The organism is Coprococcus sp. AM97-35, assembly GCF_027697525.1.
Taxonomy (GTDB): domain Bacteria; phylum Bacillota; class Clostridia; order Lachnospirales; family Lachnospiraceae; genus Allocoprococcus; species Allocoprococcus comes.
In genome coordinates, this window is record NZ_JAQESL010000002.1 from 207,507 (window position 1) to 265,177 (window position 57,671).

General features: G+C 42.7%; 59 protein-coding genes, 1 tRNA gene, 1 riboswitch and 1 other annotated feature (2 of these 62 cut by a window edge). Of the genes, 49 read left to right on the top strand and 11 right to left on the bottom strand.

Going from position 1 to position 57,671, the window contains the following annotated elements:
- Nucleotides 1-484, top strand: partial view of a bifunctional 5,10-methylenetetrahydrofolate dehydrogenase/5,10-methenyltetrahydrofolate cyclohydrolase gene (locus PG840_RS02745; RefSeq protein ID WP_173824589.1) — the 3' portion only. It extends 389 nt beyond the left edge of the window; the window shows 484 of its 873 coding nt (coding positions 390-873); the start codon falls outside the window, past its left edge; the stop codon is at nucleotides 482-484.
- 150 nt (nucleotides 485-634) lie between these two features.
- Here the strand turns inward: PG840_RS02745 and PG840_RS02750 are convergent, their stop codons facing one another.
- Nucleotides 635-982, bottom strand: a complete 348-nt coding sequence (locus PG840_RS02750) for a helix-turn-helix domain-containing protein (RefSeq protein ID WP_022220545.1) — start codon at nucleotides 980-982, stop codon at nucleotides 635-637.
- 125 nt (nucleotides 983-1,107) lie between these two features.
- On the opposite strand from PG840_RS02750, the gene PG840_RS02755 reads away from it, so the two are divergent.
- From PG840_RS02755 to PG840_RS02785, 7 genes are all read left to right on the top strand, one after another.
- On the top strand, nucleotides 1,108-1,401 hold the full coding sequence (locus PG840_RS02755) for a hypothetical protein (RefSeq protein WP_270205209.1): 294 nt from the start codon (nucleotides 1,108-1,110) through the stop codon (nucleotides 1,399-1,401).
- A gap of 71 nt (nucleotides 1,402-1,472) precedes the next feature.
- Nucleotides 1,473-1,723: a binding site (T-box leader), on the top strand.
- Nucleotides 1,724-1,905: 182 nt separating this feature from the next.
- Nucleotides 1,906-2,925, top strand: a complete 1,020-nt coding sequence (locus tag PG840_RS02760; protein WP_055158460.1) for an ABC transporter substrate-binding protein — start codon at nucleotides 1,906-1,908, stop codon at nucleotides 2,923-2,925.
- A 30-nt stretch (nucleotides 2,926-2,955) separates the two neighbouring features.
- Nucleotides 2,956-3,843 (top strand): ABC transporter permease, encoded by an 888-nt coding sequence (locus PG840_RS02765; protein WP_055158458.1) that lies wholly within the window; start codon nucleotides 2,956-2,958, stop codon nucleotides 3,841-3,843.
- Nucleotides 3,830-4,603 (top strand): ABC transporter ATP-binding protein, encoded by a 774-nt coding sequence (locus PG840_RS02770; RefSeq protein WP_270205210.1) that lies wholly within the window; start codon nucleotides 3,830-3,832, stop codon nucleotides 4,601-4,603. Before PG840_RS02765 ends, PG840_RS02770 begins: the two co-directional genes overlap by 14 nt.
- Nucleotides 4,604-4,944: 341 nt before the next feature.
- Complete coding sequence (nrdD, locus tag PG840_RS02775) at nucleotides 4,945-7,077, top strand: anaerobic ribonucleoside-triphosphate reductase (protein WP_117823054.1); 2,133 nt, start codon at nucleotides 4,945-4,947, stop codon at nucleotides 7,075-7,077.
- The gene (gene nrdG, locus PG840_RS02780) at nucleotides 7,078-7,575 is read left to right on the top strand and encodes an anaerobic ribonucleoside-triphosphate reductase activating protein (RefSeq protein ID WP_008374816.1); all 498 of its coding nucleotides are present in this window, start codon (nucleotides 7,078-7,080) and stop codon (nucleotides 7,573-7,575) included.
- On the top strand, nucleotides 7,559-8,074 hold the full coding sequence (locus PG840_RS02785; protein ID WP_008374818.1) for a deoxyuridine 5'-triphosphate nucleotidohydrolase: 516 nt from the start codon (nucleotides 7,559-7,561) through the stop codon (nucleotides 8,072-8,074). Before nrdG ends, PG840_RS02785 begins: the two co-directional genes overlap by 17 nt.
- 327 nt (nucleotides 8,075-8,401) lie before the next feature.
- On the opposite strand, the gene PG840_RS02790 is transcribed toward PG840_RS02785, so the two are convergent.
- Entirely contained in the window at nucleotides 8,402-9,760 is a 1,359-nt protein-coding gene (locus PG840_RS02790; protein ID WP_117835228.1) for a spore germination protein, read from the bottom strand.
- A gap of 256 nt (nucleotides 9,761-10,016) precedes the next feature.
- Between PG840_RS02790 and PG840_RS02795 the strand changes: the two genes are divergently transcribed.
- Nucleotides 10,017-10,883, top strand: coding sequence for a DegV family protein (locus tag PG840_RS02795; RefSeq protein WP_270205211.1), 867 nt, complete (start codon nucleotides 10,017-10,019; stop codon nucleotides 10,881-10,883).
- Nucleotides 10,884-10,908: 25 nt separating this feature from the next.
- Complete coding sequence (locus PG840_RS02800) at nucleotides 10,909-11,061, top strand: hypothetical protein (protein WP_243188030.1); 153 nt, start codon at nucleotides 10,909-10,911, stop codon at nucleotides 11,059-11,061.
- A 74-nt stretch (nucleotides 11,062-11,135) separates the two neighbouring features.
- Here the strand turns inward: PG840_RS02800 and PG840_RS02805 are convergent, their stop codons facing one another.
- Nucleotides 11,136-13,304, bottom strand: a complete 2,169-nt coding sequence (locus tag PG840_RS02805) for a TaqI-like C-terminal specificity domain-containing protein (RefSeq protein ID WP_330663217.1) — start codon at nucleotides 13,302-13,304, stop codon at nucleotides 11,136-11,138.
- 296 nt (nucleotides 13,305-13,600) lie between these two features.
- Here PG840_RS02805 and PG840_RS02815 point away from each other — a divergent pair, with 296 nt between their 5' ends.
- Together PG840_RS02815 and PG840_RS02820 are read left to right on the top strand one after the other, a co-directional pair.
- The gene (locus PG840_RS02815; protein ID WP_008374833.1) at nucleotides 13,601-13,939 is read left to right on the top strand and encodes a winged helix-turn-helix transcriptional regulator; all 339 of its coding nucleotides are present in this window, start codon (nucleotides 13,601-13,603) and stop codon (nucleotides 13,937-13,939) included.
- 38 nt (nucleotides 13,940-13,977) lie between these two features.
- Entirely contained in the window at nucleotides 13,978-14,391 is a 414-nt protein-coding gene (locus PG840_RS02820; protein ID WP_270205212.1) for an EamA family transporter, read from the top strand.
- A gap of 83 nt (nucleotides 14,392-14,474) precedes the next feature.
- On the opposite strand, the gene PG840_RS16895 is transcribed toward PG840_RS02820, so the two are convergent.
- On the bottom strand, nucleotides 14,475-14,693 hold the full coding sequence (locus PG840_RS16895) for an aldo/keto reductase (RefSeq protein ID WP_334303944.1): 219 nt from the start codon (nucleotides 14,691-14,693) through the stop codon (nucleotides 14,475-14,477).
- A 129-nt stretch (nucleotides 14,694-14,822) separates the two neighbouring features.
- Here PG840_RS16895 and PG840_RS02830 point away from each other — a divergent pair, with 129 nt between their 5' ends.
- From PG840_RS02830 to PG840_RS02890, 13 genes are all read left to right on the top strand, one after another.
- Nucleotides 14,823-15,107: a hypothetical protein gene (locus tag PG840_RS02830; RefSeq protein WP_330663218.1), complete on the top strand. Its 285-nt coding sequence runs from the start codon at nucleotides 14,823-14,825 to the stop codon at nucleotides 15,105-15,107.
- Between the two features lie 279 nt (nucleotides 15,108-15,386).
- Nucleotides 15,387-15,863, top strand: coding sequence for an AAA family ATPase (locus tag PG840_RS02835; protein ID WP_117823068.1), 477 nt, complete (start codon nucleotides 15,387-15,389; stop codon nucleotides 15,861-15,863).
- Between the two features lie 117 nt (nucleotides 15,864-15,980).
- Nucleotides 15,981-16,169 carry a hypothetical protein gene (locus PG840_RS02840; RefSeq protein ID WP_147326313.1) on the top strand — a complete coding sequence of 63 codons (189 nt, stop codon included), beginning with the start codon at nucleotides 15,981-15,983 and terminating at the stop codon, nucleotides 16,167-16,169.
- Nucleotides 16,163-16,597: an NUDIX hydrolase gene (locus PG840_RS02845; RefSeq protein WP_270205213.1), complete on the top strand. Its 435-nt coding sequence runs from the start codon at nucleotides 16,163-16,165 to the stop codon at nucleotides 16,595-16,597. The genes PG840_RS02840 and PG840_RS02845 overlap by 7 nt, the downstream gene beginning before the upstream one ends.
- Before the next feature lie 308 nt (nucleotides 16,598-16,905).
- On the top strand, nucleotides 16,906-17,058 hold the full coding sequence (locus PG840_RS02850; RefSeq protein WP_173824579.1) for a hypothetical protein: 153 nt from the start codon (nucleotides 16,906-16,908) through the stop codon (nucleotides 17,056-17,058).
- A gap of 161 nt (nucleotides 17,059-17,219) precedes the next feature.
- The gene (locus PG840_RS02855) at nucleotides 17,220-18,017 is read left to right on the top strand and encodes a carbon-nitrogen hydrolase family protein (protein ID WP_270205214.1); all 798 of its coding nucleotides are present in this window, start codon (nucleotides 17,220-17,222) and stop codon (nucleotides 18,015-18,017) included.
- Between the two features lie 114 nt (nucleotides 18,018-18,131).
- Nucleotides 18,132-19,490, top strand: a complete 1,359-nt coding sequence (locus PG840_RS02860) for an RNA-binding domain-containing protein (RefSeq protein WP_270205215.1) — start codon at nucleotides 18,132-18,134, stop codon at nucleotides 19,488-19,490.
- A 247-nt stretch (nucleotides 19,491-19,737) separates the two neighbouring features.
- Complete coding sequence (locus PG840_RS02865; protein ID WP_117833980.1) at nucleotides 19,738-20,046, top strand: metal-sensing transcriptional repressor; 309 nt, start codon at nucleotides 19,738-19,740, stop codon at nucleotides 20,044-20,046.
- A gap of 91 nt (nucleotides 20,047-20,137) precedes the next feature.
- Nucleotides 20,138-22,660, top strand: a complete 2,523-nt coding sequence (locus PG840_RS02870) for a heavy metal translocating P-type ATPase (RefSeq protein WP_118217275.1) — start codon at nucleotides 20,138-20,140, stop codon at nucleotides 22,658-22,660.
- Between the two features lie 349 nt (nucleotides 22,661-23,009).
- Nucleotides 23,010-23,504, top strand: a complete 495-nt coding sequence (gene infC, locus PG840_RS02875) for a translation initiation factor IF-3 (RefSeq protein WP_008374852.1) — start codon at nucleotides 23,010-23,012, stop codon at nucleotides 23,502-23,504.
- A 33-nt stretch (nucleotides 23,505-23,537) separates the two neighbouring features.
- The gene (rpmI, locus tag PG840_RS02880; protein ID WP_022220532.1) at nucleotides 23,538-23,735 is read left to right on the top strand and encodes a 50S ribosomal protein L35; all 198 of its coding nucleotides are present in this window, start codon (nucleotides 23,538-23,540) and stop codon (nucleotides 23,733-23,735) included.
- 34 nt (nucleotides 23,736-23,769) lie between these two features.
- Nucleotides 23,770-24,126: a 50S ribosomal protein L20 gene (gene rplT / locus PG840_RS02885; protein WP_008374854.1), complete on the top strand. Its 357-nt coding sequence runs from the start codon at nucleotides 23,770-23,772 to the stop codon at nucleotides 24,124-24,126.
- Between the two features lie 180 nt (nucleotides 24,127-24,306).
- Nucleotides 24,307-25,083: an ATP-binding protein gene (locus PG840_RS02890; RefSeq protein ID WP_270205217.1), complete on the top strand. Its 777-nt coding sequence runs from the start codon at nucleotides 24,307-24,309 to the stop codon at nucleotides 25,081-25,083.
- Nucleotides 25,084-25,212: 129 nt separating this feature from the next.
- Here the strand turns inward: PG840_RS02890 and PG840_RS02895 are convergent, their stop codons facing one another.
- Entirely contained in the window at nucleotides 25,213-25,578 is a 366-nt protein-coding gene (locus PG840_RS02895) for a metal-dependent transcriptional regulator (protein WP_008374860.1), read from the bottom strand.
- A 298-nt stretch (nucleotides 25,579-25,876) separates the two neighbouring features.
- Here PG840_RS02895 and PG840_RS02900 point away from each other — a divergent pair, with 298 nt between their 5' ends.
- The 10 genes from PG840_RS02900 to PG840_RS02945 all read left to right on the top strand — a co-directional run bounded on the left by PG840_RS02900 (nucleotide 25,877) and on the right by PG840_RS02945 (nucleotide 33,592).
- On the top strand, nucleotides 25,877-26,086 hold the full coding sequence (locus PG840_RS02900; RefSeq protein ID WP_022220531.1) for a FeoA family protein: 210 nt from the start codon (nucleotides 25,877-25,879) through the stop codon (nucleotides 26,084-26,086).
- 72 nt (nucleotides 26,087-26,158) lie between these two features.
- Complete coding sequence (locus PG840_RS02905) at nucleotides 26,159-26,377, top strand: FeoA family protein (RefSeq protein WP_055260881.1); 219 nt, start codon at nucleotides 26,159-26,161, stop codon at nucleotides 26,375-26,377.
- Nucleotides 26,378-26,426: 49 nt separating this feature from the next.
- Nucleotides 26,427-28,604 (top strand): ferrous iron transport protein B, encoded by a 2,178-nt coding sequence (gene feoB, locus PG840_RS02910; RefSeq protein ID WP_055155678.1) that lies wholly within the window; start codon nucleotides 26,427-26,429, stop codon nucleotides 28,602-28,604.
- 83 nt (nucleotides 28,605-28,687) lie between these two features.
- Nucleotides 28,688-28,861, top strand: a complete 174-nt coding sequence (locus PG840_RS02915) for a FeoB-associated Cys-rich membrane protein (RefSeq protein ID WP_195250768.1) — start codon at nucleotides 28,688-28,690, stop codon at nucleotides 28,859-28,861.
- Nucleotides 28,862-28,875: 14 nt separating this feature from the next.
- Nucleotides 28,876-29,007 (top strand): hypothetical protein, encoded by a 132-nt coding sequence (locus PG840_RS02920; RefSeq protein WP_008374867.1) that lies wholly within the window; start codon nucleotides 28,876-28,878, stop codon nucleotides 29,005-29,007.
- A 1-nt stretch (nucleotide 29,008) separates the two neighbouring features.
- On the top strand, nucleotides 29,009-29,377 hold the full coding sequence (locus PG840_RS02925; protein ID WP_195250770.1) for a heavy-metal-associated domain-containing protein: 369 nt from the start codon (nucleotides 29,009-29,011) through the stop codon (nucleotides 29,375-29,377).
- Nucleotides 29,378-29,404: 27 nt separating this feature from the next.
- A complete protein-coding gene (locus PG840_RS02930; protein ID WP_055155676.1) occupies nucleotides 29,405-29,797 on the top strand; it encodes a Fur family transcriptional regulator in 393 nt (130 codons plus the stop codon).
- A 306-nt stretch (nucleotides 29,798-30,103) separates the two neighbouring features.
- Nucleotides 30,104-30,424 (top strand): DUF6110 family protein, encoded by a 321-nt coding sequence (locus tag PG840_RS02935; RefSeq protein WP_270205218.1) that lies wholly within the window; start codon nucleotides 30,104-30,106, stop codon nucleotides 30,422-30,424.
- Nucleotides 30,425-30,438: 14 nt separating this feature from the next.
- Nucleotides 30,439-32,511: a heavy metal translocating P-type ATPase gene (locus PG840_RS02940; protein ID WP_270205219.1), complete on the top strand. Its 2,073-nt coding sequence runs from the start codon at nucleotides 30,439-30,441 to the stop codon at nucleotides 32,509-32,511.
- A 322-nt stretch (nucleotides 32,512-32,833) separates the two neighbouring features.
- The gene (locus PG840_RS02945; RefSeq protein WP_270205220.1) at nucleotides 32,834-33,592 is read left to right on the top strand and encodes a prolipoprotein diacylglyceryl transferase; all 759 of its coding nucleotides are present in this window, start codon (nucleotides 32,834-32,836) and stop codon (nucleotides 33,590-33,592) included.
- A gap of 291 nt (nucleotides 33,593-33,883) precedes the next feature.
- Here PG840_RS02945 and PG840_RS02950 read toward each other — a convergent pair.
- Nucleotides 33,884-33,968: transfer RNA gene (locus tag PG840_RS02950), tRNA-Leu, on the bottom strand.
- Nucleotides 33,969-34,246: 278 nt separating this feature from the next.
- Here PG840_RS02950 and pap point away from each other — a divergent pair.
- The 7 genes from pap (at nucleotide 34,247) to PG840_RS02985 (ending at nucleotide 43,006) form a co-directional block, all read left to right on the top strand.
- Nucleotides 34,247-35,710, top strand: coding sequence for a polyphosphate:AMP phosphotransferase (gene pap, locus PG840_RS02955; protein WP_270205221.1), 1,464 nt, complete (start codon nucleotides 34,247-34,249; stop codon nucleotides 35,708-35,710).
- A 3-nt stretch (nucleotides 35,711-35,713) separates the two neighbouring features.
- The gene (locus PG840_RS02960) at nucleotides 35,714-36,718 is read left to right on the top strand and encodes a deoxyguanosinetriphosphate triphosphohydrolase (RefSeq protein WP_195501553.1); all 1,005 of its coding nucleotides are present in this window, start codon (nucleotides 35,714-35,716) and stop codon (nucleotides 36,716-36,718) included.
- Nucleotides 36,719-36,802: 84 nt separating this feature from the next.
- Complete coding sequence (gene dnaG, locus PG840_RS02965; RefSeq protein ID WP_195250099.1) at nucleotides 36,803-38,578, top strand: DNA primase; 1,776 nt, start codon at nucleotides 36,803-36,805, stop codon at nucleotides 38,576-38,578.
- Nucleotides 38,579-38,617: 39 nt separating this feature from the next.
- Entirely contained in the window at nucleotides 38,618-39,733 is a 1,116-nt protein-coding gene (rpoD, locus tag PG840_RS02970) for an RNA polymerase sigma factor RpoD (protein ID WP_117823093.1), read from the top strand.
- Between the two features lie 4 nt (nucleotides 39,734-39,737).
- Nucleotides 39,738-40,454 (top strand): tRNA (adenine(22)-N(1))-methyltransferase, encoded by a 717-nt coding sequence (locus PG840_RS02975; RefSeq protein WP_270205222.1) that lies wholly within the window; start codon nucleotides 39,738-39,740, stop codon nucleotides 40,452-40,454.
- 10 nt (nucleotides 40,455-40,464) lie between these two features.
- The gene (locus tag PG840_RS02980) at nucleotides 40,465-41,262 is read left to right on the top strand and encodes a Nif3-like dinuclear metal center hexameric protein (protein ID WP_270205280.1); all 798 of its coding nucleotides are present in this window, start codon (nucleotides 40,465-40,467) and stop codon (nucleotides 41,260-41,262) included.
- A 70-nt stretch (nucleotides 41,263-41,332) separates the two neighbouring features.
- Complete coding sequence (locus tag PG840_RS02985; protein WP_270205223.1) at nucleotides 41,333-43,006, top strand: nucleoside kinase; 1,674 nt, start codon at nucleotides 41,333-41,335, stop codon at nucleotides 43,004-43,006.
- Between the two features lie 247 nt (nucleotides 43,007-43,253).
- Here the strand turns inward: PG840_RS02985 and PG840_RS02990 are convergent, their stop codons facing one another.
- The 5 genes from PG840_RS02990 to PG840_RS03010 are packed head-to-tail and all read right to left on the bottom strand — an operon-like array spanning nucleotide 43,254 to nucleotide 48,463.
- Nucleotides 43,254-44,138, bottom strand: coding sequence for an RluA family pseudouridine synthase (locus PG840_RS02990; protein ID WP_270205224.1), 885 nt, complete (start codon nucleotides 44,136-44,138; stop codon nucleotides 43,254-43,256).
- Nucleotides 44,138-46,021 (bottom strand): extracellular solute-binding protein, encoded by a 1,884-nt coding sequence (locus tag PG840_RS02995; RefSeq protein WP_270205225.1) that lies wholly within the window; start codon nucleotides 46,019-46,021, stop codon nucleotides 44,138-44,140. The genes PG840_RS02990 and PG840_RS02995 overlap by 1 nt, the downstream gene beginning before the upstream one ends.
- Entirely contained in the window at nucleotides 46,021-46,839 is an 819-nt protein-coding gene (locus PG840_RS03000; protein ID WP_022220522.1) for an ABC transporter permease, read from the bottom strand. The genes PG840_RS02995 and PG840_RS03000 overlap by 1 nt, the downstream gene beginning before the upstream one ends.
- Nucleotides 46,829-47,902 carry an ABC transporter ATP-binding protein gene (locus PG840_RS03005; RefSeq protein ID WP_117556198.1) on the bottom strand — a complete coding sequence of 358 codons (1,074 nt, stop codon included), beginning with the start codon at nucleotides 47,900-47,902 and terminating at the stop codon, nucleotides 46,829-46,831. Before PG840_RS03005 ends, PG840_RS03000 begins: the two co-directional genes overlap by 11 nt.
- Nucleotides 47,903-47,923: 21 nt before the next feature.
- A complete protein-coding gene (locus tag PG840_RS03010) occupies nucleotides 47,924-48,463 on the bottom strand; it encodes a helix-turn-helix domain-containing protein (RefSeq protein WP_008374904.1) in 540 nt (179 codons plus the stop codon).
- A 235-nt stretch (nucleotides 48,464-48,698) separates the two neighbouring features.
- Here PG840_RS03010 and PG840_RS03015 point away from each other — a divergent pair, with 235 nt between their 5' ends.
- From PG840_RS03015 to PG840_RS03045, 7 genes are all read left to right on the top strand, one after another.
- On the top strand, nucleotides 48,699-48,953 hold the full coding sequence (locus PG840_RS03015) for a hypothetical protein (RefSeq protein ID WP_117556196.1): 255 nt from the start codon (nucleotides 48,699-48,701) through the stop codon (nucleotides 48,951-48,953).
- A gap of 55 nt (nucleotides 48,954-49,008) precedes the next feature.
- On the top strand, nucleotides 49,009-49,506 hold the full coding sequence (locus PG840_RS03020) for a YaiI/YqxD family protein (protein ID WP_117834005.1): 498 nt from the start codon (nucleotides 49,009-49,011) through the stop codon (nucleotides 49,504-49,506).
- On the top strand, nucleotides 49,503-49,934 hold the full coding sequence (locus PG840_RS03025; protein ID WP_270205226.1) for a flavodoxin family protein: 432 nt from the start codon (nucleotides 49,503-49,505) through the stop codon (nucleotides 49,932-49,934). The genes PG840_RS03020 and PG840_RS03025 overlap by 4 nt, the downstream gene beginning before the upstream one ends.
- A gap of 568 nt (nucleotides 49,935-50,502) precedes the next feature.
- A riboswitch (cyclic di-GMP riboswitch) is annotated at nucleotides 50,503-50,578 on the top strand.
- A gap of 87 nt (nucleotides 50,579-50,665) precedes the next feature.
- Nucleotides 50,666-51,481 carry a substrate-binding periplasmic protein gene (locus tag PG840_RS03030; RefSeq protein WP_270205227.1) on the top strand — a complete coding sequence of 272 codons (816 nt, stop codon included), beginning with the start codon at nucleotides 50,666-50,668 and terminating at the stop codon, nucleotides 51,479-51,481.
- A complete protein-coding gene (locus PG840_RS03035; protein ID WP_270613359.1) occupies nucleotides 51,465-53,621 on the top strand; it encodes a response regulator in 2,157 nt (718 codons plus the stop codon). Before PG840_RS03030 ends, PG840_RS03035 begins: the two co-directional genes overlap by 17 nt.
- Before the next feature lie 30 nt (nucleotides 53,622-53,651).
- Nucleotides 53,652-55,502: an ABC transporter substrate-binding protein gene (locus tag PG840_RS03040; protein WP_195501726.1), complete on the top strand. Its 1,851-nt coding sequence runs from the start codon at nucleotides 53,652-53,654 to the stop codon at nucleotides 55,500-55,502.
- A gap of 5 nt (nucleotides 55,503-55,507) precedes the next feature.
- Nucleotides 55,508-57,671, top strand: partial view of a hybrid sensor histidine kinase/response regulator gene (locus tag PG840_RS03045; RefSeq protein WP_270205229.1) — the 5' portion only. It continues 788 nt past the right edge of the window; 2,164 of the gene's 2,952 nt are visible here — the first part of the coding sequence; it begins with the start codon at nucleotides 55,508-55,510; its stop codon lies off the right edge, out of view.

A 57,671-nucleotide genomic window follows, 5' to 3' on the forward strand; every position in this document is an offset into this window, starting at 1 on the left:
CGAAGGTGACAGAACTGCTTATGCGCCTTGTACTTCTGAGGCAGTGATGCACATTATGAATCACTATGGAATTGAACTCCAGGGGAAAAGAGTGACCGTCATCGGAAGAAGCATGGTTGTTGGAAAACCGCTTTCCATGCTGATGCTTGGACAGAATGCAACTGTAACTATCTGCCATTCACGCACAAAAGATCTGGCGGACAGATGTCGCGAAGCAGAGATAATAGTAGCTGCGATCGGACGGGCAAAGCATATCACCGCCGATATGATCGCCGAAGGAGCGGTGGTAGCGGATGTCGGAATCAACGTACTGGAAGACGGAACCCTCTGTGGAGATGTGGACTACGAAAATGTCCGGGAAAAAGTATCCCATATCACACCGGTTCCGGGAGGAGTAGGAAACGTCACAACCTCTGTACTCGCCTCTCACGTGCTGCGTGCCGCCCGTACAGGTCAGAACGAACACGGACAACGCAGAGGGTAACACCGCCTCTCTGTCGAACACGATACAAATGGGCGAAGAACAGTTACAACCAGTAACCCAGAGCGCCCAGGAAGAGAAAAAATCCTATAGATTCAACTTGAATCTATAGGATTTTTTTCTCCTCCGGCTCCGGGGTGGCATAGACTACATTTATTTTTCGCCCATCTCTGGTGGAATCTTTTCTAACAACTGTCGGATATTATCACGGATCAGTCGTTTATAATTATCAGGAAGCGGTGTGATCATATCCAGGATCTCGGCATTGATCGGATCCTTTGAATGAATTGAATCATCCAGGTAGTCACAGATCAGATAATCAAATTTGACATCTAATGCTTCTGAAAAATTAAGCATGGTTGCAAAGGATGTTGCCTGGCTGCCATTTTCAATCCGGCTTATCGTTGTCTCGTCAAGATTTAGTTTTTCTGCTAGTGCTGCCTGTGTAAGACCGGCTTTGTGACGTGCCTGCCGAACGCGTGTACCGAAATTCTTTTCCATGCTGTTTATCTCTCCTTCATAAAAGTAGTGTAGCATTTCAATTTGAAAAAAGAATGATATTATACGCAAGTTAACTTTACAAAAACGCCATGACAGGATATGATTAAAAAAAGGGGGGTAGAGAAATGGATTGGGAATCGTACAGAACAGATCTTGAGGCGATAAAGCTTGCGGTGAATGAATGTGAAAGACTTGGAGTGGATAAAGAAGAACTCCTCATAATCAGTATTTACCGTCTGTATGAATTTTATAAAACAGAAGACGACAGAGTCTATCTTCTGGGGGCATTATTGCATCTTAAGGCCTATCTTGAACTGGGGATGGAATATGAAAAGAACCGTAAAATCTTTTCAATGATTTTAGATAATTATGGAGTATGTTATCAGGATATTTTTCAGGGAGCGGAGGAAATAGAGTAGAAAAATCTGAAAAATTCCAAAAATCAGGTTGACAAACAGAGAATAAAGAGGTAATATATTAACCATAAATTGTAAAACCGTTGAGAAAGAGGAGTAGGTTATCGAACGATATCACAGAGAGCAGCAGGCGGTGGGATTGCTGTATGGAGTTGATAATTGAATGGACTTTCGAGGGCAGCCTGAAATCAGATAATTGAGAGTATGGTTTGTCGGGAACCAAACCCGTTATCAATAAGGGATGTATGTTAGTACATAAAAGAGGACAGGAAACTGTTAAAGTTGAGTGGTACCGCGTTAGTAGAAGATATTAGTCGCCTCAATCCGTAGAAGGATTGAGGCGTTTTTTATTTCATAGGAAATTCCGAAGGGACTTCCTATGAAATAAAAAGTCTCCGGCAGGATGTTACATATGTATTCCTGTTGTGGTACGGCGCGGAATCAAGAAACACCTTCTCTTGAAAGCTAACAAAGAAAATTATTTATCAAGAAGAGGAGAACAAAATTATGAAAAAGAGAACAATCGCAGTATTATTAACAATGGCAATGGCAGCAACAATGATGGCAGGATGTGGAAGCAAGTCGGATTCCAAGACAGCAGATGGAGAAAAGAGCTATACAATCGGTATTTCCCAGTTTGCAGAGCACGGATCTTTAGATAACTGCCGTGAAGGATTTTTAGAGGGACTGAAAGAAGAAGGTATCGAGGAAGGAAAGAATCTGAATGTTGAATACAAGAACTCGGCAGCAGATATGGGAACTGCATCACAGATCGCAAGCAGCTTTGTATCCGATAAAGTAGATCTGATCTGCGGAATCGCAACACCAAGTGCACAGACAGCATATAATGCTGCGATGGATACGGATATTTCGGTTATTTATACTGCAGTTACAGACCCGAAAGCAGCAGAGCTTGCAGATGATAAAGGGAACCCGGTTGGAGAAGTCACAGGAACCAGTGATAAACTTCCGATTGAAGCACAGCTGAAAATGATCCGTGAACTTCTTCCAGATGCGAAGAAGATTGGTATCCTCTATACAACAAGTGAGGCAAACAGCGTATCTGCAATTGCTGAATACAAAGAAAAAGTCGGTGACTATGGATTTGAACTTGTAGAAAAGGGAATTACAAATACATCAGAAATCGCACTTGCAACAGACGATCTTCTGTCACAGGTAGACTGCATCAGCAACCTGACAGATAATACGGTAGTAAGCTCGCTTGCAACCATTCTGGATAAGGCAAATGCAGCAAATATCCCGGTATTCGGAAGTGAGATCGAACAGGTGAAGCTTGGATGCCTGGCAGCAGAAGGTCTTGATTATGTAGCACTTGGCAAACAGACAGGTAAGATGGCAGCAAAGGTTCTCAAAGGAGAAAAGAAAGCATCTGAAATGCCATTTGAGACGATCACAGAAGCAGGACTTTACCTGAATACAAAAGTAGCAGAAAATCTTGGAATCACAGTGGAAGACGATCTGAAAAACAGTGCAGTAGAGACATACGATTCTATCAGCGAAAACTAAATTTGAATTAGAAAAGTGAGGAGCAATGCAATGAGCTTTGCAGTATCGATTTTGGAGCAGGGACTGATTTACGGAATCCTTGCATTGGGAATTTATATAACATACAAAATTCTGGATTTTCCAGATCTGACCGTAGATGGCAGCTTTCCATTAGGAGCTGCCGTAACGGCGCTTATGATCACAAAAGGAGCGAACCCGTATCTGACCCTTCCGGCTGCATTTGCAGCAGGTGTGGCAGCCGGTATCTGTACCGGACTGATCCATGTCAAATGCAAGGTAAGAGATCTGCTTTCAGGTATCATTATGATGACAGCGCTCTGGACGATCAACCTTCGTGTGGCAGGAACAGCCAATGTACCGTTGTTTTCCCAGAAGACAATCTTTAAAAATGATACACTGGATAAGCTGCTTCCGTCAGGATTTTCCGCTTACTCTACATTGCTCATCATTCTGATCATTGCGTTAATTGTGAAAATCATTCTCGACCTTTACCTGAATACCAAGTCCGGATACCTGCTCCGCGCAGTTGGAGATAACGATAAACTGGTAACTGCAATGGCAAAGGATGAAGGAAATGTGAAAATCCTGGGACTTGCGATCGCAAACGGGCTGTGTTCGCTTGCGGGATGTATTTTCTGTCAGGAAGAACGTGTATTTGAAATTTCCAGTGGTACAGGGGCGATGGTAATCGGTCTTGCAAGTGTTATCATCGGAACCAGTATTTTCAAAAAAATCAGTTTTGTAAAAACAACGACAGCTGTACTGATCGGTTCTATCATTTACAAGGCCTGTGTGGCAATCGCACTGAAGAACTTCGAACCGCAGGATATGAAGCTGATCACAGCCGTATTATTCCTGGTAATTCTGGTGCTTAGTATGGAGAGAAAGAAGAAGGTGAAGAAGAATGCTGGAGCTTAGAAATATCCACAAATATTATAATCCGGGTACAGTCAATGAGATGTGTCTTTTTGAGGACTTCAATCTGACGATCAATCAGGGCGAATTTGTATCCGTAGTAGGAAGTAACGGTTCCGGTAAAACTTCGATGCTGAATATCATCTGCGGAAGTATTCCGGTAGAATCCGGACAGATCCTGATCGATGGAAAAGATATCACAAGGGTAAAAGAATACAAGAGAAACCAGAAGATCGGACGCGTGTACCAGAATCCATCTATGGGAACCTGTCCGTCCATGACGATCTTGGAAAATATGTCTCTTGCGGACAATAAAAGAAGGTTCTACGGACTTGGACGGGGAACGAATAAGGCACGTATTGATTATTACAGAGAACAGCTCGCCCAGCTTGGTCTTGGACTGGAAGATAAGCTTCATGTCAAAGTCGGATCACTTTCCGGAGGACAGCGTCAGGCGATGGCACTGCTGATGTCTACGATGACACCAATCGAGTTTTTGATCCTGGATGAGCATACTGCTGCGCTGGATCCAAAGACAGCAGAACTGATCATGGAGCTGACCGATAAGATTGTAAAAGAAAAAAATCTGACAACGGTTATGGTCACACACAATCTCCGCTATGCAGTAGAATACGGTAATCGTCTGATCATGATGCATCAGGGACATTGTGTGATGGATAAGGCAGGAAAAGATAAAGAGGATACCTCGATCGATGAAATCCTGACGATGTTCAATGAAATCAGTATTGAGTGTGGAAACTAAAAAAATACAAGATTATGAATTAAAGAGATAAGCAGAAAAGGAAACAGTTTCGGCTTATCTCTTTTTGTATCTCCAAAGGTTTTGGAAAAATTATTCGAGGATTTTCAAAATGAAAGGCTATTGTCTGAATACAGAAGGAGAAGCCTGTCCGATATAAAATGTCAATGGATTTTCAGGAATATGCCTGTAGAAGATTTGGTTGTCTGGCTGTCGGAAAATTGGTTATTTTCACAGATTGACGCTCTCGCTGTGATAGTGCTAAAATAGAGGAAAACGGTCAAGATATAGTATACATTTTAAATAGAATACAATATATTGTAGTTATCAGAAAGGAGAACAAGATGAGCTTAAACAATGTGAAAGTTGTAAAAAAAGACGGGACAAAAGAAGAATTTAACGTGCAAAAAGTCGTTGTGGCAGTCAATAAGTCTGCATATCGTGCACTGATCAAATTTTCACAGAAAGATATTGATTTTATCTGTCATTTTGTAGAAGAAAAGGTAGAAGAACTCGGAGTGCATGAGATCCGGATTCCGGAGATGCACAATATTGTAGAGGGAGCGCTTGAGAAAGTGAATCCGATCGTGGCAAAAAGTTACCGGGACTATCGGAATTACAAGCAGGATTTTGTGCAGATGCTTGACGAGGTTTATAAGAAAAGCCAGTCGATCATGTATATCGGGGACAAAGAGAACAGTAATACAGACAGTGCACTGGTATCGACCAAGCGAAGCCTGATCTTCAATGAGCTGAACAAAGAATTATATAAGAAATTTTTCCTGACGGTGGAAGAATTACAGGCAATCCGGGAAGGATATATTTATATCCATGATATGTCAGCCCGAAGAGATACGATGAATTGTTGTCTCTTTGATGTGAAAAGCGTACTGACCGGTGGATTTGAGATGGGAAATCTCTGGTACAATGAGCCAAAGACACTGGATACGGCATTTGATGTGATCGGAGATATCGTACTGAGTGCGGCAAGCCAGCAGTACGGAGGATTTACCGTGCCGAGCGTAGATGAGATCCTGGAGCCTTATGCGAAGCGTTCCCATGAAAATCATCTGAACAAATACAGAAGCCTCGGACTTTCGGAAGAAGTAGCACAGGAGATTGCCTGGAAGGATCTGGAAAAAGAGATGGAGCAGGGATTCCAGGGATGGGAGTATAAGTTCAACTCCGTATCCTCAAGCCGTGGAGACTATCCATTTATTACCATGACCAGCGGAACCGATATCAGCGAATACGGAAAGCTTGTCACAAAGACGATGCTGGAAGTAAGAGCAGGAGGACAGGGAAAGCCGGGACATAAAAAACCGGTACTTTTCCCGAAAATCGTGTTCCTTTATGATGAAAATTTACATGGACCTGGAAAGCCGGGAGAAGATCTTTTTGAAGCCGGAATTGAGTGCTCCAGAAAGACTATGTATCCGGACTGGCTCAGCCTTACCGGAAAAGGCTATGTGCCGAGTATTTACAAGCGCTACGGAAAAGTCATCAGTCCGATGGGATGCCGTGCATTCTTATCTCCATGGTATGAAAGAGGCGGTATGAATCCGGTGGACGAAAAGGATGAGCCGGTATTTGTCGGAAGGTTCAACATCGGTGCGGTCAGTCTCCATCTTCCGATGATCCTTGCCAAATCCAGACAGGAGAACCGAGATTTCTTTGAAGTACTGGATTATTACCTGGAACTGATCCGGAAGCTTCATATCCGTACTTACGAATACCTCGGAGAGCTGCGTGCTTCTACGAATCCGCTTGCCTACTGTGAGGGTGGTTTCTATGGCGGACATCTGAAGATCCATGACAAGATTAAACCGGTGCTGAAATCGGCAACCGCTTCCTTTGGAATTACGGCGCTCAATGAATTCCAGCAGCTTTATAATAAAAAGTCCCTGGTAGAGGATGGAGCATTTGCCATCAAGACCATGGAATATATCAACATGAAGGTCAATGAATTTAAAAAAGAAGACGGCTATCTGTATGCGATTTACGGAACACCGGCTGAGAATCTGTGTGGTGTGCAGGTGCAGCAGTTCCGTAAAAAATATGGAATCGTGGAAAATGTATCGGACAGGGCGTATGTGAGCAACAGTTTTCACTGCCATGTAACCGAGGATATTACACCGATCGAAAAGCAGGATCTGGAAAACCGTTTCTGGGATCTGTGTAACGGTGGAAAGATCCAGTATGTAAAATACCCGATCAATTATAACAAAGAGGCTATCAAATCACTGGTACGCCGTGCAATGGATATGGGATTTTATGAGGGCGTTAATCTGTCACTTGCCTACTGTGATGACTGTGGTCATGAAGAGCTGTCTATGGATGTGTGTCCGGTATGTGGAAGCAAGAATCTGACGAAGATTGACCGTATGAATGGATATCTGTCTTATTCGAGAGTTAAGGGAGATACCAGACTCAATGATGCCAAGATGGCAGAAATTGCGGAAAGGAAAAGTATGTAAATGCGTTACCATAATATAACAAAAGATGATATGCTCAACGGGGATGGCCTGCGGGTTGTCCTCTGGGTTGCAGGATGTGACCATTGCTGTAAGGAATGCCACAATCCGGTGACCTGGGATCCGAATGGTGGGCTTTTCTTCGATGAAAAGGCGAAGGCAGAGATTTTTGAAGAACTGGAGAAGGATTATATCAGTGGGATCACATTCAGTGGAGGCGACCCGCTGCATTCGGCAAATGCCTATGAGGTCATGATGCTGGCAAAAGAGATTAAAGAAAAATTTCCGTCAAAGACGATCTGGCTTTACACCGGTTATGAATGGAAAGATATCAAGAATATGGATATTGTAAATTATTTGGACGTTCTGGTGGACGGAGAATTCGAGGTTGAGAAGAAAGAACTGGATCTGCACTGGAAAGGCAGCGCGAACCAGATGGTCATTAACGTACCGGAGACATTAGGAAAAGGAGAAATTGTATTACATGAAGAGAATTGCTAAATTTCACAAAGTAAGTCTGGAACAGTTTATGGAAGGATGGAAGGATACCTTTGGTGAGCAGTATACAGAGGATCAGATCAAGGCTTTATATGAAGAAATCAAACTGCCGAAGCGTGCAACGGCAGGAAGTGCAGGATATGATTTCTATGCACCGGATGATTTTGTGATCGAGCCGGGAAAGACGATCAAGATCCCGACAGGGATCCGTGTAGAAATGGAAGAAAACTGGGTACTCAAATGCTACCCGAGAAGCGGACTTGGATTCAAGTTCCGTCTGCAGCTGAATAATACGGTAGGAATTATTGACAGCGATTATTTCTATTCTGATAATGAAGGCCATATCTTTGCGAAACTGACGAATGATACCAATGAGAATAAAACGGTAGAGCTTGGAAAAGGGACAGGCTTTATGCAGGGGATTTTTGTTGAGTATGGAATTACTGTGGACGACGATGCGACGGCAGTCAGAAACGGGGGATTTGGAAGTACAACGAAGTAGGGTTGTAAAAAAAAGGCGTTAAAATATAGGTTGTGTTGGCGACCGGGATCAAAAAAATAGTGTACAATTCCATTGTGCAAGGGCATTACGATGGACCTCTGTGTGCGAAAATTGTGTCACCAAAGGCTTCCACAATTTTTGAGTTTCATCTCCATTGCAGAATAAGTGAATTGAACACTATTTTTTTGATCCCGGTTGCCGGATTTACTGTATTAGAGAGGCGTTTTTTACAAGGCTGGTGATAACCGGTTGAGGAGATTTAGGTAGTGGTGGAAAGGTGAAGGTTATGTAGGTGTAGCCTGCAATTTTGTTGCAGGCTACAGGGGATTAGTTTAATTTTACGTTCAGGTAACTACGGCCGGATAGGGTTTTGTTGAAGGTGATGCAGAGGATGACGATGAGGCAGCCTGTGAGGAATCCTGGGAGGTTGAAGATGGCGGTGAGGATAAGGAGCAGGAGACGCATGAATTTTAATGCGTAGCCTAGTTCAAAGTTTGGCTGGGTGTAGTTGGCGATGGAGACGAATGCCATGTAGAGCATGATCTCGCTGTTGAACCAGCCGGATTCGACGGAGAATTCCCCCATGACGATACCGGCGATGACGCTGAGAGGGGTGCTGAGCATACTCGGAGTGTTGAGGGCGGCGAGGCGGAGTCCGTCGATGGCAAGCTCCAGGATCAGGATCTGGAAGATCAGGGGGATGTTGACCGTATCTTCGATCAGAACGAAGCGGAAGATCTCCGGTATCCATGCCGGGTTCTGCATAAAGAGCAGAAAGAGTGGAACCATGAAGACAGTCAGCAGTGTGATCAGTACACGGGATATTTTCAGGTAGATTCCGGTGATTGGCGGAAAGTAGTAATCATTTGCCTCTTCGATCATATCAAAGATGGAGGTTGGCAGGATCAGTGCAGATGGGGAGGTATCAGTAAGGATGATCACTTTTCCTTCCATCAGGCAGGCGCAGGCTGTGTCTGGACGTTCGGTAAATTTATATTTTGGAAATGGATTGTACCATTTGCGCTGAAAGAGAGCTTCCGCAAGAGATTGCTGGCTCATTTTCAGATCCTGGGATTTGCTTTCTTCCAGTTTGTTCTGGATCGTGGTCAGAAGTTCGCGGTCTACACGGTCGGACATATAGCAGAGAGCTACGTCGGTGCGTGTGGAAGTGCCGGCTTCATACATTTCCATGATCAGATGCGGATCGCGGATCCGGCGGCGCATCAAGGCAGTATTGAATACGATTGTTTCCACAAAGCCATCACGGGAACCGCGCAGGGATTTGTCTTTATCGGGTTCCTCGATGCTGCGGGACGGGTAAGTACGGCAGTCGATGGCAATAGCGGCTTCATAGCCGTCAATAAAAAGACAGGTGACACCGGACAGAAGATTTTTGAAAATGCTGTCAAAGTCACCGAGAATATCAACTTCTACATAGGGGATGCAGCTTGTAGAAAAGGAAGTTGCATCCTCTGGCATATCATCGGCAGAAATATTGAGGAAGGAGTCCATAAGTTTCAGTATGATTTCATCTTTGGTGAAACCATCAATAAAATAAAAGGCACTATTTTGTCCGCCGATGATCAGAGTTCGTTCGATAATATCAAAGCTTTTTTTTACGGGAAGAGCCCGGTTCATATATTTTGTATTGTCGGTGAGGGAAGCACTGACAGTATGTTTTTCCATATTGAATCCTCCATTCAGAGATAATTTAAAGTTAAGAAAATCTGGAATCCCGGAAATATTTTACTGCCTGGATTCTGCATAGATTTAGCATTTCACAAAAAAAGGAAAATATACCGGATTATGACAAAAGTTATTAAGAAACTTAAGATTTTTTTAGCATGGGAAAAAGATTTTGCTATCTTGCGGAAAAGAGGGTATACTGTACATAATTATAAGTAATATATAAATCCCTAAAGGGATGAAGGAGGACACACTTATGAGTGAATATATGATCATGACAGACAGCACAGTGGATTTACCGAAGGAATACCTGACCGAGGAGCTTGAGGTTCCATATATTCCTCTTACTTATCTGATCGATGGACAGTCTTATGAGGATATGATTGGACTTACCGGGGAAGAATTTTTTGCAAAAGTCAGGGCAGGGTCGATGCCGACAACTTCTCAGATCAATCCGGAGCAGGCAAGAGAGGCATTGGAGCCATATCTGAAGGAAGGAAAAGATATTTTATATATTGCCTTTTCATCCGGACTTAGCGGAACGTACAACAGTGTGCGGATGGCAGCAGAAGAGCTGCAGGAAGAGTATCCGGAGCGGAAATTGATTGTGATTGATTCACTCTGCGCCTGCATGGGAGAGGGGCTTCTTGTGTACAAAGCTGTTCAGATGAAGCGTGCAGGAAAGAGTCTGGAAGAAGTGGCTGCCTGGGTGGAGGAGAACAAGCTTCATATCATGCATAACGTTACGATTGATGATTTATTCCATTTACATAGAGGCGGAAGAGTATCAAAGGCTTCTGCAATTGTTGGAACGATGATCCAGATCAAGCCGATCATCCACATGGACGATCATGGCGAACTGAAGGTTATTGGAAAAGAACGTGGCAGAAAGAAAGCATTGACACACATCGTGGATATGGCAGTGAAGCAGTCCGAAGGTTGGGATAATGATATTGTGATGATCACACACGGTGACTGCAAAGAAGATGCGGAATTTGTGGCAAGACAGGTGGAGAAGAAGATGGGAGTCCACAATATTCTGATTAACTGCATTGGAACGGTGATTGGGTCACATACAGGTCCGGGGGTTGTGGCTGTGTTCTGTATGGGGAATAAGAGATAAGACTTTGTGAAGACGAGGCATACAAATGAAAGAATTACGGAGACAATTGAAAGAGCTACTGCAACAGGCGGGAGCAGCTGTATTTGAAGGCCAGGTTTTTATGACAGAAGAGGAGCTAAGACCATTTTGGGTTGCTGAAAAAGATGTCCTTAATGTCGTTAAGAAGAAAGGAAGATAAGAAAAAACCAGAGCAGACCTGGCAATCCTATTGTTGAATAGGGGAAGCCAGGAATATCTTTGGTTTTATGTTTGTCAGAACAGAAATTTGTTTTCTCCATCTACTGCATGCTTAATGATATCCTGCTCTTTAGAGGTAAGATTAAATAATTTAAAAATCAATTGGTCAAGTTGCTCGTAGGCAATTTGTGCTTCCTCAGGAGGCAGTCTGTTAATTAGTGGTTCGACAGCTTGGATGATACTGTTTTGCATGCCGGCATTAACATCCGGAATCGGAATATTTTCAATATGAGAACGCAATACCTTCACGGAGTGAAACTCCATTTTGTAAATAAACTGTGCAATTCTGGAATTAAGGATGGCAAGAATATATTTTATATGCAGTCCTTCAAGCTTGGGGATGACCACGTTGCAGCTATTCAAAGAAAGTGTTTGTTTATCATCATAAGCAAAGACAAGCTGGCTGCTGATAAAACGATACAAAAGCTTTTCTGGCGCACGGTACATTTCTATAGGTGCTACCTGCTGAAAATTCTGTGGGTTAAACACGATATAGTTTGAGTTCGGATTAGTATGGTACTTAAAGATATCGGAGCCTTTTAAAATAATTTCGTTATCTTTGTTTTTCACGGAAGAAATATATTTTTTATTATTTCCGGTTACGATTCCTAAAGCAAAATCGGCGTTTCCGGCAAGGAATTTTGTTTTAGGAATATGCCGAATTTTTTCAAGCAGCTGATATTCAGCATCCGTTGTATGAAAGCTGAAATATTCGGCTGAAATTTTACGGTTTGTCAGAATGGTTGTACAGTGACTATAGTCGGATACTTCCATTCCGACTGTCGAAAGTGGCTTTCCGGTGTGAATGAGCTGCAATATAATGCAGGGACACTGAACCTTATCAAAGGCATTTCCCAAAAAATTAAGATATCGGATGGAATTACTTTCCATAATGGCAGTACGGACTGGTGTATGTGCCTTTACATTAAGTATTGCCTCTGGAAGAATAAAAGAGAGTTGTCCGTTTATGGACAAATTACGTAGTGCTTTTTCAATAAACAAATCATAAGACTCTATATTTTTCCCGGAAGCAGTCCGATAGTTTTTGCGAAGCTTTTCCTTTTCCGACTCGGAAAATTCATATCCCCATGGCGGATTGCCGATGATATACTGGTAAGAAGCTTTTAAATCAGATGCAAGATAATCGGCTTCGGTTATATGCTCGTACAGAGTTTTGACAGAAAGAATGTCATATTTCAAAACCATGTTCAACCGGGTGATTTTTACACTGATTGTATCGGTGTCATTGCCATAAATCTGGTCAAAACGAACATGTGCTGGAAGCTGCAATAAAAAATTTCCAGTTCCACAGCAGGGATCCAGAATTCTGGCATCTGATGCAATATCCAGCTTCTCAATCAGCTTTTTGACGATTTTGGTAGGCGTATAGTAGGAGCCGGTTGCCTTGCGGCTGCCGATATTTTTACAGGAAATGTAAATGAGACCAAGAATATCTTCAGCAGGTTCGTATACATAATCAAAATCAAAAAGCGGAGAATATTTTTCACAGAAAAGCAGAGCCTGCTTGGAATCTGCAATCAAAGCATAGATCAGTTCGTCGTATAGAGACAGGGTGATTTCTTTTCTTAAAAATCTGCTCAGCAACGCTTTTTCATGCTTGAAAGAAAGATCATATTTTTGGGCGAGCAAATGCAGGGCACAGTCAGCAATGAAATATTGAATCACATCCGATGAAAGAGCAATGGATTCATCGGTTACAATTCGGAGAATCTGCTGCAGTGGTTCAATATTCTGACAATTTTCAGAAACATAGGCGCTGTAAAGAGAATTTCCACAGACAAATTTCTTGTTACGTCTGCTTTTCAGTGATTGATTTTTGCCTGATTGCAGTTCGGCTTTCAACTTTTCGGTATATTGTTTTGTAAAATAAGGCTTTCTTTTATCCGTATATTCAGGAATAAGTTTGCCAAGCTTGATCCAGTTGCGCCCGGTTGCGGTCGAAATGGAAAGTATATCACATAATTCTTTTAAAGAGAGAGAATCGGAATCTTTCGGGGAATTCGTCATTCGCTCATCGGAAGGTTTGGTGGCCGAGGCAGGGATCAACCAGATGCCGCTGACCATTTTGCAACCCTTAATCCGGTTGGTTTCGCAGAGTTTTTGTATGCGGCGTTCAGATAAATGGAATTTCTTCGAAGTTTCTTTTACAGAAATATAATCCATAGTCGTGCAGACTCCTTTTTTCGTATAATAATGATGTGAGTGTCAAAAGGTCAAAAATCCTCTTGCAAGCAAGCTTGTATTGGCTTTCTGACCTTTTGACCCTGGTATCATATAATAAATATTATATACGGCAACGCGAATGAAAGCAATATTAATTTAAAGGGTTCAAATTTGAACTGGACGATTGTTTGACTCATGCTGATTATAGGAAGGTGAATTGAGCGTTACTATCAATTTATATAGTTGAAAAAGGAGCCTTTGCTTATGCAAAAACCCCCTTCTAAGGAGAAAGTGTTATGATAAAGAACTATATCGAAAATGCAAATTTTGAAGATACAGGCTTTGCCTATACATTGTCCCTGATTTCCGGCAAACATAAGATGGTTATTCTATACTGTCTGATGGAGTTTGAAACGGTACGGTTCAATGAATTAAAACGGTATCTGAAAACTATTTCCGACAAAACGCTCAGTACCAATCTCAAAGAGCTGGAGAAAGACCGCCTGATTATCAGGACGGAATATCCGCAGATCCCGCCGAAGGTGGAGTACAGCCTTTCAGAAAGAGGGAAGTCATTGATGACTGTACTGGATCAACTTTGCATTTGGGGAGAAGAGAACAGATTGGTGAAATGATCAGTTCTTATTTTTTTATGTGAAAAGAAGGTGTTATTATGTGGATGATATTTGCTGTTTTATCAGCGGTATTTGCTGCGTTAACCTCAATTCTTGCCAAGATAGGTATAGAAGGAGTGAATTCCAACCTGGCAACTGCAATCCGAACCATTGTTGTAGTAATCATGGCATGGGGCATGGTTTTTCTTACTCATGCGCAGAATGGACTGGCAGAAATCAGTAAGAAAAGCTGGATTTTTTTAATCTTATCTGGATTAGCAACAGGAGCTTCGTGGCTGTGCTATTATAAAGCTTTACAAATGGGGGATGCATCAAAGGTTGTACCAATAGATAAACTGAGTGTGGTAATCACACTTATATTGGCATTTGTGTTTTTACATGAACAGTTTACTGCAAAATCACTCATTGGCTGTGTTTTGATAGGAGCAGGTACATTGATAATGGTGTTATAAATTTTTAATTAAATCGGAAAGATTTGGTGAAATAAAAAGAGTATATAATTCGATGGTTGGAGGATATATGAAAACTGTAATTACTAATGGAAGTTTTCGCCACCATCCAGAGCTTCAATTTCTACCATTTCTTCTGCGGTCAGTGTGAAATCGAAGAGGTCAAAGTTCTGCTGCATACGATCTTTGTGAACAGATTTCGGAATGATAACCACATCATTTTGAAGGAGGAAATGAAGGGCTGTCTGTGCAGCAGTTTTTCCGTATTTTTCATCGATCTTTGTCAGAACCGGATTGGTGAATATATCGTTGCGTCCTTCCGCAAATGGTCCCCAGGCGAGGGTGACATTTTATGTCGAAGAATTGAGCTGAAAAGCCAGGATAAAGAGGTTATATATAATGAAATTAGTTAAGACTAATTAAAAGACGGCGTAATGTTAGAAAAAAGAAAGACGGTGTTTACTTATATCCGATATAATGTGGATCAGATTCAAAATATTTTTTATCCAATCAGATATGATCAGGATTGTATGATACTGGAACTGAAAGTAGATCATAAGCCGGAAGAGGTAATTGCGCAGATAAAAGAAAAAGAGTACGCTTTGCGGTTTCAGGGAAAAACAGCAGAAAGAAAGGAATATACAGGACACATTCTTGCTGTTGGAATCAGTTATAACAGCAAGACAAAGGAACATGAATGTAAGATTGAACAACTCTAAAAAAAGTGCAGTTTTATTACAGGATTCTAAAATTATTCATGCATCAGATTGCTATAATATTTCGTTTTGCTCGCTTATTTTATGGTATAGTGGCGGATATATGTACGGAATGAAGGAAATGGTTCATATGTCCAGAGTAGATATGTGGAGGAATGCCGCTGGGGGGTGTGATATACTGAGGTTGGCTTCTTTAACGGTGTATGATGACTATAAACTTCAAAAATAAAAAATGAATCAACGAGTCTAACATTTAATTAGGAAAAGGATTAGGAGATAAATATGAAAAAAGTTCTGATACTTGGGTGTCCCGGTGCGGGGAAAAGTACATTTGCAAGAAAACTCAGAGACAAAACAGGACTTCCATTGTATTATCTTGATATGATCTGGCATAAGCCGGACAGGACAACGATAACAAAGCAGGAATTCGATGCAAAATTATCTGAGATTATAAAGCAGGAAGAATGGATTATCGATGGTAATTATGGAAGAACACTTGAAATGCGTTTTGAAGAATGTGATACGGTATTCTTTTTAGATCTGCCAACAAATGTGTGTCTTGCGGGCGCGGAAGGGCGTATTGGAAGTGAAAGAGAAGATATGCCATGGCAGGAAGAAGAACTGTCAGCAGAATTCAGAGATTTTATTATCAATTTTTCAAGGGATGAAATACCGGAAATCAATGAGATGTTAAGAAAATATAAGAATAAAAATATTATTATATTCAAATCGCGGGAAGAGATAGATGCATGGAAATGAGTTCAGGATGCAGATCGACTTGATGCGCTTGGAGCAATCGGTATTGCGAGAGCATTTGCGTATGGAGGAAATCATAACCGGGAAATGTATAATCCTGATATTCTTCCAAGGATTGGGATGAATAAAGTACAATATCAAAATGGAACTACGACTTCGATCAATCATTTTTATGAAAAATTATTTTTACTGAAAGATTTAATGAATACGGATAGTGCCAGAAAAATTGCAGAAAGAAGAGAAAAATTCATGACGACATACATAGAAGAATTTATGCTTGAATGGAATTGTGAGGAAGAAATATGCTAGAGGTCAGATTTTATGACAAAATAGAAGATTCGCAATTAGATTTTGCTGTAATCATTGCCAGAACTGGCGAAAAATGGGTATTTTGCAAACACAAAGAAAGGGATACCTACGAAGTGCCTGGAGGACACAGAGAAGCAGGAGAGACTATTGAAGAAGCGGCAAAACGAGAATTAAAAGAAGAAACAGGAGCGGTGGACTTTAAGATCGAGCCAATTTGCGTATATTCCGTAAAAGGGAAAACGAGAGTCAACAAAGATGAAGAAAAAGAGACCTTTGGAATGCTTTATGTGGCAGATATTTTTTCATTTGAAGAGATACATAGTGAAATTGAGAAAATTGTCATATGCGATGAACTGATAAAAGACTGGACATATCCTTTAATTCAGCCGAAGCTGATTGAAGAAGCGGCAAGAAGAGGGCACGTTTGATAATGTAGCTGCATGCAGATGTGCGATCCCGTCTTACGATATAGGAAATCGGGATTCCTTTACAATGGAAGAATATTCCGTGGTAAATCTTTTTGCCTTGTAAATAATAAGAAATTGACGAAAATTACCGGGGGTATAATAAGCTTACGCTTTTATTTAAAGGTGAAGTGTAATGAACAGGGAGAAAAAGAGATGAAGAGAAAGAAAGTGCGAAGGAACAAAACGAGACAAACTATGAGTGGTATGTTGAAAATAATCCGCAGGAAGGAGATCTGGCAGGAGCCATTTATGAAGGAATCGCAGAATTCTTGAATGGACTGGATGATGCGGAGCGAGCAGAAGTTTTGTATGATGTTTATGCAGCAAATGTTTATCAGAATGGAAACGGAGAAGATGAACAGGGCAGAGTACTTCATAGGATGTTTGATCAGGTGATTATTGAGAATGTTTCTTTTAAATAAACAGTAAGAAGATAAAAGACAGGGAGTTGCCGCTTGTAACGACAAAAATCGTGAAGAGGTAACTCGCTGTTCGTTTTTTGCTTAACGGGAAAAATCTTACTTCAGCAGATAAGAAGAAATATCTGATTTTGGAGTAAAAGGAGGTAAGGAGGATATTTAACATGAGGCTTGCGATGATACAAATGTCAAATTCGGGAAGTGTAGAAAAGAATATGGAAAAAAGTCTGCATGCGATTGCAGAAGCAGCAGAAAAGGGAGCAGAGCTTGTGCTGTTCCCGGAAGTGCAGCTTACGGAATTTTTTCCGCAATATCTGGGAAGGGATGTAAGCAGTTATTCCGTATCTATAGAAGATGAGATTGTAAAAAAATTCTGTGATGCCTGCAAAAAGCATCAGATTATGGCAGTGCCAAACTTATATCTGCGGGAAGCAAATGGTACATACGATGCGAGTATTCTGATCGACCGCAGTGGAGAAGTCATAGGAATACAGAAAATGGTGCATGTTGCGCAGGTAGAGCAGTTTTATGAGCAGGATTATTATACCCCGTCAGATGATGGATTTCATGTCTTTAACACGGAATTCGGAAAGATCGGGATTGTGGTATGTTTTGACAGACATTACCCGGAAAGCATCCGGACGGAAAGCCTGCAGGAGGCAGATTTGATCTTGATCCCGACGGTGAATACCAAAGCAGAGCCTTCGGAAATGTTTGAATGGGAGGTACGTGTACAGGCATTTCAGAACAGTGTGGCGATCGCAATGTGTAACCGTGTTGGGGTGGAAGAGGAGATGGATTTTGCTGGGGAGTCTATGGCTGTCGATGCAAATGGAGAGATTCTTGCCCGGGCAGATGACACAGAGCAGATTGTGTATGTGGATATTAACTTGGAGAAATCCGGGAAAGTGCGGGAGAAAAGACCTTATACTCGGCTTAGGAGAAAAGAGTTTTATGTATAATGTGGCGGAATCGTGTCAAAATATGATTGCTTGCATTAAAAAATGACACGATTGACACAATTGACACGATTGTATATAATATAAATATATTATATGATTTGAGGAGGGCATAAAATGATTTTTCGGGAAAGTGAAACAGTAGAGCTTAAAGAAGTAGTAGTTGATGACATAAAAAAAGAAATTATTGCCTTTGCAAATTGTAATGGTGGCAAGTTATATATTGGTGTACAGGATGATGGTACGGTAGTTGGTCTTGATAATCCAGATGGCACTGCATTGCAGATCAGTAATATGGTCAGAGATGCGATCAAACCGGATATCACAATGTTTTTACATTATGAGACATTAGAAGAAGATGGAAAAAAGATTGTTGTTGTAGATATTCAACGTGGAACGGATCGCCCTTATTATATTGCAAAAAAAGGAATGCGACCAGAAGGAGTCTATGTCAGACAGGGATATTCAACTGTTCCTGCTACAGATGCGGCAATCCGCCAGATGATTAAAGAGACAGATGGAGATCGTTTTGAATCTATGCGTAGTCTGAATCAGGAACTGACTTTTGAAGTGGCAGAGAAAGAATTTCAGCTTCGTAAGGTTGAGTTTGGGATACAGCAGATGCGGACATTGAAACTGATTGATAAGGATGGACTTTACAGTAATCTTGCAATGCTTTTATCGGATCAGTGTGTACACACGATTAAAGTAGCTGTTTTTCAGGGAAAGGATCAGACGGTATTTAAAGACCGTAGAGAATTTTCAGGGGCATTGATGAAACAGATGAATGATGTCTACGATTATATTGATTTTCATAATCAGACACATGCAACAATTGAAAAGTTGCTGCGGATAGATGTCAGGGATTATCCTGAAATCGCTGTCAGAGAAGCATTGTTAAATTTGCTGGTTCACAGGGATTATGCGTTTAGTGCAAGTGCATTGATCAGTATTTATGAAGACCGGATGGAATTTATATCAATCGGAGGATTGATGCCTGGAATTGAGCTGGAGGATGTGATGGCAGGTATTTCTATATGCAGAAATCCGGATCTTGCAAATGTCTTTTACCGGTTGCATTTAATCGAAGCATATGGTACTGGAATCAGTAAGATTATAGGGGCTTACGCTGATATGGCAGAAAAACCTGTTATTGAGACGACGAGAAATACTTTTAAAATTGTATTACCGAATATCAATGTGCTATGTGAAAAAACAGATACGCCGGAGTCGGAAGTGAAGGATGAAAAGAATCCAGAAACGGATGAGGAGGATACACAGAAATTAAGCGATGAGGAAGAAAAAGTTCTGGAGTATGCCGAAAATTGTGAGGATTTTACAAAGAATGATGTTGTGAGTCTGCTTAAAGTAAGTGCATCAACTGCAGCAAGAGTGATAAGAGGACTTGTGGAAAAGAATTTCCTGAAACGGAATGGAAAAGCGAGAAGCACCTATTATACACTTCAAAAATATTAAAATAGAAACAATACGAGAGAATCTGTGGGTTGAAAAACTTGCAGGTTCTTTTTGTGTGTAAAAAAGTTTTTGCTAAATAAAAGATACGATGTGCCAAAGACACGTGCCCGGTACAAGAATGTGTCATTGTGCAGTCATCATTCAGTGCTGTATATAAAAATTTTAAATCGAGAAAATTCTTCTTGCAATATACCCTGATGGGGTATATAATGACCCTCGTAAAGAGGAAAGATAAGAGGTGAGACGCATGGAAGAAAAGAAAGAATGTTGTCACTGTCATAAGACGAAAGAGCGTTCTGAAAAGGAATACAAGGACATGATCAACCGCCTGAACCGGATTGAAGGGCAGGTCAGAGGTGTGAAGCGCATGGTAGAAGAAGATGCGTACTGTCCGGATATTCTGATTCAGGTATCGGCGATCAATGCGGCACTCAACAGTTTTAATAAAGTCCTTCTGGCGAATCATATCCGTACCTGTGTGGCAGAGGATATCCGCGAGGGAAAAGATGAGACGATCGATGAGCTGGTTGTAACGCTTCAGAAACTGATGAAATAACAGGATTGTTATAGATTTTCAGATGAAAAGCGCAGGAAAATTTTTACAATATAAAAATGGCAGATAAAGCCAAAAAGTGAGGTGGATTTTTGTGGAACAATATACAGTAACAGGAATGAGCTGTGCGGCATGCAGCAGCAGAGTGGAAAAGGCAGTATCGAAGGTATCGGGAGTTACCAGCTGTTCGGTCAGTCTTCTGACGAATTCCATGGGAGTAGAAGGGACCGCATCCCAGTCGGAGATCATTGCGGCTGTTGAGGCAGCAGGATACGGTGCTTCGGTAAAAGGAGCAGATGCAGGAGCCAAAAAGGGCACAGCAATGGACGAGGATGCCCTGAAAGACAGGGAGACACCGATTATGAAGCGCCGTCTGATCGCATCTCTTTGTTTCCTGATCCCACTGATGTACATTTCCATGGGTCATATGATGTGGAACTGGCCACTGCCGGGATTTCTGGCTGGCAATCATGTAGCAATGGGACTGATCCAGCTGTTATTTACCGGAATTATCATGGTGATCAACCAGAAGTTCTTCATCAATGGATTTAAGGGACTCCTTCATGGTGCACCGAACATGGATACTCTGGTTGCACTGGGATCAGGGGCATCCTTTGTATACAGCACCTATGCATTGTTTGCAATGACCGATGCACAGATGAAGATGGATATGGAAGGAGTCATGTCTTATATGCATGAGTTCTATTTTGAATCAGCAGCCATGATCTTGACGCTTATCACAGTCGGAAAGATGCTGGAAGCGCATTCCAAAGGAAAGACAACAGATGCATTAAAGAGTCTGATGAAGCTGGCTCCGAAGACAGCTGTTGTCCTGAAAAATGGTGTGGAGACAGAGGTTTCCATCGATCAGGTGAAAAAAGGCGATATCTTTGTAGTAAGACCGGGTGAAAATATACCGGTAGACGGTATCGTGCTGGAAGGAACCAGTGCAGTCAATGAAGCAGCACTTACCGGAGAGAGTATTCCGGTTGATAAAGCAGAAGGTGACAAGGTATCTGCTGCAACCATGAACCAGTCCGGTTTCCTCAAATGCGAGGCAACCAGAGTTGGGGAAGATACCACACTTTCACAGATCATTCAGATGGTCAGTGATGCGGCGGCAACCAAAGCACCGATCGCAAAGATTGCAGACCGTGTATCCGGAATATTTGTGCCGGCGGTTATTACGATTGCAGTGATTACAATTATCGTATGGTTGATCGCAGGTCAGAGTGTTGGATTCGCACTGGCAAGAGGTATTTCCGTACTCGTTATCAGTTGCCCTTGTGCACTGGGACTTGCCACACCGGTTGCCATTATGGTTGGTAACGGAATGGGCGCAAAGAACGGAATCATGTTCAAGACGGCGGTATCTCTGGAAGAGACCGGTAAAATGCAGATCGTAGCTTTGGACAAGACCGGAACCATCACAAGCGGGGAACCGAAAGTAACGGATATGATACCGGCAGAGGGTATCTCGGAGGAAGAACTTTTGGGATTTGCTTATGCACTGGAAAGAAAGAGCGAGCACCCACTGGCACATGCAATTTTGCAGGAAGCCCAAGAGCGCAGACTGGATGCGGAGGAAGTAGAAGACTTCCAGGCAGTACCTGGAAACGGACTTTCCGCAGTTCTTGCAGGAAAGACGATTTATGGTGGAAATAAGAAATTTATCCAGACAAAGACTTCTGTGGATGCAGGAACGCTGAAAAAGGCAGAAGATCTGGCGGCAGAAGGAAAGACGCCGTTGTTCTTTGCGAAAGAAGATCAGCTGATCGGAATCATTGCGGTAGCAGACGTCATCAAAGAGGACAGTCCAAAGGCAGTCAAAGAACTGCAGAATATGGGAATCCATGTGGTAATGCTGACCGGTGACAATGAGAGAACCGCAAAAGCGATCGGACGTCAGGCGGGTGTAGATGAAGTCATCGCAGACGTTCTTCCAGACGGAAAAGAAGCCGTTATCCGGAAATTAAAGAAAAAAGGAAAAGTTGCCATGGTTGGTGACGGAATCAATGACGCGCCGGCACTTACCAGAGCCGATATGGGAATTGCGATTGGTGCAGGAACCGATATCGCGATCGATGCAGCAGACGTTGTTCTGATGAAAAGCCGTTTAAGTGATGTACCGGCAGCCATCCGTATGAGTAAAGCAACTTTAAGAAATATCCATGAGAACCTGTTCTGGGCATTTTTCTACAATGTGATCGGAATCCCGCTTGCAGCAGGTATCTGGTATCCAATCTTCGGATGGAAATTAAATCCGATGTTTGGCGCAGCAGCTATGAGTCTTTCAAGCTTCTGTGTCGTAACCAATGCACTTCGTCTGAACTGGTTTAAAATGTATGATGCCAGCAAAGATAAGAAGATAAAGTCAAAAGTCAAAGAAATAGAGGAGGAAAAGACAATGACAAAAACAATGAAAATCGAAGGTATGATGTGTGGACACTGTGAGGCAACCGTAAAGAAAACTCTGGAAGCAATCGAAGGAGTAGAGGCGGCAGAAGTAAGCCATGAAAATGGAACAGCGGTAGTAACACTTGCGGCAGAAGTAGCTGATGAGGTACTGAAAAAAGCTGTTGAAGACAAAGATTACAAGGTGACAGGGATTGAGTAGGTTTAAGTCTGAAAAATAAAGATTGTTAGAAATTACAATACTATAAAGAAGAAAAACATGGAGAAAACCATTATTTTGATTGATTTATTATGAAAAAAACAATCAAAATAATGGTTCATAAAAAATAAAAAAAGTGTTGACACCATATAAAATCTGTGGTAAATTATAACTTGCGTAAAGCGAACAACAAAGAAGAGTATCCACTCTCACCTTAGCGCAATCAGGCGACTAACGGTTTGATATTGAATTTATAATACCGGATATAAGTATTGTATGCAATAGATAGTGGATAGTCTGCAGCTATTCACTATTTTTTATTTATTGGAGGTGCACAACAATTAGCGATTTAATGATTAACGAACAAATCCGCGACAGAGAGGTACGCGTGGTTAGCGAGAGTGGGGAACAGTTAGGAATAATGTCAGCAAGAGAGGCTATGAAGCTGGCACAGGAAGCGGAACTGGATCTGGTTAAAATCGCTCCGACAGCGAAACCGCCGGTTTGTAAGATTATCGATTATGGTAAGTACAGATACGAACAGGCAAGAAAAGAAAAAGAAGCAAAGAAAAAACAGAGAACTGTCGAGGTTAAGGAAGTGCGTCTTTCACCAAATATTGACACCAACGACCTGAACACGAAGATGAATAATGCTAGAAAATTTATCTCAAAAGGAAATAAAGTAAAGGTTACACTTCGTTTCCGTGGTAGAGAGATGGCTCATATGCAGCAGAGTAAACATATTCTTGACGATTTTGCTGAGAAGATGAAAGATGTTGCTGTCATTGAAAAGCCGGCAAAACTTGAAGGCAGAAGCCTGAGCATGGTTTTAACTGAAAAACGTTAAAAATAAATTATCTATATTAAGGAGGAAAACATCATGCCAAAAATTAAAACAAATAGAGCTGCTGCAAAGCGCTTCAAAACAACAGCTACAGGTAAACTTAAAAGAAACAAAGCTTACAAGAGCCATATCTTAACAAAGAAGTCTACTAAGAGAAAAAGAAATCTTAGACAGTCAACTATCACAGATTCTACAAATGTAAAGAACATGAAGAAAGTTTTACCATATCTCTAAGATTTGGCAGGAAAGATAGAAGGAGGATTAAGTAATGGCAAGAATTAAAGGCGGAATGAACGCTAAGAAGAAACACAATAGAACTTTAAAACTGGCTAAAGGATACAGAGGAGCTCGCTCTAAACAGTACAGAATTGCAAAACAGTCTGTAATGAGAGCCCTTACATCAGCATACGCAGGAAGAAAGCAGAAAAAACGTCAGATGCGTCAGCTTTGGATCGCTCGTATCAACGCAGCTGCAAGAATGAATGGTCTTTCTTACAGCAAGCTTATGCACGGACTTAAAGTTGCCGGTGTAGATATGAACAGAAAGATGCTCGCTGAAATGGCAGTTAATGATGCAGCTGGCTTCGCAGCTGTAGCTGAAGTTGCTAAAAAGGCACTTGCATAATTAAATCAGACGATTTCGTATAGAGTTTGAGAGAAGAGGGAAAACCTTGTGGAGAGAATCCGCAAGGTTTTTTTATGTGGATTGTTGTTATAACAACAGAATAGAATGCGGTTGTAAGCTAAAATAAGCTGGTAAAGTTAAAGGAATACAAATTTTTCGAATAGGAGGATATAAAGGAATATGATTCGTAGAATTATTCAGATAGATGAGGAGAAGTGTAATGGGTGTGGAGCTTGTGCAAAGGCCTGCCATGAGGGGGCTATTTCTATGGTAAATGGGAAAGCAAAGCTGATGAGAGATGATTATTGCGACGGGCTGGGAGACTGTCTGCCGAATTGTCCGGTGGATGCCATTCATTTTGTAGAGCGTGAGGCGGCGGCTTATGATGCGGAGGCTGTGAAGCAGAATATGCTTAAAAAGCAGCAGGAAGAGGCCACAAAGCAGAATGCGGGAGAAGGACCTAAAGCACCGGTAAAACCATTTGCAGGGGGATGTCCTGGAACCCGCATGCGTATGATGAACAGAGAGGAGAGTATGCAGAATGCAGAGAGCGAAGAGGAAGGAAGGGAGACGGCGAAAAGCGTGAATAAGAGTATGCTTTCCCAGTGGCCGGTACAGATTAAGCTTGCACCGGTGAATGCACCATATTTTGACGGGGCGAAGCTTCTGGTCGCTGCAGATTGCAGTGCCTATGCTTATGGAGATTTTCACAATCGTTTTATCAAAGGGCATGTGACTTTGATTGGATGTCCAAAACTGGATAATGTGGATTATTCGGAGAAGCTGACGGAGATTATTAAGAACAATAATATTAAGAGTGTGACGATTGTGCGGATGGAAGTACCTTGTTGTGGCGGACTTGAGCTGGCGGCTAAGAAAGCGCTTCAGGAAAGCGGTAAATTTATTCCGTGGCAGGTCGTGACCTTATCGCTTGACGGACAGATCCTTGATGAATAATATCAGTAAAGTAATTTCATTACGGAAAACAGCATATGAAATATGTTGCGGTAAATCTGTAGAGTCTGCAAAAGGGCAAAGAAAAAGGCTGAAAAGTTATAAACTTTTCGGCCTTTTCTGACGCATTTACTAATGTGTTCGTACATATTCTTTGATTGCGTTAAAGCTTTCTCTGCTGATCACGTGCTCCATCTGGCAGGCATCATCTGTAGCGATTTCTTCTGGGACACCGAGTTCGATCAGCCATTTTGAAATAAATTCATGCCGTTCATAGATCATGTTCGCGATCTCTTTTCCTGAATCGGTAAGATAGATAAAACCTGCATCTGTTACGGTAATATGATTCTCCTGACGAAGTTTCTTCATGGCGATGCTGACGCTTGATTTTTTGAAACCAAGTTCGTTGGCAATATCTACGGAACGTACGACAGGTAATTTTTTACTTAACATCAATATTGCTTCAAGATAATTTTCGGAAGATTCATTTTTAGCCATTTATTCCGGTCACCTCACTATTTATTCTTATATCTAATAGGATACCATGGATTATATTTTTTTTCAAATAATATTGTTCTGTAAATGCTCTTTTTGTGCAAAAAGTAGAAGCTATAACTATTAGAAGTAAGTTGTAAAGGGCAAAAATGAGTAACAGAAAACAATGGTTTAATAAAACTTAAAAAAATACTTGACAACACACAAATGTTAGCATATACTAACTAATGAACAAAAGTTGGTAATGAAAAAAATTATCATTCAAAATTCCAAATACGCAAAAGAACAGGAGGTAGGGATTATGCCTTTAACGATGGCGAATATTGGTGAAGTAAATGAGATCAAGAGAATTGGTGGAAATGAAGAAACAAGGCGATTCCTTGCGAATCTCGGATTTGTAGCAGGTGCAGAAATTACAGTTGTTTCTGCAATCGGTGGTAATGTGATCGTGAACATCAAGGATTCACGTGTTGCGGTTAATTCTGATATGGCGCGGCATATCATGATCTAGCCTCTGGCTGGTCGATGGGTCCGCTGCATATATATTCTGTATTACGAAGCTTAAAGGAAAGGAGATACGACAATGACTTTAGGTGATGCAAAGGTTGGAAGCACTGTTGTTGTGACCAAGATTGAAGGAGACGGAGCTTACAAACGCCGTATTATGGACATGGGCATAACAAAAGGAAGCGAGCTGTACATCAGAAAAGTTGCGCCTCTCGGTGATCCTGTTGAGATTACTGTAAGAGGATATGAACTTACAGTAAGAAAAGATGATGCACAGTGTGTGCAGGTAAAATAGCATATACATAATTATGCATGAGAGTAGTACAACAAGGAGGTAAAAAGGAATGGCAATTAAAATTGCACTTGCCGGAAACCCGAACTGCGGTAAAACTACCATGTTTAACGCGCTCACAGGAGCCAACCAGTATGTTGGTAACTGGCCAGGGGTTACTGTAGAGAAAAAAGAGGGTAAATTAAAAAGTAAGAAGACAAAGGAAGAAGTTATCGTAACTGACCTTCCGGGTATCTATTCAATGTCTCCATATACACTGGAAGAGGTCGTCAGCCGTGACTATGTGCTGAAAGAAAATCCGGATGTGATCATTGATCTGGTGGATGCAACCAATATTGAACGTAACCTGTATCTGACAACTCAGCTGATCGAGACAGGCGTTCCGGTTGTTATTGCACTGAACATGGCAGATCTTCTTGCGAAGAGAGGAATCAAGATTGATGTGAAGAGACTTTCAATGCTACTTGACTGTCCGATTATCGAGACATCTGCGCTGAAAGGTGAAGGACTTGACAAACTGATCGATGAAGCAGTAAAAGTTGCTAAGAAGTCAGAAATCGATCTTCCGAAAGATATCTTCTCAGCAGAGCTGGAAGGTGCTGTGGCAGAAGTTAAGAGCGTTCTTCCGAGTTCTGTTTCAGAAGAGAAGAAGAGATGGTACGCTGTAAAATTCCTTGAGAACGACAGCAAGGTAGTAGAGAGCATGAAACTTTCCGGTGCGGCAGCCCAGACGGTGGAAGCACAGAGAAAAGCTCTTGAAAAGAAACATGACGATGATATGGAAAGTATTGTAACAGACGAACGTTACAAATTCATCCAGAAGATTGTTTCAACAACTGTTCAGAAGGGAAAAGAAAAGCTTACAACTTCTGACAAGATCGACCGTATCGTTACCAACCGGTTCCTCGGAATCCCGATCTTTATGCTGGTAATGTGGATCGTATATTATGTTTCTGTAACGACAGTCGGTACCTTTGTAACAGACTGGACAAATGATGTATTTGTAGTAGCAATTCAGGATGCAGCAACAAGCGCACTTTCAGCGATCGGTGCCGGTGACATGGTTATGGGACTTGTTGTTGATGGTATCATCGGTGGTCTTGGAGCCGTTCTTGGTTTCGTTCCACAGATGGCGATTCTGTTCCTTTTCTTGTCTATCCTTGAAGACTGTGGATACATGGTTCGTATCGCATTTGTCATGGACCGTGTGTTCAGACATTTCGGACTTTCGGGAAAGAGCTTTATCCCGCTTCTGATTTCATCAGGCTGCGGTATTCCTGGAATCATGGCTTCTAAGACTATTGAACAGGACAATGACAGACGTCTTACAATTATGACAGCAACTTTTATCCCGTGTGGAGCTAAGCTTCCGGTTATCGCTCTGATGGGTGGTGTTATTTCCGGTGAAGTAGCAGGATATCAGGAAAGTTCATTTATCGCACCGCTTATGTATTTCATTGGAATTGTTGCAGTACTTGTGGCTGCGATCATCCTGAAGAAGACCAAACCGTTCTCAGGAAAACCGGCACCGTTCGTAATGGAACTTCCACAGTACCATATTCCACAGGCTAAGACAGTTCTCCTTCATGTATGGGAAAGACTGAAAGGCTTCATCATCAAAGCCGGAACAATCCTGTTCCTTGCCTGCGTCGTAATGTGGTTCCTTGGCGGATTCGGATTTGTAGACGGAAGCTTTGGCATGGTAGAAGACAGCGCAGACAGTCTTATGGCAATGATTGGTGGCGTGATCGCACCGCTCTTTGCACCACTTGGATTTGGCGAGTGGCAGCCGGTAGCAGCTTCTATCTCTGGATTTACAGCAAAAGAAGCAATTGTTTCAACAATGGGTGTACTTGCAAATGTATCTGGTGATACAGAAGATGCAGTCAACGTAGCAGCTGGTGTTGCATCTTGGTTCCCAAGCTCAATTGCAGCATTTACATTCCTGATGTTCAACCTTCTTGATTCTCCTTGCCTTGCAGCAATTGCTACAATGGCACAGCAGATGCAGTCAAGAAAATGGTTCTGGTTCGCAATTCTCTTCCAGAACATCTTCGCTTACATCGTATGCCTCTGTGTATATCAGATCGGTTCATTCGTAACAGGCGGAGCATTCGGAGTTGGTACAGCAGTTGGATTCCTTTTCCTTATCGCAATCCTTTTCATGCTGTTCAGACCAGATCCGTATAAAAATCAGAAAGTTTATTCAAAACGTTCTGTAAACGCATAAGATTTATAAGAACTTTAAGGCGGAAGCCGGATGCAGAAGCCTGTGTCCGGCTTCCAGTGTAAAAGAAAGACAAGGTGAAGGTTATGATCGCAAATATTGTGATAGTGGCACTGATCGCAGCATATTGTATTTATCTGATTTACAAAGGTTATAAAAACCATAAAGAAGGAAAACCGGTCGGTTGCGCTGGATGCAGCGGTAACTGCGGTTCGTGTAGCGGATGTAGTGGAAAAACCGCACCAGAGAAGAAAGACTGAAAGGCGGAAGGCATATGGGAAGTTCAACAGGCTCTATGTTCTATGCATTCGGAGCATTCTTGATCATTTATCTTGTAGGAGTCAGCATATATCAGTTGGTTTTATGGATAAAGAAATGGCGTGAACGCCGGAAGGATGAGGAATAAGATGGTTGATGCAATTATTGTTCTGATCGTGATCGTACTTCTTATTTTTTCATTAAAGGGTACGCTTAAACATTTTAAAGGGGAAAGCCCTTGCTGTGGTGGTGGATCTGGACTGATCAAGACAGAGATTGAAGAAAAGGTGCTGGATCATCCGGCAATCGGTAAAAAGACGGTGAGGGTTTCCGGTATGCACTGTGATCATTGCGTGAAAAGTGTAACGGAAGCAATCGACAAAATCGAAGGTGCATCTGCAAAGGTGAATCTCAAAAAAGAAGAAGCAGTTGTAAGCTATGACAGAGAAATCGATGATGATGATCTGAAAAAAGCTGTCGAGGAAGCAGGATTTAAGGTAGTTGATATCAGAACCTAACAGGCGACAGCATGGAAAGGGGCTATCATGGACGCGAAAGAAAGAATAATCGAGCAGCTGAAAAGAAGTGGCTGTAGGGTTACGAAGCAGCGACTCATGCTGATCGATGTTATTTTGGAAGGAAAATGTAATTGCTGCAAGGAAATTTATTATCAGGCGTCTCTGAAGGATCCGAGTATCGGACCGGCGACGGTATACCGTATGGTCAATACGCTGGAACAGATTGGAGCGATCAGCCGCAAGAATATGTATCGTATTTCGGATGATGGCAATAAGATGGAATGCATGGTCGAACTGGAGGATGGAACGGTTCTTGATCTTCCGGAAGATAAATGGACAGCAGTAATTAAATCTGGTCTGGATGCCTGTGGATTTTCGGGTGGACAGAATGTGAGAAACATCACACTCAAAGAAGCATAACATTGTAAAAAAACGTTCTGAAACGGAACGGTTCGGATATGGAGGCAGGTACCGTGGTTGTATCTGTCTCTTTAAGATACCGGGAAATGAGTTTCTTCTATATAAATATGGATATAGATAACTGTGAAAAGTTGTGTAAAAACTAAGGTGAAAATAGCGAATTCGTGTCAGATATAATGAAAAAAAGTTTGATAAAACTGATTTTGCGCAAAAGTGAGAAAATTTATCAGAAGCAAAAAAAGACTGGAAATTTTCAGATTCGTGTCATATAATAGGCGTTAATGAAAAAACAGGAGGTACGTAGATATGTTTGATATTACTAAAGTAAATTGGAAAAAGGTTGGAATTTTTGCATCAGGAGTTCTTTTTGGAACAGCTGGAATCAAAGCGCTTTCAAGCAAGGATGCTAAGAACGTGTACACAAATTGTACAGCAGCAGTTCTTCGCGCAAAAGACTGTGTTATGAAAACAGCTACAAATATCCAGGAAAATGCAGAGGATATTTACGCTGAAGCTAAGAACATCAACGAAGAAAGAGCTGCTGAAATGGAAGAATTTTCTGATGCAGATACAGCAGCAGAGACTGAAGAAGCTGAAAATACAGAGTTCAACGAAGTAACAGAGTAAGAGGCGCACTGAACGTGAAGTTTATAATTAAACATGAGATGAAAGGCCGGATGAGAGTCCGGCTTTCTCAAAAAAGAATGACATATGAACAGGCTGATATATTACAGTATTATCTGCTCTGCAATGAATCAGTCAAATTAGCAAAGGTATATGACAGAACCTGTGATGCAGTCATTAATTATACCGGCGACAGAGAAGATGTAATTCGTCTTCTGCAGGAATTTCACTATCAGACAGTGGAAGTTCCAGCAGACGTACTTGCAACTTCCGGTCGTGAAGTGAATGCGCAGTATCAGGAAAAGCTGTTCAATAAAGTAGTATTTCATTATGCAAGAAAATGGTTCCTTCCGTATCCACTGAATGCATGCTATACATCGGTCATGTCACTGAAGTATATCTGGAAGGGAATCAAGTGTCTGTGGGCACGCAAAATTGAGGTTCCGGTGCTGGATGCGACTGCAATCGGTGTATCCGTTGCACGTTGGGATTTCAGTACAGCCGGATCCGTCATGTTCCTGCTTGGAATCGGTGAGATTCTGGAAGAGTGGACACATAAGAAATCCGTAGATGACCTGGCAAGGACCATGTCTCTGAACGTAAGTAAGGTATGGCTGAAGACAGAAGATCAGGAAGTTCTGGTTCCTGCATCCAAGATAAAAGCAGGAGACCGGATTGTGATTCGTATGGGAACTGTGATTCCGTTTGACGGCGATATCGTGGATGGTGAAGCGATGATCAATCAGGCATCTCTTACCGGAGAGTCAGTGTCTGTCCGCAAGACGGTTGGAAGCTATGCATATGCAGGAACGGTGGTCGAAGAAGGTGAGATCACAGTCGGAGTCAAACAGGTAAGCGGAAACAGCCGCTTTGATAAGATCGTTACGATGATTGAAGAATCTGAGAAGTTAAAATCAGGAGTAGAAAGCAAGGCAGAACATCTTGCAGACAGGCTTGTACCGTATTCACTTGGTGGAACAGCTCTTACCTATCTGCTGACGAGAAATGTCACAAAGGCCCTTTCAATCCTGATGGTAGATTTTTCGTGTGCTCTTAAGCTTTCAATGCCGATTTCGGTGCTGTCTGCAATCCGTGAAGCAAACCTTTACAATATTACCGTAAAGGGCGGAAAGTATCTGGAAGCCGTGGCAGAGGCAGATACGATCGTATTTGACAAGACTGGTACACTTACAAAAGCAACACCTACCGTGGTGGATGTGGTTCCCTTTGATGGAAGAACACCGGATGAACTACTCCGTATTGCAGCGTGTCTGGAAGAACATTTTCCACATTCTATGGCAAAAGCAGTAGTAAATGCAGCAAAAGAGAAAAATCTGGATCATGAGGAAATGCATTCCAAGGTAGAGTATGTGGTTGCACATGGCATTTCTACAACGATTGATGATAAAAATGTAATTATCGGAAGCTCTCATTTTGTATTTGAAGATGAAAAATGTACAATTCCGGAAGGAAAACAGGAGTTATTTGACAGTCTTCCGGAAGAATATTCACATCTGTATCTTGCAATCGAGAATCAGCTTGCAGGAGTGATCTGTATTGAAGATCCATTGAGAGAAGAGGCGAAGACAGTAGTTGCCGAGCTCAAGAAAACAGGATTTGGGAAGATTGTTATGATGACAGGTGACAGCGACCGTACAGCTTCGGCAATCGCAAAGCGTGTCGGTGTGGATGAATATTATTCAGAAGTACTGCCGGAAGATAAGGCTGCATTTGTAGAAAAAGAAAAAGCAGCCGGAAGAAAAGTTATTATGATCGGCGATGGTATCAATGATTCTCCGGCGCTTTCAGCGGCAGATGTGGGAATTGCGATCAGCAATGGCGCAGAGATTGCACGTGAGATTGCAGATATTACGGTAGGCGCAGATGATCTTGGACAGATCGTGACCTTAAGACGTCTCAGCAATAGGCTGATGAAGAGGATCCAAAGTAATTACCGCTTTATCGTTGGATTCAATTCCGGTCTGATCGTACTTGGAGTAACCGGTGTGATCCAGCCGACGACATCAGCACTTTTACACAATACTTCAACTCTGGCAATTGGGCTGAAGAGTATGAAGAATCTTCTGTAAGGCAGAACAATTTAATGATAGCTCTAAACGTGGGGGATGATTCTCTGAATCATGCCCCATTGCTGGATTAAGAGGCAAAATAGCGTTACTGTTCACTCCCGTGTCAATCACTACGCTGATTGGCACGGAGGATGCACGTTTTATCTTGAATGGCATCTCGCCCATCGCCAAAGGCGATTTAAAATGGCGAGATGCGTTGCTGGTCACAGGTACTGTGAACAGTAACAAAATAGCAGATAGTATCCAAAAGGATAAGATTGACAAATGAAGGGATAATCCATACAATGATAAATAGATTGATAAAAGGGAGGAAGAAAAAAGCGTGAAAATTAATCTGTTTTCAATAGGAAAGTTTACGATACATGGATATGGACTGATGATCGCAATCGGTATCCTTTGTTGTGTGGCAATGGCTTCTTATCGGGCAAAAAAGAATGGCCTGGATCAGGAAGCAATTGTGGATATTGGAATTTACGGTGTAATCGGCGGTTTTTTAGGTGCAAAAATTCTATATGTGATCGTGGAGTTTAAGACGTTTATCAGGGATCCGAAGACGGTACTCGGTTCAGAAGGGTTTGTCGTATATGGTGGAATTATTGCCGGTTTTCTGACAGCAATTGTATATTGCAGAATCAAGAAGCTTTATTTTCTGGAATATTTTGATCTCGCTGTGGCAAGTATTTCGATGGCACAGGGATTTGGAAGAATCGGATGTTTTCTTGCAGGATGCTGCTATGGAAGGGAGACGACCTCCAGATTTGGTGTGGTCTTCCCGGAAGGTGGGCTTGCTCCGGCAGGTGTAAAACTGATCCCTACACAGCTTATTTCGTCTGCAGGCGATTTCCTGATCATGATCGTGTTACTTCTATATTATAGGAAGAATAAAAAAGACGGTACACCGGGAAGTGTAGGTTCTCTGTATATGCTGCTGTATGGTGTAGGAAGATTCCTTGTTGAGTTTTTAAGAAATGATAACAGAGGAGGAGCTTGGATGTTCTCAACCTCCCAGTGGATCTCCATGGTGATTGTAGCAGGTGGAATTGTATTGTATCTGGTAAATAAAAAAAGGCATAAAAGGTAAGGAAGCAGAAGATGGAGCCAGGTTCGTCCAGTGGACGAATGCCCTGCGCCGACCGTAGCGAAGCGAAGACCTGAACCATGGATTTAAGCTGTACGTTGGTATAAAAAAAGAATTTCTAACAAAAACGGAGAATTTGAAAAATGAAGGAAGCGGAAGATGGGGCGCAATTCGTCCAGTGGACGAATGCCCTGCGCCGACCGTAGCGGAGCGAAGACCTGAACCATGGGTTCAGGTCACGCTTCGGTACTATAAAAAGGAACCTCTGATAAAATCAGAGGTTCCTTTTTATAATGCGGAAGATGGGACTTGAACCCACACAGGCGCAATGCCTACAAGATCCTTAGTCTTGCTCGTCTGCCAGTTCCGACACTTCCGCATATCACTCAGTGAGCTTTATTTTTTAACTGCTCGCCGCTGACAAAAGCTATAATACTATATTCCAAACACAAAGTCAACAAAAATTTAAAAGAAATTTTAATTCGCAATATATTACGAAAAATATCGAAAAGATAAATAATTCAATAATTTTACAAATCTACTTTCTTATTATGAGAAAATATAGTAATATGATATATAATTGTATGCGTTAATTGCGCGTTTTATCAATGAATTTGGGGATAATAAGAGCAGAAACTGGTGAAATGGAGGCATTTTATGGAGAAAAATATAAAAATGAAGGATATAAAAGAACTGGGAGAGCAGCTTGGAGAACTGCAAAGAGTGTGCAGGGAGAAAAAAATCCCGGTGATGATCGCGTTTGAGGGTTATGGAGCAGCAGGAAAAGGGCTTCAGATTGGTAATCTGATCCAGGCACTCGATCCAAGAGGCTTTAAAGTATATGCGGTAAAAAATGAAACGGAAGAGGAATGGATGCATCCTTTTATGTGGCGTTTCTGGACGAAGATCCCGGAAAAGGGAAGAATTGCGATTTTTGATACCAGCTGGTACCGGAGAGTTATGATTGAACGTTTTGAAGGAAAAACACCGGAAAAAGAGCTGGAAAAGGATTTTGCATCGATCCGTGCGTTTGAAAAACAGCTGACGGATGATGGAATGGTGATCATCAAACTGTTTTTAAAGATTGACCGGAAAGAACAGAAAAAGCGCTTTGAGAAACTGCTTGTTTCCAAGGATACTGCATGGCGGGTAAGCAAAGGCGATCTGAAGCGGAACCATGATTTTAAAGAGTATAAAGCAATCAATGAAGAGATGCTGCGGAAAACGGATGCGGATTACGCACCGTGGACAGTGATCAATGCTACAAAGAAGAAAGAAGCCAAAGTGGCTGTTTATCAGGCGGTGATCCAGGCAATGAAAGAAGCAGTCGCAAGAAAGGAACTGGAAGAAAAAGGCAGTCTGGAAAAGAAAACGGAAATGAAAAGGGAAACAGCAGAATCCATTCTGGCAAAGACGGATCTTTCCAAATCCATGCCAAAAGAGGTTTATGAGGAACGCTTAAAAGAGCTTCAGAAAAAGATGGAACATCTGCATGGAGAACTTTATCGCAGGAGAATCCCGGTTGTCCTTGGCTTTGAGGGGTGGGATGCCGGAGGAAAAGGTGGTGCGATCAAACGTCTGACTTCACATATGGATCCGAGGGGATATGTGGTGAATCCGACAGCGTCACCGAGTGATACAGAGAAAGCACATCATTATCTGTGGCGTTTCTGGCGTGCAATGCCGAAAGCCGGCCATATTGCGATATTTGACAGAACCTGGTACGGAAGAGTGATGGTAGAGAGGATTGAAGGATTTTGCACCGAAAAAGAATGGAAGAGAGCTTATGGGGAAATCAATGCCATGGAGCAGGATCTGGTAAATGCAGGAGCAATCGTGCTGAAATTCTGGATGCAGATTGACAAGGATGAGCAGGCGAGAAGGTTTAAAGCCAGACAGGAAAATCCGAAAAAACAGTGGAAGATCACCGATGAAGACTGGAGAAACCGGGAAAAATGGGATCAGTATGAGGTGGCGGTAGAAGAAATGCTGGAAAAGACTTCTATGCCACATGCACCGTGGATCGTAGTGGAAGGAAATGATAAATACTATGCACGTATTAAAGTTTTGGAATGCGTGACAGAAGCAATCGAGAAACGACTGAAAGAAGAGAGAAAATAAAAAATGACGATCAGGGAACAGATGGAAGAAAGAGAAAAGGAATATCTAAGCCCCTGTGCCACGTTAAGCATGGCTTCCCGGGGGAGAAAGAGAAATGAGCCACAGTGTGATATCCGACCGGTTTTTCAGAGGGACAGAGATCGGATCCTGCACAGTAAGGCATTCCGGCGCATGAAGCAGAAGACGCAGGTGTTTCTCCTACCAATCGGAGACCATTACAGGACACGGCTGACGCATACGCTGGAAGTATCGCAAAACGCCCGGACGATCGGAAAGGCGCTCAGGCTGAACGAAGATCTGGTGGAGGCAATTGCACTGGGGCATGATCTTGGGCATACTCCGTTTGGGCATGCAGGAGAGAGAGCTCTGAACAACGTGTGTCCGTGTGGATTTAAACACAATGAACAAAGTGTCCGTGTAGTAGAGGTGCTGGAGAAACATGGGGAGGGACTGAACCTGACCTGGGAAGTGCTAGATGGAATCCGCAACCACAAAAGTGCGGGCATGCCTGCGACACTGGAAGGGCAGATTGTCAGACTGTCTGATAAGATTGCTTATGTGAACCATGATATTGATGACGCAGTAAGGGCGGGGATCATGAATGAAGAGGAACTGCCCAAAGAGCTGCGAAAGGTTCTGGGAAACAGTAAAAGAGAGCGTCTGAACACACTTACCCATGATGTGATCGTAAACAGCATGGACAAACCGAAGATCTGCATGTCAGAGGAAGTCCGTGAAGCATTGATGGAGCTGCGGACATATATGTTTACCCATGTTTATGAGAATCCACTTGCAAAGGGCGAAGAGGACAAAGCAATCCGAATGGTCGAAGATCTGTATTCTTATTATGAAACGCACATGGAAAAGATGCCGGAGCAGTATCTGAAACAGCTGCAGAAGGGGGAAATGCCGGAGATCGCAGTGTGTGATTACATAGCAGGAATGACGGATAATTTTGCCGTAAAAAAGTTTGAAGAAATTTTTATTCCACAATCTTGGAAATTTTAAAGGAAATAAAAAAGTTTTGTCGAATATATATTATGTAGGGGTTGCGCAAGGTGCGCGAACCCTGCCAGGAAGGTGTAGGACATAATGTATTATTCAGATGAGATTATAGAAGAAGTAAGATCGAAAAATGATATCGTAGATGTGATTTCCGGATATGTGAAGCTGAAGAAGCAGGGGAGTTCGTATTTCGGACTTTGCCCGTTTCACAGTGAGAAATCTCCTTCTTTTTCTGTGAGCAGGGATAAGCAGATGTATTACTGCTTTGGCTGCGGAGCGGGAGGAAATGTATTTACCTTCATTATGGAGTATGAGAATTATTCTTTTGTAGAAGCACTCAAGTTTCTGGCACAGCGTGCCGGTGTGGAGCTTCCGCAGGAGGAATATTCAAAAGAAGCGAAAGAAAGAGCGGATACGAGAAGTGCGCTGCTTGAGATGAACAAGCTGGCGGCCAAGTATTATTATGCACAGCTGAAGACGGATGGTGGAAGGCAGGCAAGAGAATACCTGCAGAACCGTCAGTTAAGCCAGGAGACGATCACCGCATTTGGACTTGGATATTCCAGCAAATACAGTGACGATCTGTTTCGATACCTGAAAATGAAGGGTTATAGTGAAGAGATGATCATCAAAGCCGGTCTGGTAAATGTCGATGAAAAGCACGGAGTTTACGACAAATTCTGGAACCGTGTCATGTTTCCGATTATGGATGTGAATAATCGTGTGATCGGATTTGGCGGGCGTGTGATGGGCGACGGGAAGCCAAAGTACCTGAACTCACCGGAGACTCTGATTTTTGATAAGAGCCGGAATCTGTACGGACTTCACCGGGCGAGAACATCGAGAAAGCCGTATTTTATTGTGTGTGAAGGCTATATGGATGTAATTTCGCTCCATCAGGCGGGATTTACCAATGCAGTTGCATCACTTGGAACTGCACTCACAGCAGGACATGCAGCATTGATCAAACGGTATGTGAATGAAGTCTATCTGACCTATGATAGTGATGAAGCCGGAACTAAAGCGGCGCTCCGGGCAGCTCCGATTCTTCGGGAGGCCGGTGTGACGACCCGCGTGATCCGGATGGAACCGTACAAGGATCCGGATGAATTCATCAAGAATCTTGGAGCTGAGGCATTTGAAGAGCGGATCAGGAAAGCAAGGAACAGCTTTATGTTCGGTCTTGAGATGCTGGAAAAAGGTTATGACCTGAATGCACCGGAAGGAAAGACGGAATTCCTCAGAGAGGCGGCGAGAAGGCTGGCACGTTTTGAAGAAGAAATTGAACGTGACAATTACATAGAAGCGGTGGCAAAGACTTATCACGTCGGCTACGAAGAACTTAAGAAGCTGGTTGTCAAGGTAGCAGTCCAGAGCGGAATGGCAGCTCCGGCCACAAAGCCGAGACAGACGATCCGCCAGGAAACGCCAAAAGAGGATGGTCATATCCGGTCACAGAAGATTCTGCTTACCTGGCTGATCGACAGGGAAGAGCTGTTTGATCAGGTAAGCCGTTATGTTACGCCGGAGGATTTTACGGTGGAGCTGTACCGGAAAGTTGCTGAACTTCTGTATGAACAGCATGCAAAAGGAGAACTGAATCCTGCGCAGATCATGAATTATTTTACAGAGGAAGAGGAACACCGCGCGGTGGCAGCACTTTTCAATACGAGAATCAAAGAGCTGACGACTGCGGGAGAGCAGGAAAAAGCGATCAAGGAGACGATTCTCCGGGTAAAGGAGTACAGTATCGAAACTGCAACCCGGAATCTGGATCCGACAGACATTCAGGGGCTGCAAAGGCTTATGAATGCGAAGAAGGCAGTGCAGGACCTTCATAAACTGCATATTTCCATTAATTAGGGATAGAATATAAACAAGCGATGAGAGGAAGGACACTACATGGAAGAGAACGTAGTAAAGTTTCAGGAAAAATTAAAAAATCTGGTTGCCCTTGCGAAGAAAAAGAAGAACATTCTTGAAATCCAGGAAATCAATGATGTATTCCGGGATATGGAGCTGGAACCGACACAGATGGACAAGGTATTTGAGTACCTGGAGGCTAATGGGATCGATGTGCTTCAGATGAATGATGACTCCAATGTGGATGATGATGATCTGGAGATCATGCTTTCGGATGAAGACGAAGTGGATATGGAGAAGATCGACCTGTCTGTTCCGGACGGAATCAGCATCGAAGATCCGGTCCGTATGTATCTGAAGGAGATCGGTAAAGTTCCGCTTCTTTCAGCAGAAGAAGAGATTGATCTGGCAAAGAGAATGGCAGATGGTGATGAAGAAGCGAAAAAGCGTCTTGCAGAAGCCAACCTGCGACTGGTAGTCAGCATTGCAAAGCGTTACGTGGGACGTGGTATGCTGTTTCTGGATCTTATACAGGAAGGAAACCTTGGACTTATCAAAGCGGTAGAGAAGTTTGATTATCAGAAGGGATTTAAGTTCAGTACCTATGCAACATGGTGGATCCGTCAGGCAATCACACGTGCGATTGCTGACCAGGCGAGAACTATCCGTATACCGGTTCATATGGTAGAGACGATCAACAAACTGATCCGTGTATCCAGACAGTTACTGCAGGAGCTTGGACGGGAACCTACGCCGGAAGAGATCGCGGCAGAGTTGGACATGCCGGTAGACCGTGTGCGTGAAATCTTAAAGATTTCCCAGGAACCGGTTTCTCTTGAGACTCCGATCGGTGAGGAAGAGGACAGCCACCTGGGCGACTTTATCCAGGATGATAATGTACCTGTTCCGGCAGAAGCAGCAGCGCAGACACTCCTGAAAGAACAGCTGGATGAAGTTTTAAGTACACTGACAGAGAGAGAACAGAAGGTTCTCCGCCTGCGTTTTGGTATGAGTGATGGAAGAGCACGTACACTGGAGGAGGTCGGAAAAGAGTTCGATGTCACCCGTGAGCGTATCCGTCAGATCGAAGCAAAAGCGCTCCGCAAGCTTCGTCATCCAAGTCGCAGCAGAAAATTAAGAGATTATTTGGATTAAGAAGATGGCTGAATTATCAAAAAGATTACAGGCAGTGGCGGATCTTGTCACACCGGGAATGCGTCTTGTGGATGTGGGAACAGACCACGCTTACATCCCAATCTATCTGACACAGAACGGGCTGGTTCCATCCGCAATTGCCATGGATATTAACAAAGGACCATTAGAGAGAGCGGATACACATATCCTTGAACATGGACTGGATGGGAAAATCGTTACCCGTCTTTCTGATGGTCTGGTGAATTTGAAAATGGAAGAAGCTGACACAATGATCGCCGCCGGAATGGGCGGCGGTCTTGTCATACACATTTTGAATGAGGATCCGGCAAAAACCAGAAGCTTAAAGGAACTGGTCCTGCAGCCGCAGTCAGAGCTTGCGAAAGTCCGCCGTTATCTGGAAGAACATAGATTTCGTATCGTTGCAGAGGACATGGTGGAAGAGGATGGCAAATACTATCCGATGATGAAGGTGATCCCGACAGAGCAGAAAGGTCTTTATGCGGAAGGTGTTCCGGCAGCAGAAGAAGAGCTTGAATATGGAAAATATTTATTAGAGAAGGGTCACCCGGTGATGGGAGAATATCTGAAAAAGGAACTGTCTGTGAATCAGGGCGTGTATGAAAAGCTTCGGGTGCAGGTGAGTGAACGCACGAAGGAGAGAAGTGCAGAGGTTCTGCATATGATAAAGAGAGCAGAAGACCTGCTTGACCGGTATTTTTAGGAGGAAAATGATGATTTGCAGAGAAATTATAAAAGAAATAGAAGCACGTTTTCCAAAGCACTATGCTATGGAGTGGGATAATGTAGGACTGCAGGTCGGAAGAAGCGATAAAGAAGTAAAGCGGATCTATCTTGCACTGGATGCGACGGATGAAGTGATCGAAGAAGCAACAGACTGGGGCGCAGATATGCTGATCACACATCATCCGATGATCTTTAAAGCAATGAAAAAGATCAATGACGAGGATTTTATTGGCAGAAGAGTACTGAAGTTGATCCGGGATGACATTTCTTACTATGCGATGCATACCAATTATGATGTAATGGGAATGGCAGAGCTTGCTGGGAAGGTACTTGAACTGAGTGAACCGGAGGTTCTGGAAGTGACGGGAAGCATGCAGTCAGAATCCGGCGAAGTTCCGGTTGGAATCGGAAGAGTTGCTGATCTGGCACAGCCGATGGATTTAAAATCCTGTGCGGAAATGGTAAAAAAAGCATTTGATCTTCCGAATGTGAAAATTTTTGGAGAGCCGGATATGCAGGTACATCGCCTTGGTGTTTTTCCGGGCTCCGGGAAGAGCGCAATTTCCGTATCTTTGGAAAAAGGTGTGGATGTACTGGTGACAGGTGACATTGATCACCATGAGGGGATTGATGCGGTTGCGCAAAAAATGGCAGTAATTGATGCCGGACACTATGGCGTGGAGCATATCTTTATTGCAGATATGGAACATTTTTGCCGGGAGAAATTTCCAGAGGCAGAGATCCGGACAGCAAAGATCCGGCAGCCATTCTGGGTTTTGACGTAAGGTGTTTGGGAGCGGGGAGAAAACAGACAGATTTGTCAAAGCGCCGTAAGGCAGAAAGAAGGCGGTAAATATGGAACAGCAGATGTACAAAGTACAGATTGACGGGGAAGAGAGAAGTTTTCCGGCAGGAACCACATATCTGCAGATTGCCGGGGAATATCAGGAAAGATATCCACATGATATTGTTCTTGTATATGTAAATGGAAAGCTTCAGGAGCTTGGAAAGAAGCTGAAAAAGGACTGTACGCTCCATTTTGTGACGACAGGCGAGACAATTGGAAATCTTACCTATCGCCGTGGTGTAAGTTTTCTGCTGGTGAAGGCAGTATATGATACAATCGGACACGATAAGATAGAACAGGTGAGAATCCATTTTTCTGTAGATAAAGGGTATTATTGTACAATAAAAGGAGATCAGAAGCTGGATCAGGAACTGCTTGCAAGGATTGAAGAACGGATGCATGAAATGGCAGATATGAATCTTTCAATCCGGAAGAGATCGGTTCATACCGATGAAGCGGTTGAAATGTTCCGCAAATACGGTATGAAGGATAAAGAGCGTTTGTTCCGGTATCGCAGAGTGTCTACGGTCAATATTTACAGTATCAATGAATTTGAGGACTACTATTACGGCTATATGGTTCCGTCAACCGGCTATCTAAAATATTTTAAATTATATTTATATGATGAGGGATTTGTAGTGCAGATGCCGGAGGCAGCTGAACCGGAAAAGATACCTCCGTTTCAGCCTCAGAATAAGCTGTTCCATGTGCTGAAAGAGTCTACGCGTGGCGGTGATATGCTTGGAATTGAGACGGTAGGGGCACTGAATGATTATGTGACAGGCGGCAGCGCCAATCCAAAGGAACTGCTTCTGGTACAGGAGGCAATGCAGGAGAAGAAAATTGCGCAGATCGCAGAGCAGATTGCAGGAAATCCGCAGAAGAAGTTTGTTTTGATCGCCGGTCCTTCTTCGTCAGGAAAGACTACATTTTCCAGACGGCTTTCCATCCAGCTCCGGGTAAGCGGTCTGGTCCCGCATCCGATTTCGGTGGATGATTACTTTAAGAACCGTGTGGATACACCGCTGGACGCAGAAGGAAAGCCGAATTATGAGTGTCTGGAAGCGCTGGATGTGGAACTTTTTAACCACGATCTGAAAAAGCTGCTTGCAGGCGAACGGATTGAACTTCCGACGTTCAATTTCAAGACCGGAAAACGGGAATATAACGGACATTATATGCAGCTTGGTGAGCAGGATATTCTGGTGATCGAAGGCATTCATTGTCTGAATGATGCGTTGACCCATGATCTGCCAAAAGAAAATAAATTCAAGATCTATATCAGTGCACTGACCCAGCTGAATATCGATGAGCATAACCGGATCGCATCAACAGATGGACGTCTGATCCGCCGGATGGTGCGTGATGCAAGAACCAGAGGTACTTCGGCAAAGCAGACGATCGCTATGTGGCAGTCGGTGCGAAGAGGGGAAGAGAACAATATTTTCCCGTATCAGGAAGACGCGGATGTGATGTTCAATTCAGCTCTTCTTTATGAGCTGGCAGTTCTGAAAGCTTATGCAGAACCGATCCTGTTCGGAATTGAGAAGGACTGCGCCGAATATCAGGAAGCGAAGAGACTGCTCAAATTCCTGGATTATTTTGTGGGGATCGGAAGTGAGTATGTTCCGCAGAATTCGATTTTGAGGGAATTTATTGGAGGCGGATGTTTCGATTTGTAGAATGTTGAAGCTAGTCACATGGTAAGAGAGCGATATAGATTATAGAGGCAGTTTGAATCCATTCCGCTGTTTTTTAGTGTGATCCGTCGTCAGAAATAAGAAATAAACAGAAGAAGAGCTTCTGGGAGAATGAATATCTTTGTTCTCTCAGAAGCTCTTCTTCTGTTTGACCGGAAAATACATATGGAAAATTCTTCCATAAAAAGAGTATTATGTGCCGGGGATGGGGATCACTTAAATATATTTATCAGAGTAACATATCTTCAGGCACAGGCGCTGTGAAATGCATTTCTTCTCCTGTGATTGGATGCCGGAAACGCAGATGATGTGAGTGCAGTGCCTGACGGCTGATATGGCTGTAATCCGGATTATAGAGAAAATCTCCCGGAAGCGGATGGCCGATGTAATTCATGTGCACCCGGATCTGATGAGTGCGTCCGGTATCCAGCTTTAAGGCAACCAGAGAGTAGACCGGATCTGTATCTGTAATGGAAAGCCTGCGGTAATGGGTGCAGGCGTATTCACCATGTTTAAAATCGACCATGCGCTCGATGGTAGAACCCTCTTTTCTGGCAATTGGAGCAGTGATGGTTCCGTCTTCCGGGATGATTCCCGTGGCAAGTGCCAGATATTCCCGGTGGATTTCCCGGCGTGCCATCATGGCAGAGAGGAGAGAGGCACTGTAAAGATGCCGGGCAATGATCAGAAGACCGGTGGTGTCCCGGTCAAGCCGGTTAATGCAACGGTATACAAAAGGCTCGCCTTTCTCTTTGAAATACCATGCGCAGGCATTGGCAAGTGTGTTGTCATAATTTCCCTGGGAAGGGTGAATTGGCATTCCGGCAGGTTTATTGATGACCAGCAGGTCCGGATCTTCATATACGATCGAAAGAGGCAGATCTGACGGAACAATATTTTCGGAGAATTTTGTTTCGGTAATCCGGATGGCAAGCTGGTCGCCGGGAGTAAGAAGGGTGCGTGCCAGTACCGGGTCCCCGTTCAGACGGATTCCTTCCGGATCTTCTTTGATTGCCCGGATCAGAGAAGAAGAATATCCATGAGCTTTTAGAAACTCATGGATATTGGAAGTTTTCTGTTCGGTTATTGTATAATTCAGAATTCTTTCCCACATTACTTTGATTTCACTTCCCGCCATAATTCATTGTAGACAGCATCGTTTTTATCTCCACGGAATTTGAAGGTCTCACAGATGGAGAGCTCGCTTGCATCCGGGAATGCAATCTTGCTGTTGCGGATGGACTCGTCTTCGATCAGTTCCCGCGCTGCTTCATTTGGAGTCGAGTAGGTGATGTACTCAAAGTTCTTCAGTGCGATGTCCGGACGGCAGAGGAAGTTGATGAACTTTTCAGCATTTTCCTTATGCTCTGCATTCTTCGGAATTACCCAGGAGTCGATCCAGATATTGGATCCTTCTTTCGGAATTACATATTTCAAATTTGGATTTTCTTTCTGTGTGTAAATGGCTTCACCAGAGTAAATAACACCGATGGCTGCTTCATTTCCAATCATCTTGTCACGCACCTGGTCAACGACGTATGCCTGAACCAGAGGTTTCTGCTTGATCAGAAGATTCTTCGCTTCGTTCAGCTCATCCAGGTCGGTTGAGTTCAGGGAATATCCAAGATATTTTAAGGTAACACCGAATGCATCGCGGACGCTGTCCTGCATCAGAATGCTGTCCTTGTACTTTGGATCCCAGAGAACAGACCAGGAATCAATTGGTTCGTCTACCATGGTTTTGTTGTAAAGGATTCCGACAGTTCCCCAGCAATAAGGAACAGAGTATTTATTTTCCGGGTCAAATGCCTTGGACTGATCCATATAGGTCTGTCCGATATTTTTGATATTCGGAATATTATCCCGGTTGATCTCGTCAAGAAGATCGTTCTCGATCATACGCTGGATCATATAGTCAGAAGGGCAGACCACATCATAGGAAATAGCGCCGGATTGCACCTTCGGGTACATGATCTCATTGGTTTCGTATTCTTCATAGACTACCTGGATACCGGTTTCTTCTTCAAAGATATCCAGGACATCCGGATCCAGATATTCGCCCCAGTTGTAGACAATTACCTTTTCGGAGCCGGAAATCTTTGTCTTTGAATTGTAGAAAAATCCTCCGGCTGTAATGATGATCACGAGCAGTGCCGGTACGACACGTGTTACGACGAGACGCATCGTGTGGCGTGCACGGGATGGCTTGCGGATCGTGCCGTCTTTTTCGTGAACTTCTTTTTCCGGTTTTAAATTGACCAGGAAGAGAAGGAAGAGCACCGTTACAAACATGATCGTTGAGAGTGCGTAAATTTCCGGACGGATTCCTTTTCGTACTTCACTGTAAATTTTGGTAGACAGGGTATCGATTCCAGGTCCTTTGGTAAAGTGGGTGATCACAAAATCATCCAACGACATGGTAAATGCAAGCAGGAAACCGGAAAGAATTCCTGGAAGGATATCCGGAAATACGACTTTGAAAAAAGCGTAGATCGGGGAAGCACCCAGATCCAGTGCGGCTTCATAGGTCCGCCGGTTGGTCTGCTTTAGTTTTGGCATGACACTTAGGATGACATACGGGATATTAAAGGTTATATGTGCAATCAGGATTGTCGAAAATCCCATGTTCATACGGAATGCGATAAACAACAGCATCATAGATACACCAGTCACAATGTCTGCGTTCAGCATCGGAATGTTGGTGACACCCAGCATAAAGGTACGAAACTTGCGGTTCATACTCTGGATTCCAATGGAAGCCAAAGTTCCAATCACGGTTGCAATCAGCGCAGAAAGAAGTGCGATGATCAGGGTGTTGTATAAGGTGCTCATGATCGCTTCATCCTGGAAAAGGGATACATACCATTTTCCGGTAAATCCGCCCCATTTGGCACGGGTTCTGGAACTGTTAAAGGACAGAACCATCAGTGTCATGATCGGAGCATAGAGGAAGATCACGATCAGCAGTAAATATAAATTCTGTAATTTCTTTTTCATTAGAATGCCGTGCCCTCCCCGTCTTTATCGTATTTGGCGATCAGAGCCATACTTGCAATGATGAAGATCATCAGGACAAGTGAAAGTCCACTTCCTACATGCCAGTTGCTTCCCTGCTGGAATTCCTGTTCGATGACATTTCCAATCAGAAGGATCTTGCTTCCACCGAGGAGATTGGAAATGACGAAGGTTGTAAGTGCAGGTACAAATACCATAGTGATTCCACTGATGATACCCGGAACACTAAGCGGAAGGATGATCTTGGTAAATGTCTGGATATTTCCGGCACCGAGATCTCTGGCTGCGGAAATAACATCTTTGTCAATCTTTACAAGTACATTGTAAATCGGCAGCACCATGAACGGCAGGAAGTTGTAGACCATACCGAGGATGATCGCTGTCGGTGTGTTGATAATGTTCCATGAAGGCAGCCCGAAGAAATGGAGAACGGAGTTGATGACACCGTTTTTCTCCAGGAGGTTCTGCCATGCAAGAGTTCTGAGCAGAAAGTTCATCCACATCGGAAGGATGAAAACAAGTACTACGAAGCTGGACTGGTTTACATTTCTTCCGACAAGGATCATTGCCAGAGGATAGGCAAGGATCAGGCAGATCACTGTGCTGACAAATGCAAGCAGAAGTGCAAGCCCCAGAGCCTTTAAATTCTCAGGTGTTGTGATTTTGGCAAGGTTCATCCAGGTGAATTTTCCGTCATTGTCAGTCAGACCATAATAGAAGATCATGATCAGAGGAATGATAATGAAAGAAACTGCCCAGAAAAGGTATGGCCCAGCCAGGAGACGTTTGCTATTCTTCAATTCCTACAGCCTCCTCATCTTCAGATTCCGGTTTTTTCATGATCTGAATATCAAACGGGTCAACATGGATTCCAACCTCAGTGCCAACCGGGAACATATCGGTGCTGTGTACCAGCCATTCATAGTTGTTGGCAAGGACTTCCATTTCATAGTGGACTCCTTTGAAAATCAGATGGGTAACGACACCCTTTAATGTGCCTTCTTCTGGTTTTACAAGATCGATGTCCTCCGGACGGATGACCGCATCGACCGGTTTGTTGGTTCCGAATCCGGTATCCACACACGGGAATTCGGCACCGACAATATTGACCAGCTTATCGCGTACCATGATGGCATTGAAAATGTTGCTATCGCCAATGAAGTCGGCTACGAAAGCATTTTCCGGCTCGTTGTAGATATCTTCCGGTGTACCGATCTGCTGGATGTATCCCTGATTCATGACAACAATCGTGTCAGACATGGTGAGGGCTTCTTCCTGATCGTGGGTAACGTAGATAAATGTAATTCCCAGCTCATTTTTTAAACGGATCAGTTCATACTGCATGTCCTGGCGGAGCTTTAAATCCAGGGCACCGAGAGGTTCATCCAGAAGAAGAACTTTTGGTTCATTTACAATGGCGCGGGCGATGGCAATACGCTGCTGCTGCCCCCCACTTAAAGAATCCGGATAACGGTTCTGGTAACCTTCCAGATTGACCAGTTTTAATGCATAATGAATCTTATCATCGATGTAAGATTTTGATTTCCCTTTGATCTTCAGACCAAAAGCAATATTTTCAGCAATGGTCATATGGGTGAAAAGCGCATATTTCTGGAAAACAGTGTTGAGCTGTCGTTTATTCGGTGCAAGGGATGTAATGTCCTTTCCATCGAAAATTACTTTTCCGGAGTCCGGATTTTCGAATCCGCCGAGGATACGCAGAAGCGTTGTCTTTCCGCAGCCGCTAGGTCCTAAAAGTGTGAGAAATTCATTTTCTCTGATATAAAGGTTCAGGTCGTCCAGAACCAGATTGTCTCCATATGATTTGGAAACACCAACAATGTCAATCAGTTTGTTTGGCATATGTATAATCCTCCTGTGTACTTAAAAACTTGGGGGAGTGCTGACCCAGATCAGGCGTGCCCCGGAAGAAGACGATGCTTCTATATAATGCTTTGCGTGGGGAGTAAAATAAAAGGATTCTCCCTTTTTAGCTTTGTAGACCTTATTGCCTACGTGGATTTTGACGGAACCCTGAAGCACGTATCCGAATTCCTCACCTTCGTGTGGAAGATCCGGGTAGGTTGCACCGCCCGGAGCCAGGGTAAGACGGATCGGTTCCATCATATTGCGCTGGGCATTCGGAATGATCCATTCAATCGTATTCTTCAGATCAGTATCCTTTTTTTCAAAATAATCCTCATCACCGAAGACAACCTGTTCTTCCTCGTCATCGCTGAAAAATTCATTCAGATTGGTGCCGAGACACTGCAGAATATCAACCAGTGTGGCGATAGAAGGAGAAGTAAGATCCCGTTCCAGCTGGGAAATGAATCCCTTCGAAAGCTCACTCCGGTCTGCAAGTTCTTCCTGGGTAAGATTTTTCGCAATACGGAGCTCCCTTACTTTCTGTCCTATATTCATAAATAGCTCCTTTCTGTAAATTGTTTGTAAAAATAAAAATAAACCTAGAGTTTAGTATTTCTATACACACGACAAGGTTTATTATACTATAGTTTATAGAAAAAGCAACCGTTTTATAAGGAAAATAGAGGTTTTTTTGAAAAATAGAAAACGTGTAAGAATTGACTAATTTTAGTTAATTACAAAAAAGTTTGATTTGTTTAGTAAAGGCTGTAGCTTTACAGATGATTCTGTTATGACAATAGCAGTTGGAGAAGCTCTTCTTGCAGTCGGAACGGAAGCTACAGTAAAGAAAATAGAAGAAGCGGTAGTAACTAACATGCAGGATTGGGGAAAAAGATATCCATATGCAGGTTATGGTGGAAGATTCAGGTATTGGTTTAGAGAAAGAAATCCTAAGCCATACGGAAGTTATGGGAATGGTTCTGCCATGAGAGTGTCAGCGGCGGGATGTGGTGCTAGAATAGTGTTTGGTGAAAAGAGGGAATAGTGGTATAATTCTATTGTAGTAGATTTTAGATATAAAAAGAAATGGAGAGGCACTAGTGCAGATATTTGTAGATGCAGATGCATGTCCGGTAGTAGATATTATCGAGACAATAGCAGAGAAATATAATATTCCAACTACATTGCTGTGTGATACAAATCATATTTTGTATTCTGATTATAGCGAAGTGATTGTAGTAGGGGCAGGAGCAGATGCAGTAGATTATAAACTGATTAGTATCTGCCATAAAGGAGATATTGTCGTATCACAGGACTATGGTGTTGCAGCAATGGCACTAGGAAAAGGTGCATATGCCATTCATCAATCGGGCAAATGGTACACGAATGACAATATTGAACAGATGCTCATGGAACGTCATTTGAATAAAAAAGCCAGAAGAAGTTCCCATAAGAATCATATCAAGGGACCGAAAAAACGAACAGAAGAAGATGATGTAAGGTTTGCACAGTCTTTTGAAAAAATGCTCATGATGGTACAGGAGAAATTTCAAAAGAATACTAAAACAATGGAGACAGGCAGAAAGGAAAACAAATGAGAAAAGCAATCGTATACGCATCTGTACATCATGGAAATACAGAAAAACTAGTAAAGGGCATAGCAGAAGAATGCCAGGTCGATTTGATTGATGCTGTAAAACAGCCAGATGTAGATCTGAGCAGTTATGATATGATTGGATTTGCATCAGGAATCTATTTTTCAAAATTTCATCAGTCGATATTGGGATTTGCAGAGAAGAATCTACCGGACGATAAAAAGGTATTTCTGATCTGTACTTATGGTGGAAGTGCGAATTATAAATCCATAGAGCAGATTTTGGACGAGAAGCGTTCTAAAGTGATAGGAAAATTCGGATGCAAGGGTTATGATACATTTGGTCCATTTAAACTGGTAGGTGGTATTGCAAAAGGACATCCGGATGAGGAAGATATAAAAAATACAGTTGAGTTTGTAAAAGAATTATAAGTAGCCCGCAAATAAAAAGTCAAGGTTAAATGGTTACTTTTTGTTTGAGTTTCCAAACTTTTATGTGACAAACGTAGCTGTCTGTGATATTATTAAGATAATATAAGCGAAAAAGACTTTTGCGGAAACGAAAGTATTTTCAAATTTTATTTTACGAATGTACTTCCTATAATAAAACTAATTACTTGCAAAATTGATAACTAATATTTTTCTGCTATTACAGGTACAATAAGAACATGTAATAACAGAAAGAAATGAGGTATAGTTACTTGCAGATAGAGAAGTATATCGCAGATAAAATAACATCTTTATGTGAGAAGCGTGATATCAGTAAACACAGATTATCGCAGCTGCCGGGAATTTCCCAGTCGTCACTGAGAGAATCATGACGCAGGAAACAGTAATGTCAATGCTGCGTGGACTTTGGAAGTAGGAGAACAGTTCGAGTATATGTATCGGCTGTTCTTTTTTTATTTTTCAGCGTTAAAGCGGTGAGGTTTTTCTTATGCACGATAGATTGTGGGAGTATAATAACATCAATGTTTTTGCATAAGTTTAAAAACTATAATAGGATGATCGGCAAACCAGATGAAAATCTGGGACGCAAAGCTACAGGGCCTGTAAAATGGCAGCCAGTTGCATGAAATGAGATGCACTGTCTGTAGGACAGTGTTTTTTTATTTCATAGATATATGAAAAAAACGAAAAGGATAGTTAGGAATAGGCGGAAAATGAAAGGGAAAAGAGTAATTGCAGGCATTCTGCTTGCGGAAATTTTAGCAGTCACCCTGGCAGGGTGTAAAAACATAGATAACACCAGAGAAGAAACAGAAAAGCCGGTCATTACACTCGGCAGCGATAACTACCCACCATACAATTATCTGAATGAGGATGGTGTACCTACGGGCATAGATGTAGAACTTGCTACAGAAGCTTTCAAAAGAATGGGATATCAGGTGGATGTTGTCCAGATCAACTGGGAGAAGAAAAAAGAATTGGTAGAAAGCGGAGAGATTGACTGTATCATGGGCTGCTTTTCCATGGAAGGACGCCTTGATGATTACCGCTGGGCAGGACCATACATAGCAAGTCGACAGGTGGTAGCCGTAAACGAGAGCAGCGATATCTATAAGTTGAGTGATCTGGAGGGAAAGAATCTGGCTGTCCAGTCCACAACCAAACCGGAAGGTATCTTTCTGGACAGGATGGATGAGAGAATCCCAAAACTGGGCAATCTGATCAGTCTTGGACACCGGGAACTGATCTATACGTTTCTGGGAAAAAGGTATGTGGATGCAGTTGCCGCACATGAGGAATCTGTTGTCCAGTATATGGAGGATTATGATACAAGCTTCCGTATCCTGGAAGAGCCTCTGATGATCACCGGAATAGGTGTTGCTTTTGCAAAAGATGATGACAGAGGAATCTGTGAGCAGATGGAACAGACATTGGAAGAAATGCGCCAGGATGGCACATCCCTGAAAATCATTGAAAAATATCTGGATGATCCCCAGAAGTATCTGGAGGTGGATGATCTTGGATATTAAGAAAAAAGAAAAACGAATCCAGCTGCTCGGCGGTCTGCTTGGAATCTGTGTGGTGGTAGTCTCCCTGTTTTATTTCTTCCACGCAGAAAAAGCGGAAGCAGAGAAAAGAATGGTGGAGATTGTAAATTATGTGAAAGTGCAGTGTTCCACCTACACCCATTATAATGAATCATCGGAATCCAAAAGTCTCCTCCGTGCCATTGAAAGTGCCAGACAGATGAGTACAAATATTAAAACGGAAACAGAAAACGGCGGGCAGCTAAGCCGGGATTTTCTGAAGGGAAATCTGCAGACTCTCTGGGTGGATGGTATCCTTGTATTGGATGCAGATGGAAAGACGGACTGTGAATACAGCACAGATGAGTCTCTGACTAATGAGATTACGGAGTATCTGCAAAAAGACATCATCATGGATTTTGCCGGATATGAAGAAAGAAGCTATTCGGAACGGTTTACCAGGGAAGATGGGTCACATATCGATATTGCAGCCTGTGCCAGAAAAGATGCACCGGGCATCGTCGCAATCTACTATTACACTTCTCCTGAATTTGCCAGAAACTATACACTGACGATACAGGGGCTTTTAAACGGTTATAGTACTCAGAAAGATGGAACGATTCTTGTTGCAGACAATGGGACAGTTGTTGCCTGCAATGATGAGAGCCTGTTGGGGCAGAATACAGCTGACAACGAAGTGGTTCAGGCAATGAAAAAGCATACAGACAGTCAACATATCTATCATTTTAAGAAAGAAGGAATCGGATGTTACGGAATCATGCTGAAGCAGCGTGATTATTATATCTATGCATATCTTCCTGATACGGAAGTATTCCACAACCTTCCATTAAATGTGATGAGTGTTATTTTTCTTTATTTTTTGATGTTCGGTTTATTCTGGTTCTGGACATATAAAACCAATCTGACACATCAGAAACTGGAACAGGAAAAAGATGAAAAATATAAAGCAGAACTTCTGATAGCAGCTAAAAAGGCAGAAGCCGCCAATGAGGCAAAAACAGAGTTTCTTCAGCGAATGAGCCATGATATCCGGACTCCGATTAATGGAATTTGCGGCGTGCTCAATGTGGCAGATCATTATGCAGACGATATGAAAAAACAGACGGAATGCAGGGCAAAAGTCAAAGAGGCCTCTCATCTGCTTCTGGAACTGGTAAACGATGTCCTGGATATGAGTAAGCTGGAGTCAGATGAAGTGATTCTGGAAGAAATACCATTCAATCTGAGCGGTATTTTCAGGGAAGTATTTGTTGTGATTGAACAGATTGCAGCAGAACAGAATATTCGGATTGCGTGGGAGAAAAAAGAAATCATACACCGGAATCTTATCGGAAGTCCGGGGTATGTGAAACGTGTGATGATGAATATTCTGTCGAATGCGGTGAAATATAACAGAGAAAACGGACATATTTATATCAGCTGCGTAGAAATTCCATCCGAACAGCCAGAAACGGCGATAATGAAATTTGTCTGCCGGGATACCGGAATCGGAATGGCAGAAGAGTTCCAAAAACATATTTTTGAACCATTTGCACAGGAACATGCAGGAAGCCGCACAAAATTTGCCGGAACAGGTCTGGGAATGCCAATTACCAAAAAACTGGTTGAAAAAATGGGTGGAACCATTATGTTTAAAAGTAAAGAAGGTGTTGGGACAACATTTGTGATCCAGGTTCCATTCAGAATAGATCTGGCTACGGATAAACGGAAAGAACAGAAGGATGCATCAGAAAAAACGATAAAGGGGCTGCACATTCTTCTGGCGGAAGATAATGAGCTGAACATGGAAATTGCAGAATTTATGTTTCAGAATGAAGGCGCTGAAGTGACCAAAGCATGGAATGGACTGGAGGCTGTTGAAATATTTGAAAAAAGCAGACCTGGTGAATTTGATGTGATTCTGATGGATATCATGATGCCAGTCATGAATGGTTATAATGCCACAAAGAGGATCCGTTCTATGGACAGAGAGGATGCTAAGGAAATACCGATCATTGCAATGACAGCAAATGCATTCACAGAGGACAGAATAAGAGCAAAAGAAGCAGGGATGGATGAGCATATTTCCAAGCCTGTTGATGGGAATTTACTGGTAAAGGTAATTCATGAATTGTTGAACTAGCGGAAAATAATTTCAAATGGGAGATTCGTAATGAAAAAGAAAAAATGGAATAAGATACTTGCTGTACTTTTGGTGATGGTGACAGCCATATCGCTTCTGTCAGGATGTGGCAGCAAAAGCGCAGAAAAAGAAGATGCAGAAACAATCACGGTGTATTTATGGAGTACAAGCCTGTATGAAAAATATGCACCTTATATTCAGAAACAGCTCCCGGATATCAATGTTGAATTTGTCGTAGGCAATAATGATCTGGATTTCTACAAGTTCCTTAAGGAGAACGGTGGACTGCCGGATATTATAACCTGCTGTCGTTTTTCACTGCATGACGCCAGTCCTCTGAAAGACAGTCTGATGGATCTTTCCACAACCAATGTTGCAGGTGCTGTCTATGACACCTACCTTAGCAATTTTATGAATGAGGATGGAAGCGTAAACTGGCTTCCGGTGTGTGCGGATGCGCATGGTTTTGTGGTGAACAAAGATCTTTTTGAGAAATATGATATTCCGTTGCCAACAGATTATGAAAGCTTTGTCTCTGCCTGCCAGGTATTTGACGAAGTGGGTATCCGCGGGTTTACGGCAGACTATTATTATGATTATACCTGTATGGAGACACTGCAGGGTCTGTCAGCGTCAGAACTGTCTTCCGTGGATGGACGCAAGTGGCGCACTGCCTACAGTGACCCGGATAATACAAAGAGAGAAGGTCTGGACAGTACAGTCTGGCCGGCGGCTTTTGAACATATGGAACAGTTTATCCGGGATACCGGTCTGAGCCGGGATGATCTGGATATGAATTATGATGATATAGTTGAGATGTATCAAAGTGGTAAGCTTGCCATGTATTTTGGCAGTTCTTCCGGGGTGAAAATGTTTCAGGATCAGGGGATAAACACAACATTTCTTCCGTTCTTCCAGAAGGATGGTGAAAAGTGGCTGATGACTACGCCGTATTTCCAGGTGGCTTTAAACAGCGACCTGGCAAAGAATGAAGCACGCCGAAAGAAAGCAATGAAGGTTCTGAACACAATGCTTTCAGAGGATGCACAGAAGCAGATCATTTATGATGGGCAGGACCTGTTAAGCTACAGTCAGGATGTGAATATGCAGCTTACGGAATATCTGAAAGATGTGAAACCTGTGATCGAAGAAAATCGTATGTATATCCGCATTGCGTCAAATGACTTTTTCTCTGTTTCCAAGGATGTGGTTTCCAGGATGATCTCAGGAGAATACGATGCAGAGCAGGCCTATGAGTCATTTAACACTCAGCTTCTTGCGGAGGGATCAACTTCAGAGAATATCGTGTTGGATTCGCAGAAATCCTATTCCAACCGCTTTCATAGCAGTGGGGGCAATGCAGCTTATTCGGTTATGGCAAACACTCTGCGTGGCATTTATGGGACGGATGTACTGATCGCAACCGGAAACAGCTTTACAGGAAATGTACTGAAGGTCGGTTATACTGAAAAAATGGCTGGTGACATGATCATGCCAAATGGTCTTTCGGCTTACAGCAGTAAGATGAGCGGAGCTGAACTAAAAGAGACAGTTAAAAACTTTGTAGAAGGCTACCAGGGTGGTTTTGTTCCGTTCAATCGTGGCTCCCTGCCTGTGTTCAGCGGCATTTCTGTGGAAGTCAAAGAAACAGAAAATGGTTATACACTGAGCAAAGTTACAAAAGATGGAAAAAAAGTTCAGGACAATGATGCTTTTACAGTAACCTGTCTTGCGATACCAAAACACATGAAAGCTTATCCGACAGATGAGAATATTGTGTTTGATGGAGGAGATATCAATGTGAAAGACAACTGGACAGGATATATTTCAGATGGTGATGTCATTCTTGCAGAGCCTGAAGATTATATGACTCTGAGGTGAGAAGAATGGATATTAAGAATCATAATACAAAAAGAGAGAATCCTGTCACGAGAAAATGGTTAAGGATAGCAGTTTTTATTGCTGTTTTTGTGGGAATTGTTTTGATGGTTTTTCGATATTTTGGATTTGTGTCGAAAACTATTTATGAAGAAAGTGTTTCTCATCTGACGGAGGTTTTTCATCAGTCTGATAATATGCTGAGGGAACTGACAGATAAGAACCTGACATATCTTCATATGTGGGGAGAGAATCTGCAGGATATTTCCAACGAAGACGAAATCCATGATCATATAAAGAAAGCGCAGGAAGCTGCCGGCTTTTTGGACTTCTTTTTTCTGTCTGCTGACGGGAACTATAAGAGGGCAACAGGGGAAAACGGATACCTTGGATTACAGGAAAATATTGAAGAGGAGATCCGGCAGGGAAAAGATGTGATAACGAACGTGGCAGTTCCCGGGAAATCCCAGCTGCTTGTTTTTGCTACTCCCAGGGCGCATGGAATTTATCAGGGATTTGAATATGATGCGATCGCCATTGCGTATGAAAACTCTGATATCGTAGATGTACTGGATATTTCCGCTTTCAATGGAAATGCTCAGAGTTTTATTGCTCATCCGGATGGTCGTGTTGTGGTTGACCATTCTTCCAAGTCATGGGGGAATGTGTATAATTTCTTCGGTGTTCTGAGGGAGCATTCTGATATGTCTGAAAATGAGATCAATGAGCTTTCGGATAAGTTTAAAGCAGGACGCACCGGTGCAATGCTGCTAAATCTGGATGGAAGGAACTATTATCTGATCTATGAAAAATCGGATATCCAGGACTGGATCTTTCTGGGACTTGTAAGGGCAGATATCGTTAATTCCAGTTTGAACAGTCTGCAGCGTAGTACGATATTTCTTGTCAGTGTGGTTGTATTCTGTATTGCTGCATTTTTTATCAGTCTGATTATTCAAAAAGGCAGAACAGACCTCAGGAAAAAGGATACGGAGATTCTGTACCGTGATGAACTGTTTCAAAAGCTTTCGATGAATGTAGAGGATGTTTTCCTGATGTTGGATGCAAAAACATATCAGGCAGATTACGTCAGTCCAAATGTGGAAAAACTACTGGGTATTACAGTAGAACAGATCAGTAAAGATATTCGTGCCCTGGGAAAACTGCATCCGCCGGAATGTGAAGATCCATACAAAAATTATCTGGAGGAAATCCAGGTTCATGAACAGAGAGAAAGGGATTTTGAATATGTTCATATGAAGACAGGAGAAAGACGCAGATTCCATAATATTGCAATGGGCAGTGAGGTAAACGGGAAAAAGAAATATATTCTGGTTATGTCAGACCGTACCTCTGACTGGAAAATGAATCAGGCACTTTCTGAGGCAGTACGTGCAGCGGAGACAGCAAACAAGGCAAAGAGTACTTTCCTTTCCAATATGTCTCATGATATCCGGACACCAATGAATGCGATTATCGGTTTTACGACATTGGCTGTAAGTAATATTGACGACAAAAAAAGAGTTCGGGATTATCTGGGCAAGATACTTTCCTCAAGTAATCATCTGCTTTCGCTGATCAATGATATATTGGACATGAGTCGGATTGAGAGTGGAAAGATCCACTTGGAAGAAACAGAAGTCAGCCTGTCTGATGTGCTTCATGATCTGAAGACCATTATCAGTGGGCAGATTCATGCGAAGCAGCTGGAGCTTTATATGGATGCCATGGATGTCACAAATGAGAATGTCTATTGTGATAAGACGCGGCTGAATCAGGTGCTGCTGAATCTCTTGTCTAATGCGGTTAAGTTTACACCTGCAGGAGGAACCGTTTCTGTCCGGATCAGACAGTACCCTGGGAAAGTAAAAGGCAGCGAGCTGTACGAGATCCGGGTAAAGGACAACGGAATCGGCATGAGCCAGGAATTTGTGCAGAAGATTTTTTCTCCTTTTGAGAGGGAGAGGACGTCCACAGTCAGCAGGATCCAGGGCACAGGACTTGGTATGGCGATCACTAAGAATATTGTGGATATGATGGGCGGAACCATTGAGGTTCAGACAGAACAGGGCAAAGGCACCGAATTTATTGTTCGTCTGTCATTCCGGATTCAGTCTGAGCACCAACGTATAGAGAAAATCGCAGAGCTGGAGGGGCTTAAGGCACTGGTTG

Bases quoted from the DNA above. Each gene is read 5' to 3' on its own strand.
- PG840_RS02750 (WP_022220545.1), bottom strand. From the start codon at position 982: ATGGAAAAGAATTTCGGTACACGCGTTCGGCAGGCACGTCACAAAGCC.
- PG840_RS02755 (WP_270205209.1), top strand. From the start codon at position 1,108: ATGGATTGGGAATCGTACAGAACAGATCTTGAGGCGATAAAGCTTGCG.
- PG840_RS02760 (WP_055158460.1), top strand. From the start codon at position 1,906: ATGAAAAAGAGAACAATCGCAGTATTATTAACAATGGCAATGGCAGCA.
- PG840_RS02765 (WP_055158458.1), top strand. From the start codon at position 2,956: ATGAGCTTTGCAGTATCGATTTTGGAGCAGGGACTGATTTACGGAATC.
- PG840_RS02770 (WP_270205210.1), top strand. From the start codon at position 3,830: ATGCTGGAGCTTAGAAATATCCACAAATATTATAATCCGGGTACAGTC.
- nrdD (WP_117823054.1), top strand. From the start codon at position 4,945: ATGAGCTTAAACAATGTGAAAGTTGTAAAAAAAGACGGGACAAAAGAA.
- nrdG (WP_008374816.1), top strand. From the start codon at position 7,078: ATGCGTTACCATAATATAACAAAAGATGATATGCTCAACGGGGATGGC.
- PG840_RS02785 (WP_008374818.1), top strand. From the start codon at position 7,559: ATGAAGAGAATTGCTAAATTTCACAAAGTAAGTCTGGAACAGTTTATG.
- PG840_RS02790 (WP_117835228.1), bottom strand. From the start codon at position 9,760: ATGGAAAAACATACTGTCAGTGCTTCCCTCACCGACAATACAAAATAT.
- PG840_RS02795 (WP_270205211.1), top strand. From the start codon at position 10,017: ATGAGTGAATATATGATCATGACAGACAGCACAGTGGATTTACCGAAG.
- PG840_RS02800 (WP_243188030.1), top strand. From the start codon at position 10,909: ATGAAAGAATTACGGAGACAATTGAAAGAGCTACTGCAACAGGCGGGA.
- PG840_RS02805 (WP_330663217.1), bottom strand. From the start codon at position 13,304: ATGGATTATATTTCTGTAAAAGAAACTTCGAAGAAATTCCATTTATCT.
- PG840_RS02815 (WP_008374833.1), top strand. From the start codon at position 13,601: ATGATAAAGAACTATATCGAAAATGCAAATTTTGAAGATACAGGCTTT.
- PG840_RS02820 (WP_270205212.1), top strand. From the start codon at position 13,978: ATGTGGATGATATTTGCTGTTTTATCAGCGGTATTTGCTGCGTTAACC.
- PG840_RS02830 (WP_330663218.1), top strand. From the start codon at position 14,823: ATGTTAGAAAAAAGAAAGACGGTGTTTACTTATATCCGATATAATGTG.
- PG840_RS02835 (WP_117823068.1), top strand. From the start codon at position 15,387: ATGAAAAAAGTTCTGATACTTGGGTGTCCCGGTGCGGGGAAAAGTACA.
- PG840_RS02840 (WP_147326313.1), top strand. From the start codon at position 15,981: ATGAATAAAGTACAATATCAAAATGGAACTACGACTTCGATCAATCAT.
- PG840_RS02845 (WP_270205213.1), top strand. From the start codon at position 16,163: ATGCTAGAGGTCAGATTTTATGACAAAATAGAAGATTCGCAATTAGAT.
- PG840_RS02855 (WP_270205214.1), top strand. From the start codon at position 17,220: ATGAGGCTTGCGATGATACAAATGTCAAATTCGGGAAGTGTAGAAAAG.
- PG840_RS02860 (WP_270205215.1), top strand. From the start codon at position 18,132: ATGATTTTTCGGGAAAGTGAAACAGTAGAGCTTAAAGAAGTAGTAGTT.
- PG840_RS02865 (WP_117833980.1), top strand. From the start codon at position 19,738: ATGGAAGAAAAGAAAGAATGTTGTCACTGTCATAAGACGAAAGAGCGT.
- infC (WP_008374852.1), top strand. From the start codon at position 23,010: ATGATTAACGAACAAATCCGCGACAGAGAGGTACGCGTGGTTAGCGAG.
- rpmI (WP_022220532.1), top strand. From the start codon at position 23,538: ATGCCAAAAATTAAAACAAATAGAGCTGCTGCAAAGCGCTTCAAAACA.
- rplT (WP_008374854.1), top strand. From the start codon at position 23,770: ATGGCAAGAATTAAAGGCGGAATGAACGCTAAGAAGAAACACAATAGA.
- PG840_RS02890 (WP_270205217.1), top strand. From the start codon at position 24,307: ATGATTCGTAGAATTATTCAGATAGATGAGGAGAAGTGTAATGGGTGT.
- PG840_RS02895 (WP_008374860.1), bottom strand. From the start codon at position 25,578: ATGGCTAAAAATGAATCTTCCGAAAATTATCTTGAAGCAATATTGATG.
- PG840_RS02900 (WP_022220531.1), top strand. From the start codon at position 25,877: ATGCCTTTAACGATGGCGAATATTGGTGAAGTAAATGAGATCAAGAGA.
- PG840_RS02905 (WP_055260881.1), top strand. From the start codon at position 26,159: ATGACTTTAGGTGATGCAAAGGTTGGAAGCACTGTTGTTGTGACCAAG.
- feoB (WP_055155678.1), top strand. From the start codon at position 26,427: ATGGCAATTAAAATTGCACTTGCCGGAAACCCGAACTGCGGTAAAACT.
- PG840_RS02915 (WP_195250768.1), top strand. From the start codon at position 28,688: ATGATCGCAAATATTGTGATAGTGGCACTGATCGCAGCATATTGTATT.
- PG840_RS02920 (WP_008374867.1), top strand. From the start codon at position 28,876: ATGGGAAGTTCAACAGGCTCTATGTTCTATGCATTCGGAGCATTCTTG.
- PG840_RS02925 (WP_195250770.1), top strand. From the start codon at position 29,009: ATGGTTGATGCAATTATTGTTCTGATCGTGATCGTACTTCTTATTTTT.
- PG840_RS02930 (WP_055155676.1), top strand. From the start codon at position 29,405: ATGGACGCGAAAGAAAGAATAATCGAGCAGCTGAAAAGAAGTGGCTGT.
- PG840_RS02935 (WP_270205218.1), top strand. From the start codon at position 30,104: ATGTTTGATATTACTAAAGTAAATTGGAAAAAGGTTGGAATTTTTGCA.
- pap (WP_270205221.1), top strand. From the start codon at position 34,247: ATGGAGAAAAATATAAAAATGAAGGATATAAAAGAACTGGGAGAGCAG.
- PG840_RS02960 (WP_195501553.1), top strand. From the start codon at position 35,714: ATGACGATCAGGGAACAGATGGAAGAAAGAGAAAAGGAATATCTAAGC.
- dnaG (WP_195250099.1), top strand. From the start codon at position 36,803: ATGTATTATTCAGATGAGATTATAGAAGAAGTAAGATCGAAAAATGAT.
- rpoD (WP_117823093.1), top strand. From the start codon at position 38,618: ATGGAAGAGAACGTAGTAAAGTTTCAGGAAAAATTAAAAAATCTGGTT.
- PG840_RS02975 (WP_270205222.1), top strand. From the start codon at position 39,738: ATGGCTGAATTATCAAAAAGATTACAGGCAGTGGCGGATCTTGTCACA.
- PG840_RS02980 (WP_270205280.1), top strand. From the start codon at position 40,465: ATGATTTGCAGAGAAATTATAAAAGAAATAGAAGCACGTTTTCCAAAG.
- PG840_RS02985 (WP_270205223.1), top strand. From the start codon at position 41,333: ATGGAACAGCAGATGTACAAAGTACAGATTGACGGGGAAGAGAGAAGT.
- PG840_RS02990 (WP_270205224.1), bottom strand. From the start codon at position 44,138: ATGTGGGAAAGAATTCTGAATTATACAATAACCGAACAGAAAACTTCC.
- PG840_RS02995 (WP_270205225.1), bottom strand. From the start codon at position 46,021: ATGAAAAAGAAATTACAGAATTTATATTTACTGCTGATCGTGATCTTC.
- PG840_RS03005 (WP_117556198.1), bottom strand. From the start codon at position 47,902: ATGCCAAACAAACTGATTGACATTGTTGGTGTTTCCAAATCATATGGA.
- PG840_RS03010 (WP_008374904.1), bottom strand. From the start codon at position 48,463: ATGAATATAGGACAGAAAGTAAGGGAGCTCCGTATTGCGAAAAATCTT.
- PG840_RS03015 (WP_117556196.1), top strand. From the start codon at position 48,699: ATGACAATAGCAGTTGGAGAAGCTCTTCTTGCAGTCGGAACGGAAGCT.
- PG840_RS03025 (WP_270205226.1), top strand. From the start codon at position 49,503: ATGAGAAAAGCAATCGTATACGCATCTGTACATCATGGAAATACAGAA.
- PG840_RS03030 (WP_270205227.1), top strand. From the start codon at position 50,666: ATGAAAGGGAAAAGAGTAATTGCAGGCATTCTGCTTGCGGAAATTTTA.
- PG840_RS03035 (WP_270613359.1), top strand. From the start codon at position 51,465: ATGATCTTGGATATTAAGAAAAAAGAAAAACGAATCCAGCTGCTCGGC.
- PG840_RS03040 (WP_195501726.1), top strand. From the start codon at position 53,652: ATGAAAAAGAAAAAATGGAATAAGATACTTGCTGTACTTTTGGTGATG.